The organism is Streptomyces sp. cg35, from assembly GCF_050410835.1.
Lineage (GTDB): Bacteria > Actinomycetota > Actinomycetes > Streptomycetales > Streptomycetaceae > Streptomyces.
Genome location: NZ_CP191268.1, coordinates 1,917,122 through 1,974,792, shown reverse-complemented (window position 1 = coordinate 1,974,792; position 57,671 = coordinate 1,917,122). Strand labels below are relative to the sequence as shown.

General features: G+C 70.2%; 37 protein-coding genes, 2 pseudogenes and 1 riboswitch (2 of these 40 running past the window's edge). Of the genes and pseudogenes, 19 read left to right on the top strand and 20 right to left on the bottom strand.

Features of this window, described 5'->3' with window-relative positions; translation table 11 throughout:
• A protein-coding gene (locus ACQUQD_RS09190) for an alpha-mannosidase (protein WP_428951539.1) crosses the window boundary here: on the bottom strand, positions 1–2,441 show its 5' portion. 625 nt of this gene lie to the left of the window's left edge; the window shows 2,441 of its 3,066 coding nt (coding positions 1–2,441); it begins with the start codon at positions 2,439–2,441; the stop codon falls past the left edge of the window.
• Positions 2,442–2,694: 253 nt separating this feature from the next.
• Between ACQUQD_RS09190 and ACQUQD_RS09185 the strand changes: the two genes are divergently transcribed.
• Positions 2,695–3,141, top strand: a complete 447-nt coding sequence (locus ACQUQD_RS09185; RefSeq protein ID WP_428957498.1) for an ATP-binding protein — start codon at positions 2,695–2,697, stop codon at positions 3,139–3,141.
• Positions 3,142–3,195: 54 nt separating this feature from the next.
• Here the strand turns inward: ACQUQD_RS09185 and ACQUQD_RS09180 are convergent, their stop codons facing one another.
• Both ACQUQD_RS09180 and ACQUQD_RS09175 read right to left on the bottom strand, forming a co-directional pair.
• Complete coding sequence (locus tag ACQUQD_RS09180; RefSeq protein ID WP_428951538.1) at positions 3,196–4,293, bottom strand: DUF2637 domain-containing protein; 1,098 nt, start codon at positions 4,291–4,293, stop codon at positions 3,196–3,198.
• Between the two features lie 247 nt (positions 4,294–4,540).
• Positions 4,541–5,395 carry a (2Fe-2S)-binding protein gene (locus ACQUQD_RS09175; RefSeq protein ID WP_428951537.1) on the bottom strand — a complete coding sequence of 285 codons (855 nt, stop codon included), beginning with the start codon at positions 5,393–5,395 and terminating at the stop codon, positions 4,541–4,543.
• Positions 5,396–5,541: 146 nt separating this feature from the next.
• Here ACQUQD_RS09175 and ACQUQD_RS09170 point away from each other — a divergent pair, with 146 nt between their 5' ends.
• Positions 5,542–6,315: a GntR family transcriptional regulator gene (locus tag ACQUQD_RS09170; protein WP_428951536.1), complete on the top strand. Its 774-nt coding sequence runs from the start codon at positions 5,542–5,544 to the stop codon at positions 6,313–6,315.
• A gap of 13 nt (positions 6,316–6,328) precedes the next feature.
• Here the strand turns inward: ACQUQD_RS09170 and ACQUQD_RS09165 are convergent, their stop codons facing one another.
• Together ACQUQD_RS09165 and ACQUQD_RS09160 are read right to left on the bottom strand one after the other, a co-directional pair.
• Entirely contained in the window at positions 6,329–7,105 is a 777-nt protein-coding gene (locus ACQUQD_RS09165; RefSeq protein WP_428951535.1) for a hypothetical protein, read from the bottom strand.
• Between the two features lie 138 nt (positions 7,106–7,243).
• Positions 7,244–8,920 carry a PucR family transcriptional regulator gene (locus tag ACQUQD_RS09160; RefSeq protein WP_428951534.1) on the bottom strand — a complete coding sequence of 559 codons (1,677 nt, stop codon included), beginning with the start codon at positions 8,918–8,920 and terminating at the stop codon, positions 7,244–7,246.
• A 272-nt stretch (positions 8,921–9,192) separates the two neighbouring features.
• On the opposite strand from ACQUQD_RS09160, the gene ACQUQD_RS09155 reads away from it, so the two are divergent.
• The 6 genes from ACQUQD_RS09155 to ACQUQD_RS09130 all read left to right on the top strand — a co-directional run bounded on the left by ACQUQD_RS09155 (position 9,193) and on the right by ACQUQD_RS09130 (position 17,226).
• Complete coding sequence (locus ACQUQD_RS09155; RefSeq protein WP_428951533.1) at positions 9,193–10,101, top strand: FAD binding domain-containing protein; 909 nt, start codon at positions 9,193–9,195, stop codon at positions 10,099–10,101.
• Positions 10,101–10,682 carry a (2Fe-2S)-binding protein gene (locus tag ACQUQD_RS09150; protein WP_428951532.1) on the top strand — a complete coding sequence of 194 codons (582 nt, stop codon included), beginning with the start codon at positions 10,101–10,103 and terminating at the stop codon, positions 10,680–10,682. The genes ACQUQD_RS09155 and ACQUQD_RS09150 overlap by 1 nt, the downstream gene beginning before the upstream one ends.
• 4 nt (positions 10,683–10,686) lie before the next feature.
• The gene (locus ACQUQD_RS09145; RefSeq protein ID WP_428951531.1) at positions 10,687–13,089 is read left to right on the top strand and encodes a xanthine dehydrogenase family protein molybdopterin-binding subunit; all 2,403 of its coding nucleotides are present in this window, start codon (positions 10,687–10,689) and stop codon (positions 13,087–13,089) included.
• 177 nt (positions 13,090–13,266) lie between these two features.
• Positions 13,267–14,727, top strand: a complete 1,461-nt coding sequence (locus ACQUQD_RS09140) for an NCS2 family permease (RefSeq protein ID WP_428951530.1) — start codon at positions 13,267–13,269, stop codon at positions 14,725–14,727.
• Between the two features lie 33 nt (positions 14,728–14,760).
• A complete protein-coding gene (locus tag ACQUQD_RS09135; protein ID WP_428951529.1) occupies positions 14,761–15,909 on the top strand; it encodes an XdhC family protein in 1,149 nt (382 codons plus the stop codon).
• Between the two features lie 138 nt (positions 15,910–16,047).
• Positions 16,048–17,226 (top strand): glycoside hydrolase family 6 protein, encoded by a 1,179-nt coding sequence (locus ACQUQD_RS09130; protein ID WP_428951528.1) that lies wholly within the window; start codon positions 16,048–16,050, stop codon positions 17,224–17,226.
• Between the two features lie 6 nt (positions 17,227–17,232).
• Here the strand turns inward: ACQUQD_RS09130 and ACQUQD_RS09125 are convergent, their stop codons facing one another.
• From ACQUQD_RS09125 to ACQUQD_RS09115, 3 genes are all read right to left on the bottom strand, one after another.
• Positions 17,233–18,297 carry a saccharopine dehydrogenase NADP-binding domain-containing protein gene (locus tag ACQUQD_RS09125; protein WP_428951527.1) on the bottom strand — a complete coding sequence of 355 codons (1,065 nt, stop codon included), beginning with the start codon at positions 18,295–18,297 and terminating at the stop codon, positions 17,233–17,235.
• Positions 18,298–18,346: 49 nt separating this feature from the next.
• Positions 18,347–18,778 carry an SRPBCC family protein gene (locus tag ACQUQD_RS09120; RefSeq protein ID WP_428951526.1) on the bottom strand — a complete coding sequence of 144 codons (432 nt, stop codon included), beginning with the start codon at positions 18,776–18,778 and terminating at the stop codon, positions 18,347–18,349.
• Between the two features lie 185 nt (positions 18,779–18,963).
• Entirely contained in the window at positions 18,964–19,755 is a 792-nt protein-coding gene (locus tag ACQUQD_RS09115; RefSeq protein WP_428957497.1) for a polysaccharide deacetylase family protein, read from the bottom strand.
• A 447-nt stretch (positions 19,756–20,202) separates the two neighbouring features.
• Between ACQUQD_RS09115 and ACQUQD_RS09110 the strand changes: the two genes are divergently transcribed.
• Complete coding sequence (locus ACQUQD_RS09110) at positions 20,203–21,792, top strand: hypothetical protein (RefSeq protein WP_428951525.1); 1,590 nt, start codon at positions 20,203–20,205, stop codon at positions 21,790–21,792.
• A 169-nt stretch (positions 21,793–21,961) separates the two neighbouring features.
• Positions 21,962–22,855, top strand: a complete 894-nt coding sequence (locus ACQUQD_RS09105; RefSeq protein ID WP_428951524.1) for a glycoside hydrolase family 16 protein — start codon at positions 21,962–21,964, stop codon at positions 22,853–22,855.
• A gap of 15 nt (positions 22,856–22,870) precedes the next feature.
• Here ACQUQD_RS09105 and ACQUQD_RS09100 read toward each other — a convergent pair whose 3' ends face one another.
• Positions 22,871–24,517 carry a penicillin-binding transpeptidase domain-containing protein gene (locus tag ACQUQD_RS09100; RefSeq protein ID WP_428951523.1) on the bottom strand — a complete coding sequence of 549 codons (1,647 nt, stop codon included), beginning with the start codon at positions 24,515–24,517 and terminating at the stop codon, positions 22,871–22,873.
• Between the two features lie 86 nt (positions 24,518–24,603).
• On the opposite strand from ACQUQD_RS09100, the gene ACQUQD_RS09095 reads away from it, so the two are divergent.
• Together ACQUQD_RS09095 and ACQUQD_RS09090 are read left to right on the top strand one after the other, a co-directional pair.
• A complete protein-coding gene (locus ACQUQD_RS09095) occupies positions 24,604–25,560 on the top strand; it encodes a LysR family transcriptional regulator (protein WP_428951522.1) in 957 nt (318 codons plus the stop codon).
• Between the two features lie 2 nt (positions 25,561–25,562).
• Positions 25,563–26,438: a serine hydrolase gene (locus tag ACQUQD_RS09090; protein ID WP_428957496.1), complete on the top strand. Its 876-nt coding sequence runs from the start codon at positions 25,563–25,565 to the stop codon at positions 26,436–26,438.
• A gap of 12 nt (positions 26,439–26,450) precedes the next feature.
• Here the strand turns inward: ACQUQD_RS09090 and ACQUQD_RS09085 are convergent, their stop codons facing one another.
• On the bottom strand, positions 26,451–27,506 hold the full coding sequence (locus ACQUQD_RS09085) for a hypothetical protein (protein WP_428951521.1): 1,056 nt from the start codon (positions 27,504–27,506) through the stop codon (positions 26,451–26,453).
• Positions 27,507–27,750: 244 nt separating this feature from the next.
• On the opposite strand from ACQUQD_RS09085, the gene ACQUQD_RS09080 reads away from it, so the two are divergent.
• Together ACQUQD_RS09080 and ACQUQD_RS09075 are read left to right on the top strand one after the other, a co-directional pair.
• Positions 27,751–29,262, top strand: coding sequence for a cryptochrome/photolyase family protein (locus ACQUQD_RS09080; RefSeq protein ID WP_428951520.1), 1,512 nt, complete (start codon positions 27,751–27,753; stop codon positions 29,260–29,262).
• Positions 29,263–29,333: 71 nt separating this feature from the next.
• Complete coding sequence (locus ACQUQD_RS09075) at positions 29,334–30,509, top strand: spore photoproduct lyase family protein (protein WP_428951519.1); 1,176 nt, start codon at positions 29,334–29,336, stop codon at positions 30,507–30,509.
• 76 nt (positions 30,510–30,585) lie between these two features.
• Here ACQUQD_RS09075 and metE read toward each other — a convergent pair whose 3' ends face one another.
• The 7 genes and pseudogenes from metE to ACQUQD_RS09040 form a co-directional block, all read right to left on the bottom strand.
• Complete coding sequence (gene metE, locus ACQUQD_RS09070; RefSeq protein WP_428951518.1) at positions 30,586–32,910, bottom strand: 5-methyltetrahydropteroyltriglutamate--homocysteine S-methyltransferase; 2,325 nt, start codon at positions 32,908–32,910, stop codon at positions 30,586–30,588.
• Positions 32,911–33,073: 163 nt separating this feature from the next.
• A riboswitch (cobalamin riboswitch) is annotated at positions 33,074–33,297 on the bottom strand.
• A gap of 55 nt (positions 33,298–33,352) precedes the next feature.
• A pseudogene (locus ACQUQD_RS09065) lies at positions 33,353–33,490 on the bottom strand (TerD family protein); the annotation flags it as partial.
• A gap of 72 nt (positions 33,491–33,562) precedes the next feature.
• Positions 33,563–34,720: an ROK family protein gene (locus ACQUQD_RS09060; protein WP_428951517.1), complete on the bottom strand. Its 1,158-nt coding sequence runs from the start codon at positions 34,718–34,720 to the stop codon at positions 33,563–33,565.
• 115 nt (positions 34,721–34,835) lie between these two features.
• Positions 34,836–36,335, bottom strand: coding sequence for a glycoside hydrolase family 36 protein (locus ACQUQD_RS09055; RefSeq protein WP_428951516.1), 1,500 nt, complete (start codon positions 36,333–36,335; stop codon positions 34,836–34,838).
• Between the two features lie 45 nt (positions 36,336–36,380).
• On the bottom strand, positions 36,381–37,730 hold the full coding sequence (locus tag ACQUQD_RS09050; protein WP_428951515.1) for an ABC transporter substrate-binding protein: 1,350 nt from the start codon (positions 37,728–37,730) through the stop codon (positions 36,381–36,383).
• A 110-nt stretch (positions 37,731–37,840) separates the two neighbouring features.
• Complete coding sequence (locus tag ACQUQD_RS09045; RefSeq protein WP_428957495.1) at positions 37,841–38,722, bottom strand: carbohydrate ABC transporter permease; 882 nt, start codon at positions 38,720–38,722, stop codon at positions 37,841–37,843.
• Positions 38,723–38,742: 20 nt separating this feature from the next.
• The gene (locus tag ACQUQD_RS09040; protein WP_428951514.1) at positions 38,743–39,696 is read right to left on the bottom strand and encodes a carbohydrate ABC transporter permease; all 954 of its coding nucleotides are present in this window, start codon (positions 39,694–39,696) and stop codon (positions 38,743–38,745) included.
• A 271-nt stretch (positions 39,697–39,967) separates the two neighbouring features.
• On the opposite strand from ACQUQD_RS09040, the gene ACQUQD_RS09035 reads away from it, so the two are divergent.
• Positions 39,968–41,974, top strand: a complete 2,007-nt coding sequence (locus ACQUQD_RS09035; protein ID WP_428951513.1) for a DUF4832 domain-containing protein — start codon at positions 39,968–39,970, stop codon at positions 41,972–41,974.
• A 226-nt stretch (positions 41,975–42,200) separates the two neighbouring features.
• Here the strand turns inward: ACQUQD_RS09035 and ACQUQD_RS09030 are convergent.
• A pseudogene (locus ACQUQD_RS09030) lies at positions 42,201–42,392 on the bottom strand (CorA family divalent cation transporter); the annotation flags it as partial.
• Between the two features lie 1,032 nt (positions 42,393–43,424).
• Here ACQUQD_RS09030 and ACQUQD_RS09025 point away from each other — a divergent pair.
• The 3 genes from ACQUQD_RS09025 (at position 43,425) to ACQUQD_RS09015 (ending at position 54,411) form a co-directional block, all read left to right on the top strand.
• Positions 43,425–47,051: a LamG domain-containing protein gene (locus tag ACQUQD_RS09025; protein ID WP_428951512.1), complete on the top strand. Its 3,627-nt coding sequence runs from the start codon at positions 43,425–43,427 to the stop codon at positions 47,049–47,051.
• A 119-nt stretch (positions 47,052–47,170) separates the two neighbouring features.
• Positions 47,171–54,058, top strand: a complete 6,888-nt coding sequence (locus tag ACQUQD_RS09020) for a polymorphic toxin-type HINT domain-containing protein (RefSeq protein WP_428951511.1) — start codon at positions 47,171–47,173, stop codon at positions 54,056–54,058.
• Positions 54,055–54,411 (top strand): hypothetical protein, encoded by a 357-nt coding sequence (locus tag ACQUQD_RS09015; RefSeq protein WP_428951510.1) that lies wholly within the window; start codon positions 54,055–54,057, stop codon positions 54,409–54,411. The genes ACQUQD_RS09020 and ACQUQD_RS09015 overlap by 4 nt, the downstream gene beginning before the upstream one ends.
• A gap of 664 nt (positions 54,412–55,075) precedes the next feature.
• Here the strand turns inward: ACQUQD_RS09015 and ACQUQD_RS09010 are convergent.
• The gene (locus ACQUQD_RS09010; RefSeq protein WP_428951509.1) at positions 55,076–56,239 is read right to left on the bottom strand and encodes a magnesium and cobalt transport protein CorA; all 1,164 of its coding nucleotides are present in this window, start codon (positions 56,237–56,239) and stop codon (positions 55,076–55,078) included.
• Positions 56,240–56,359: 120 nt separating this feature from the next.
• Here ACQUQD_RS09010 and ACQUQD_RS09005 point away from each other — a divergent pair, with 120 nt between their 5' ends.
• A complete protein-coding gene (locus tag ACQUQD_RS09005) occupies positions 56,360–57,472 on the top strand; it encodes a winged helix DNA-binding domain-containing protein (protein ID WP_428951508.1) in 1,113 nt (370 codons plus the stop codon).
• 50 nt (positions 57,473–57,522) lie between these two features.
• On the opposite strand, the gene ACQUQD_RS09000 is transcribed toward ACQUQD_RS09005, so the two are convergent.
• A protein-coding gene (locus ACQUQD_RS09000; RefSeq protein WP_428951507.1) for a LysE family translocator crosses the window boundary here: on the bottom strand, positions 57,523–57,671 show its final stretch. The gene runs 496 nt beyond the window's last position; only the last 149 of its 645 coding nucleotides appear in the window; its start codon lies off the right edge, out of view; it ends in the stop codon at positions 57,523–57,525.

Below are 57,671 nucleotides of genomic sequence, written 5' to 3'. Positions count from 1 at the left end.
GCGGAGCGTTCCGCGTGCACGTCCACCGGGAACGCCGCCTTGAGCACCTTCTCCGACTCCTGCCAGTCGACGTCGGTGACGACCTCGAGCCGGCGGCTGCCCGCGGCGAGCCGGTACTCCTGCGTGATGCGGGACCGGCCGAAGGAGCGGGTCACGCGGACCGCCACCCGCAGCGGCCCGTCCTCGACGAGCTCCACCGACTCGGCGTCCGTGAGATCGGTGCGGGTGTGCCGGTAGTGCGCGTCCAGGTCCCAGGCGTCGTACTGGGTGGGGTGGTCGGGGTGCAGCTGGAGGAGGTTGCCGCGGGTGCCGGGGGCCAGCACCTCGCGGCCGCCGTGCCCCAGGTCGCGGACCGAGGCGAGGAGCCCGTCGCTGTCGACGGTGACGGCCAGATGCTCGTTCGCCAGCACGATCTTCTCGTCGGCCTCGCGGGTCGCCGCCGCGTGGGCGCCCGGCCCGCGGGTGCGGGCCGCGGCCTCGGCGAGGCTCCGGGTGCCGAGCCCGTCGACGTTCACGTGCACCAACGCGCCGTCGTGCGCGACCACTTCACTGCGCGGGTAGGGCGAGGCGTTCAGCGCCGCCGGCTCACCGGCGCCGAGCCGGGACACCGCCTCGCCGGTCAGCGCGTCCAGCTCTTCGAGAACACGGGCGTAGGTGTCACGCGCCTCCCGGTGCACCCAGGCGATCGAGGAACCGGGCAGGATGTCGTGGAACTGGTGCAGCAGGACCGTCTTCCACAGGCGGTCCAGATCGTCGTAGGGGTACGCGTACGACGCGTCGCGCAGAGCGGCGGCCGTGCACCACAACTCGGCCTCGCGCAAGGCGTGTTCGGATCGGCGGTTGCCCTGCTTCGTCTTCGCCTGCGTCGTGTACGTCGCCCGGTGCATCTCCAGGTACAGCTCACCGGACCACACCGGGGCCTTGGACCCGTACTCCTCGTGCGCCGCCTCGAAGAACGCCGACGGCTTCTCGATCTCGACGCGCGGCGAGCCCTCCAGGGAGCGCAGCCGGCGCGCCTTCTCCAGCATCTCGCGGGTCGGGCCGCCACCGCCGTCGCCCCAGCCGAACGGGACCAGTGAGCCGGACGCACCGCCCTTCTCCGCGAAGTTCCGCTCCGCGTGGGCGAGTTCGCGGGCGTGGAACTGTGCGTTGTAGGTGTCCACGGGCGGGAAGTGGGTGAACACCCGGGTGCCGTCGATGCCCTCCCACCAGAACGTGTGGTGCGGCATCTTGTTCGTCTGGTTCCAGCTCAGCTTCTGCGTCAGGAACCACTTGGCGCCCGCCAGCTTCGCCAGCTGCGGGAAGGCGGCGGTGTATCCGAAGGAGTCCGGCAGCCAGATCTCCTCCGTCTCCACCCCCAGCTCGTCCCGGAAGAACCGCTTGCCGTGCACCAGTTGCCGCGCCAGCGCCTCGCCGCCCGGCATGTTCGCGTCCGACTCCACCCACATCGAGCCGACCGGTGCCCAGTTCCCGTCCGCCACCGCCTTCTTGATGCGGTCCCAGATGTGCGGTTGGTGCTCCTTCACCCACGCGTACTGCTGCGCCTGCGAGCACGCGAAGACCAGCTCCGGGTAGTCCCGGGCCAGCGCGGTGACGTTCGCGAACGTGCGGGACGCCTTGCGGACCGTCTCGCGCAGCGGCCACAGCCACGCCGAGTCGATGTGCGCGTGCCCGGCCGCCGAGACCCGGTGCGCGCTCGCGTGCGCCGGCCGCGACAGCACCTCGGCGAGCTCCGCGCGGGCCGCGACGGCGGTCCCGGACACGTCGTGCAGATCCAGTACGTCCAGCATCCGCTCCAGGGCCCGCAGGATGTCGTGCCGCCGGGCCCGGTCGGCGTCCAGCTCGTGCATGAGCTCGGAGAGCACCTCGACATCGAGCACCAGGTGCCAGACGTCCTCGTCGAGTACGGCCAGGTCGGCAGAGCGGAATCGATAGACGGGGCGATCCCCGGCGGTCAGCACATCACCGAGGAACGTGGGCTCGAAGTCCCGCAGCACCGCCGGGTTGGCGGCCGCCTCCAGCAGCAGGTTCACCGGTTCGCCGCCGGCCGCCCGCGCGGCGATCGTCAGATGCCGGTTGCGCGGATGGATGCCCTTCAGGGGGACGCCCGAGGCGTCGTACAACAGCCCCTCCGCCTGGAACCCGGGCCCCTGACCGGTGAACCCCGGGTCCACCACGGCCTCGACGTGCCGCCCCGCCCACTCCTCGGGCACCTGCCCCTGAAGCCGGAACCAGCTGGTCGACCACGGCTTCCCCCAGGCGGTGCCGGACTCGAACGGCGCGTACGTCCCCGCCAGCGCGTCGGCCACGGGCACGGGCTCGCCCGGCGCGTGCCAGACGCTCAGCGTCAGCGGTGTCCGCGCGGCGTACTGCGCCGGGCGTACGAACTGGCGCATCGCCCGCTCAAGTCGGCCCTCCACGAGGTGTCGGTCGTCGTGCACGGCGGCTCCTTCCGGTCCAGGTCCTGCTCGGATCCCACGCTTCCTTCCCCGTGCGGCTCGTCGACACCCGCGTGTGATGGACGAATCAACAGGAGTGCCGACATGCCCACGGGGCATGCATCCCCGTGTACGCGTTCGACAGACAGGCCGAGCAGAACGAGTCCAGAGCGAGAAAGGCATCGTGATCGGCGTGTGGGCGGGGGTCATGAAACGGCAGGTACAAAGGGGAAGCCCGATGAGGGTCGAAGTCCCCATGGCACATCCGGAGGAATCCGGGGTGGACGGGGCGGAACAGGGGGACGTACCGCGTGGACAGCTCAACCGAAAGCTGGGCAAGGCGGATCTGAGGGCCGTACCGGAGGCCCGGCGCGCGGTGCGCGAACTGCTCCGTCACTGGGGCAGGCCGGGCAGATCGGAGATAGCGGAGCTGCTCACCAGCGAGCTCGTCACCAATGCGCTGGTGCACACGGACCGCGAGGCGGAGCTCACGGCAACGGTGGGGCCGCGCGGTCTGAGAGTCGAGGTCCGGGACACGGCGTCGCGCAGGCCGAAGCTACGGGTACCGATCGCCGACGACGGTACGCACGGCAGGGGCCTCTTCCTGGTGCAGTCCCTCGCGGACGCCTGGGGCGTCGTGACGTTCGGCGCCGGCCGGACGGGAAAGGTGGTGTGGTTCGAACTGGACGGCGGCACCCCGTGACGTCCATGTCACGACGGCGCCGCCGCAGTCGTCCTCTCTTGTGGTGACGGGGTGTCAGCCGAACTGCTGCTCAAGGTCCTTGAGCTTCCGCTCCAGCGTGTCGAGCCGGGGCAGCGCCTGAGTGTCGTCCTCCGCCGTCAGATCGACGGTGACGGACGACTTCGGGTCAGTGCCGCTCCTGACGGCCTGGAGAGAGGGCCGGGCGCGCAGCGGAAGCTGGTCCTGCGAGAGTTCCGAAGGCTGGCTCCCCGGCGATATGGCGGGCTCCGCGCCGACTTGTGCGGAGCCCGTCGAACCCGATGCGGTCACGGCGGGCACGTCGACCTGCCGCCCGCCCCGCCCGCCGAACGAGCGGTGGCCCCGGCTGAGGGCCCGTAGCTGCGCCCGCTCCAGCTTCTCGTGCTCGCGCCGCCGCATGCGGTTGGCCGTCTTCTGGCGCTTGTCCTCGCGCACCTCGTCGACGGCCTCGTCCAGCGTCCGCACGTTCTCCAGGAGCATCAGCGACCAGGCGCTGTACGTCTCCCGGGGAGCGCGCAGCCAGCGCACGATCCGGATCTGCGGCAACGGCCGCGGTACCAGGCCCTGTTCGCGCAGCGCCGCGCGGCGCGTCTGCTTCAGCGCGCGGTCGAAGAGCACCGCCGCCGACAGGGACATCCCCGCGAAGAAGTGCGGGGCGCCCGCGTGGCCCAGCCCTCGGGGCGCGTGCACCCAGTTGAACCAGGCGGCGGCACCCGCGAACGTCCACACGAGTATGCGTGAGCCGAGCGCGGCGTCGCCGTGGCTGGCCTCGCGCACCGCGAGCACCGAGCAGAACATCGCGGCACCGTCGAGCCCGAACGGGACGAGGTACTCCCAGCCTCCGGACAGGTTCAGGTTCTGGCGGCCGAAGCCGACCAGGCCGTGGAAGGAGAGCGCGGCGGCGACGGCGGCGCAGCAGAACAGCAGCACGTACGAGGCGGAGCCGTAGACGGTCTCCTTGCGTCTGCGGCGTTCCTCGCTGCGTTCCCACGAATCGTCGGACGACGACGCGCCTTTCTTGCCGGTGTCCCCGGCGCGCTTGCCGCGCGCGAGCACCGCCACCGCCGCCAGCAGGCCCAGGAGCAGCACGGCGCCCGGAAGCAGCCAGTCCAGCGATATGTCGGTCAGTCTCATCTGGGGGTCCCTTGCATTGCGAAAAACAGATGGTGCAGCGCGGAGCGCTTCGTTGGACGGGTGGGCGTTTCGGGCGCCATATTGGCCCAGCAGTCCGAGCCCGCAGGGGGTTTCGGGACAAGAGAACGCCATTGGAGTGCAAGGGGGCGCGTAAAACGGTCGTACGCTCGAACTCCCGCCGCAGAAAAGGGAGTTGAGTTCGATTTGCGTCACCCGAAAGGGTGGTTCGGTCGAGTGCGGGTGGCGCTCAGGCCGCGGCGGACCCGGTGAGCCGCGCGATGCGGTCCGCGTCGCACGTGCGCGGGCAGGTCACGCAGGTGTCCTCCGGGCGCAGGGTGTAGAAGAGGCAGCAGCTCGCCCGGTCACGGGTCGGCAGCAGCTCCCCTTCGGGGCCGGTCAGTTCGCGGAACGCGGCCTTTCCGACGTACGGCTTCGTCGTGCCCGGCAGCAGCTCCTCCAGCTCGGTCATCGCGCGGCGCTCCTCGCCGAGCAGATGGCCGATGTACCAGAGGCCCTCGACGATCTCGTCCGTGGCCATGCCCCACAGGGCGCGCGGCCCGCGCCGCATCCGCGGTCCGAATCCGGCGAGGACGGGCTCCAGGTGGTCGGCGACGGCCGCCCGCAGCTCGGCCCGCAGGGCCTCCTCGTCCGGGACGACGTGCGCGCCGGGCATCTTCGCCGCCGGGTCGCCGGGCAGGCACGCGAAATCGGTGACGCGTACGGCCATCCGGCCCAGCGCGCGCTGGAAGGAGACGTTCGCGGCAGGGAAGCGCGGCACGCGGCGGTGCAGGAACCAGGGGACCGTGAGGAGCAGGCAGGCGGGCCACGCGTAGCGGTGCAGCCCGAAGCTGGCGACGACGTCGGGGCGGGCCTGCAGGCCGTAGTCCTTGAGCACCTGGGCGTTGTCCCACGCGAGGAACGCGTCGAGCGCGGATCCGCCCTCGGCGAGCCGGCCCGTGCCGACCCAGCCGGCGCCCTCGGGCAGCGGCTCGTCGGGGCCGAGCTCGATGATGCGCAGGCTCGGGAACACCTCGGTGAGGCGGGCGTACGCGGCCGAGACCGCGCTGTGCGTCGCGGCGGGCGCCGGGGTGATGAGGGGCATGCAGGGACCACCGAATCGCGATCGTTTGCAGGTAAGCCTTACCTTACCCGAAGGATTCGGGGTTTGAACTGCGGCCCGGGCGGCCTATCGTTCGTCGTTGAGCTAGGACAAACGGCCGGTATCGGCCGGGAACGGCGGCGAAGGGGATGACCGGGGTGGAGCAGGCCAGGCCGCGTCCGGCACGTGGCTCCGCGGCGGCCTTCGGGGTGCCCGAACAGCGCTCCGCCGACGCGTGGGCGGCGGCCCCGCCCCAGCCGTCGGCGGCCGGGCACAGCCGGGGTGAGCACACTCACAGCGAGCCGCCCGCGCCGCGTGTCGCGGTGCGCGGGACGGTCGAGCGGACGTCGGTGCGCGGGCAGGTGCTCGACGCGCTGCGGGCCGCCCTGCTCTCCGGCGAGCTGACGCCCGGCGAGGTGTACTCGGCGCCCGTCCTGGGGGAGCGCTTCGGGGTCTCGGCGACGCCCGTGCGCGAGGCGATGCAGCAGCTGGCCCGGGAGGGCGCCGTCGAGGTCGTGCCGAACCGGGGGTTCCGGGTCGCCGAGCGGACCGCCCAGGAGCGGGCCGAGCTGGCGGAGGTACGCGGGCTCATCGAGGTGCCCGTCGTGCTGCGCCTGGCCCGGACGCTGCCGGTGGCGCGCTGGGCCGCCGTCCGGCCCAGCGCCGAAGAGACCGTCGCCGCGGCCGCCTCCGGCGACCTCGCGCGGTACGCGGAGGCCGACCGGGCGTTCCACCGGGCCCTGCTGTCCCTCGCCGGGAACGAGCAGCTGGTGCGGATCGCGGACGATCTGCGGCGGCGCGTGGTGTGGGCCGGGTGCGACCTCGCGGCGGACGCGGCCCAGCACGTGTCCCTGCTGGAGGCACTTGAGGCCCAGGACCTCGGCGCGGTCGGTTCGTTGGTGCGGGAGCACTTCGCCGGCTGAGCGTCGGCCGGCCTCAGGCCGCCGCGGGCAGCGCCCCCGCGAGCCAGGTGGGCACACCCCCGAGCAGCCGGAACAGCCGGGCCGCCTCCGCGCGCAGGCGTGCCGAGGTCTCCGGTTCGGGCTCCGCCTCCGCCAGGGAGACCAGCGCCGGGGCCGTGCCCACCAGGAAACCGAGCTCCTCCCGCAGCCGCAGCGACTCCGCGAAGCCGTGCCGCGCCTCCGCCAACTCGCCCTCGCGCAAAGCCAGTCCGGCCAGATGGCGCCAGGTGAACGAGAGCAGCAGCGCGTTGTCGTGGGCCGTGGCGCCCGCATGCGCCCTGCGGTACGCCGCCCGCGCCGCCTGCGGTGAGTCGGCCAGGTTCTCCGCCATCAGGCCGCGGCGGAAGTCGAGCAGGGCCCGGCCCGGCGCGCCGGGGGCGATCAGCGCCGCCGCCCGGCCGAACGCGGAACGGGCCTCGTCGACCCGGTCCCGGACCTTCAACAGCGTGGAGGCGTAGGCGAGTTGACCGCGCTCGCAGGCCGCCGCGCCGCGTTCCTCATCGCTGTGGGCCACGGCCTCCGCGGCGCGCAGCGCGTCCTCCGCCTCCGCCCAGCCCTGCTCCGTGTACAGGCACCGCTCGCCGAGCAGCGCCGCGCGCTGCAGCGCGGCGGCGGGATCCGTCGTCGCATGAGGGTCGAGAAGTGCGGCCGCGTCGGCCCAGCAGCCGCGCGAGCGCAGCCGCCATACCGCGGTCTGGAGTGGATCGTTCCCTGCGTTCGTTCCGGTACCAGACATGGCGGTATGCGCCACGTTGCCCTCCCCGAGCACGCCATCGAGCCGAGTTGTCGTGGGGCATCTCAGCACGGATCGCGGCGCCCGGCCAAGGGGATGGGTGAAAGATTTCACAAAGGGGCCGGGTTCCGGGCCGGGCCCGGAACCCCCGTGGCGTCAGCTCATGCGCAGGGCCAGGAAGAAGTCCAACTTGTCCTCCAGCCGCGACAGATCACGGTTCGTCAGCTGTTCGATCCGGCCGACGCGGTAGCGCAGCGTGTTGACGTGCAGGTGGAGACGGCTCGCGCAGCGGGTCCACGATCCGTCGCAGTCGAGGAACGCCTCCAGCGTCGGGATCAGCTCCGCGCGGTGCTTTCGGTCGTACTCCCGCAGCGGGTCGAGGAGCCGGGCGGTGAACGCGCGGCGGACGTCGTCCGGGACGAAGGGCAGCAGCAGGACGTGCGAGGCGAGCTCCTGGTGCCCCGCGGCGCAGACCAGGCCCGTACGGGCGGCCGCCACCCGGCGGGCGTGCCGGGCCTCCTCCAGGGCGCCGCGCAGCCCCTCCGCCGAATGGACGGCCGCGCTCACGCCGATCGTCAGGCGCCCGTCGTCCGCGAGGCCCGCCGACAGCGGGTCGCGGACGGCCTCGAGCAGCGTGTCCGCGATCAGACCCTGCTCCGAACCGTCGTGCTCGGCCGAGACCGCGGGCAGCGGGACGAGCGCGATGGCCTCGTCGCCGGTGTGCGCCACCGCGATCCGGTCGGACGGCTCGGGCCCCGCCGACAGCGGGTCGACGAGGATCTCCTCGAGCAGCGACTGGGCCACCGGACCGCCCTCGATCTCGCCGCCCTCCCACTCGACGCGGGCCACGACGACCTGCCAGTGCGGGGCCGCGCCCAGGCCGGGCAGCAGGACCGGCGCCGCCACGCGCAGCCGCGCGGCGATCTCGGCCGGGGCCGCACCCGTCTGGACCAGCTCCAGGACCTCCTGGGCGAGGCGCCGGCGTACCGTCCGGGCGGCGTCCCGGCGGTCGCGCTCCACCGAGATCAGCTGGGTGACGCCCTGCAGCAGGTCCAGCCGCTCCTCGGGCCAGTCGCCCGCGTCCGCCTCGACGGCGAGCAGCCAGTCCGACAGGACCGTCTCGCGGACGTCGCGGGAGGCGGGTGCCGCGCTCCGGCCACCGGTGCGGATCCCGAACACCGAGTACGTCGTCTGGCCGATCGTGACCCGGTGCGGGGCCCGGCGGCCCGCCCGGGTCGCCGCCAGGTGCTCGGCGGCCAGCCGCGCGCAGACGTCGGGGGGCAGGTCGGGGCCCGCCTCGTTCGACCCGGCGATGGCGCGGCCCGCGGGGGAGAGCACCCAGGCGCGCAGGTCCAGGTCGCTGCCGAGCAGGTCGAGGACCACGTCCGGGCCGCCGCCCGCCGGGCCCGACGTCATCAGGCGCCGGTGCCGGTCCACGACCGCCGCCAGGTCGCCGGCCCGCTCGCCCGAGACCTGGCGCACGACGTGCTCGGTGATGGTCGCGAACGCCACCGACTCGTTCACCGCGAACAGCGGCAGCCGGTGCCGGACGCAGGCCTGCACCAGGTCCTCGGGGATGTCGCCCAGCTCGGCCTCGCCGGCCGCGAGCGCCGCGACGCCCGCCGCGGACAGGATCCGGACGAAGGGCTCGGAGTCGTCGGCGTCCCGGCGCCAGGCGAGGCCCGTGAGGACCAGTTCGCCGCCCGACAGGTACCGGCTGGGGTCCCGCAGATCCGTCGTCATCACGCCGCGGACCGTGCGGTCCAGCTCGTCCTCGCCGCCGAGGAGCCTGAGGCCCAGCGCGTCCGTGTCCAGCAATGCGCGCAGCCGCATGTCTTCGTCGCCGCCGATCTGTCTCGAACTGTTTCTTCGGTTTCTGCAGGAAAACGAAGAGGTTACTGATGCTCTCCGTTCATACGAATCTACAAGACACCCGCGTTGGTCAGCCAACTCCTTCATGGTTTCCGTGACTGACCCTGGCGGAGCACACGGCGGTGTACTGGGCCCACTCCGCGTTAACAGCACATGAACGAGCCCCCGTGATCCGCACATCCGTGGCTCGATCCGATCGAACGAACCACGAACGACGAAGAAGAGAGCCGCTCATGGACTTCCTTCGCCCCGCCAGCTGGGAGGAGGCGCTCGCCGCCAAGGCCGAGCACCCGACAGCTGTGCCGATTGCGGGTGGCACCGATGTCATGGTCGAGATCAACTTCGACCACCGCCGCCCCGAGTACCTCCTGGACCTCAACCGCATCGGCGAGCTGAGCGAGTGGGAGGTGGGCGAGGGGCCTCAGGGCACGGTCCGGCTCGGCGCCTCCGTCCCGTACAGCAAGATCATGGAGCACCTGCGGACCGAGCTGCCGGGCCTGGCGCTCGCCTCGCACACGGTCGCCTCGCCGCAGATCCGCAACCGCGGCGGCGTCGGCGGCAACCTCGGCACCGCCTCCCCGGCCGGTGACGCCCACCCGGCCCTGCTCGCCGGCGGCTGCGAGGTCGAGGTCGAGTCCGTACGCGGCTCGCGGCGCATCCCGATCGACGAGTTCTACACCGGCGTGAAGCGCAACGCGCTCGCCCCCGACGAGCTGATCCGCGCCGTCCACCTGCCCAAGGCCGACGGCCCGCAGCAGTACTCGAAGGTCGGCACGCGCAACGCCATGGTGATCGCCGTGTGCGCCTTCGGTCTCGCGGTGCACCCCGAGACCCGGACGGTGCGCACCGGCATCGGCTCGGCAGCGCCGACCCCGATCCGCGCCAAGGAGGCCGAGCAGTTCCTCAACGCCGCGCTCGACGAGGGCGGCTTCTGGGACAACGGCAAGATCATCACCCCGTCGGTCGCCAAGCAGTTCGCGGACCTGTGCTCCGCCGCCTGCAACCCGATCGACGACGTGCGCGGTACCGCCTCGTACCGCCGCCACGCGGTCGGCATCATGGCCCGCCGCACGCTCACCTGGGCGTGGGAGTCCTACCGCGGCACCGACGGCCGCTCCGACAAGCTGGGGGGAGTCGCGTAATGCGCGTCAATTTCACGGTCAACGGCCGTCCGCAGGAAGCCGACGACGTGTGGGAGGGCGAGTCCCTGCTGTACGTGCTGCGTGAGCGGATGGGCCTGCCCGGTTCGAAGAACGCCTGCGAGCAGGGCGAGTGCGGTTCCTGCACCGTCCGGCTCGACGGCGTGCCGGTGTGTTCGTGTCTGGTGGCCGCCGGACAGGTCGAGGGCCGCGAGGTCGTCACCGTCGAGGGCCTCGCCGACTTCGCCAAGAAGCGCTCCTGCGGTGACCACGAGGGCGGCTCCTGCGGCACGTCCCTCCAGGACGCCCAGGGCTGGGCCGCGCGGGGCACCGACTCGCAGACCGGCGAGGGCGCCGAACTCGCCCCGATCCAGCAGGCGTTCATCGACGCCGGCGCGGTCCAGTGCGGCTTCTGCACCCCGGGCCTGCTGGTCGCCGCAGACGAGATGCTGGAGCGCACCCCGAACCCGTCGGACGCCGACATCCGCGAGGCCCTGTCCGGCAACCTGTGCCGCTGCACCGGCTACGAGAAGATCATGGACGCGGTCCGGCTCGCCGCCGCGCGCCAGTCCGAGGAGGTCTGAGGACATGGCTGACACCCGCACCACAGGTATCCCGTTCAATGTGACGCAGGGGTCGCAGACCAAGGGCGGCATCGGCGAGTCCACGCTCCGCCCGGACGGCACCCTCAAGGTCACCGGTGAGTTCGCGTACTCGTCCGACATGTGGCACGAGGACATGCTGTGGGGCCAGATCCTGCGCTCCCCGGTCGCGCACGCCGAGATCGTCTCCATCGACACCGGCGAGGCGCTCGCGACGCCCGGCGTCTACGCGGTCCTCACCTACGACGACCTGCCGACCGACGTGAAGAACTACGGCCTGGAGATCCAGGACACCCCGGTCCTCGCGCACGGCAAGGTCCGCCACCACGGCGAGCCCGTCGCGATCGTCGCCGCCGACCACCCGGAGACCGCGCGCCGCGCCGCCGCCAAGATCAAGGTCGAGTACCGCGAACTGCCCGTCATCACCGACGAGGCGAGCGCCACCGCGCCGGACGCGATCCTCGTGCACGAGGGCCGCGACGACCACCACATCGGCCACGTACCGCACCCGAACATCGTGCACCGCCAGCCGATCGTCCGCGGCGACGCGGCCGAGGCCGCCAAGAAGGCCGACGTCATCGTCAAGGGCGAGTACTACTTCGGCATGCAGGACCAGGCCTTCCTCGGTCCCGAGTCCGGCCTCGCCGTGCCGTCCGAGGACGGCGGCGTCGACCTGTACGTCGCCACCCAGTGGCTGCACTCGGACCTCAAGCAGATCGCCCCGGTCCTCGGCCTGCCCGAGGACAAGGTGCGCATGACGCTCTCCGGCGTCGGCGGCGCGTTCGGCGGCCGCGAGGACCTGTCGATGCAGATCCACGCCTGCCTGCTCGCGCTGCGCACGAACAAGCCGGTCAAGATCGTCTACAACCGGTTCGAGTCGTTCTTCGGCCACGTCCACCGCCACCCCGCCAAGCTGTACTACGAGCACGGGGCGACCAACGACGGCAAGATCACGCACATGAAGTGCAAGATCGTCCTCGACGGCGGCGCCTACGCGTCCGCGTCGCCGGCCGTCGTCGGCAACGCCTCGTCGCTGTCGGTCGGCCCGTACGTGATCGACGACGTCGACATCGAGGCCATCGCGCTCTACTCCAACAACCCGCCCTGCGGCGCCATGCGCGGCTTCGGCGCGGTCCAGGCGTGCTTCGCGTACGAGGCACAGATGGACAAGCTGGCCGACAGACTCGGCATGGACCGAGTGGAGTTCCGGCAGCTCAACGCCATGGAGCAGGGGACCATCATGCCGACCGGGCAGCCGGTCGACTCCCCGGCCCCGGTCGCCGAACTGCTGCGCCGCGTCAAGGCGATGCCGCTGCCGATGGAGCGCCAGTGGGAGTCCAGCGAGGGCGCCGACGTGCGCCAGCTGCCCGGCGGTCTGTCCAACACCACGCACGGCGAAGGCGTCGTCCGCGGTGTCGGCTACGCGGTCGGCATCAAGAACGTCGGCTTCTCCGAGGGCTTCGACGACTACTCCACCGCCAAGGTGCGCATGGAGGTCATCAACGGCGAGGCCGTCGCCACCGTGCACACCGCCATGGCGGAGGTCGGCCAGGGCGGCATCACCGTCCACGCGCAGATCGCCCGCACCGAGCTGGGTGTCGCGCAGGTGACCATCCACCCCGCCGACACCCAGGTGGGCTCGGCCGGCTCCACGTCCGCGTCGCGTCAGACGTACGTCACCGGCGGCGCCGTCAAGAACGCCTGTGAGCTGGTGCGCGAGAAGGTCCTGGAGATCGGCCGGCGCAAGATGGGCACCTACCACCCGGCGTGGGCGACCGCCGAACTCCTCCTGGAGGGCGGCAAGGTCGTCACCGACGGCGGCGAGGTCCTCGCGGACCTGGTCGACGTCCTGGAGGGCGAGGTCGTCGAGCTGGAGGAGGAGTGGCGCCACCGGCCCACCGTCGCCTTCGACCTGGTCACCGGCCAGGGCAACGGCCACGTGCAGTACTCCTTCGCCGCGCACCGCGCCGTCGTCGAGGTCGACACCGAGCTCGGCCTGGTCAAGGTCATCGAACTGGCCTGCGCCCAGGACGTCGGCAAGGCGCTCAACCCGCTGTCCGTCGTCGGGCAGATCCAGGGCGGCACCCTCCAGGGCATGGGCATCGCGGTCATGGAGGAGATCGTCGTCGACCCCAAGACCGCGAAGGTCAGGAACCCGTCCTTCACGGACTACCTGCTCCCCACGATCCTCGACACGCCGACCATCCCGGTCGACGTGCTCGAACTCGCCGACGAGCACGCCCCGTACGGGCTGCGCGGCATCGGCGAGGCCCCGACCCTGTCGTCCACCCCGGCCGTCCTCGCGGCGATCCGGAACGCGACGGGTCTCCAGCTCGACCGGACGCCCGTCCGGCCCGAGCACCTGACGGGCACGGCCCCTTCGGCCTAGCCGTGTGCGACCCGGCCCCGCCGGGGCCGGGTCGCGTGAGAAACGCGGGGGACGCCGTCCCCCGACCCCAGTTGCAGTCCGTCTCGGGCCGTCCCCCGGGTCGTGCAGCCATCCCAAATCCCGCACGCGCCAGAGCACTGAGCGGGTGCCCCTTTGAACCTTGGGAAACGAGGCACCATGACCCAGCAGTCAGTGGAGCCGAAGACCGCCGCCGACGACGCGGGCGCGGGTTCGCGCCAGCCCGCCGGCAGGTCTTGGCTCGACCGGTACTTCCACATATCGGAGCGAGGATCGACGGTCGCGCGTGAAGTGCGCGGCGGCGTCACGACCTTCATGGCCATGGCGTACATCCTTCTGCTCAACCCCCTGATCCTGTCCGGCAAGGACGCCGCCGGTGACACGATGGGCCAGAAGGCCCTGATCACCGCGACCGCCTTCGCCGCCGCGTTCACCACGCTCCTGATGGGCTTCGTCGGCAAGGTCCCGCTCGCCCTTGCTGCCGGCCTCTCCGTCTCCGGTGTGATCTCCTCGCAGGTCGCCCCCGAGATGACCTGGCCGCAGGCCATGGGCATGTGCGTGATGTACGGCGTCGTGATCATGCTTCTGGTCGTCACCGGCCTGCGCGAGATGATCATGAACGCGATCCCGCTCGCGCTGAAGCACGGCATCACCATGGGCATCGGCCTGTTCATCGCCCTGATCGGCCTCTACAAGTCCGGTTTCGTGCACGTCGGCAAGGCCACCCCGCTCACGCTCGGCCCGGCGGGCGAACTCGCCGGCTGGCCGGTGCTGCTGTTCGCGGGCACGCTCCTCCTGATCTTCATGCTGCAGGCGCGCAACACCCCCGGCGCGATCCTGATCGGCATCATCACCGGCACGGTCGTCGCGATGATCCTCAACGCGCTCGACGTGATCAGCCCCAAGCAGTGGGCCAACGGCGCCACCCCCGAGCTGCACGGCAGCGCGGTGTCCATGCCGGACTTCTCGCTGTTCGGCAAGGTCGAGTTCGGCGGCTGGGGCGAGGTCGGCGCCATGACGGTCGGCATGATCGTCTTCACGCTCGTGCTCGCCGGGTTCTTCGACGCGATGGCCACCATCATCGGCGTCGGCACCGAGGCCAAGCTGGCCGACGACAAGGGCCGGATGCCGGGCCTGTCCAAGGCGCTGTTCATCGACGGCGCCGGCGGCGCGATCGGCGGCGTGACGGGCGGCTCCGGCCAGACCGTCTTCGTCGAGTCCGCCACGGGCGTCGGCGAGGGGGCCCGCACGGGTCTCGCCTCCGCCGTCACCGGCCTGTTCTTCGCGGCCTGCCTGTTCTTCACGCCGGTCACCGCGATCGTCCCGCAGGAGGTCGCGTCCGCCGCGCTCGTCGTCATCGGCGCCATGATGATGATGAACGCCCGGCACGTCGACTGGGCCGACCGGGCCACCGCGATCCCGGTGTTCCTCACCGTGGTCCTGATGCCCTTCACGTACACCATCACCACCGGTGTCGCCGCGGGCGTCATCTCCTGGGTCGCCATCAAGATCGCCCAGGGCAAGGCCCGGGAGATCGGGGCCTTCATGTGGGGCCTGACGGTGATCTTCCTCGTGTACTTCGCGCTCAACCCGATCGAGAGCTGGATGGGCGTCCACTGACGCCCGCTCCGTAACCGCTAAGGAGACCGAGACATGCTGGACATCGCCGAAGAGCTCAACCGGTGGGTCGAGCAGGGACGCGACTTCGCCGTGGCCACCGTGGTGGCCGTCGGCGGGAGCGCGCCCCGGCAGCCCGGCGCGGCCCTCGCCGTGGACAGCGAGGGCACCGCGATCGGCTCGGTCTCCGGCGGTTGCGTGGAGGGCGCGGTCTACGAGCTGTGCCAGGAGGCGCTGCGGGACGGCGTCACGCACCTGCAGCGCTTCGGGTACAGCGACGACGACGCCTTCGCCGTGGGGCTCACCTGCGGCGGCGTCATCGACATCCTCGTCACACCGGTACGCGCCTCGGACGAGGCCGTACGCGGTGTGCTCGCGACCGCGCTGGCCACCGCCGCCACGGGGGAGGCGGCGGCGGTCGCGCGGATCGTGTCCGGGCCGGCCGAACTCCTCGGCCGCGCCCTGCTGGTGCGCCCCGACGGCTCGTCCGAGGGCGGCTTCGGCGCCCACCCCGAACTCGACCGCACGGTCGCCGGCGAGGCGCTCGCGTATCTCGACGCGGGCCGCACCGCCACCCTGGAGATCGGCGAGCAGGGCTCCCGCTGCGGAGCGCCGCTCACGCTGCTCGTCGAGTCCTCCGTCCCCGCCCCCCGGATGATCGTCTTCGGCGCGATCGACTTCGCGTCGGCGCTCGTCCGGATGGGCAAGTTCCTCGGCTACCGCGTCACCGTGTGCGACGCGCGGCCCGTCTTCGCGACGGCCGCCCGTTTCCCGGAGGCCGACGAGATCGTCGTCGAGTGGCCGCACCGCTACCTGGAGCGCACCGACGTCGACGGCCGCACGGTCCTGTGCGTCCTCACCCACGACGCCAAGTTCGACGTCCCGCTCCTCCACCTCGCGCTGCGCCTCCCGGTGGCGTACGTGGGCGCCATGGGCTCCCGCCGCACGCACCTGGACCGCAACGAGCGGCTGCGGGACGTCGGCGTCACCGAGCTGGAGCTGGCCCGTCTGCGGTCACCGATCGGGCTCGACCTCGGCGCCCGCACACCGGAGGAGGTGGCGGTGTCCATCGCCTCGGAGATCGTCGCCCACCGGCGGGGCGGCAGCGGTGTCTCGCTGACCGGCGCGCACACCCCGATCCACCACGAGCCCAGGTCCACCCGGCGCATCGGGTCGGTGGCCTGACCGCTTCGCCGCCGCACCGGGCGCCTGGTTCAACAGGCGCCCCGTGCACCGTACTTGACGCCGTACGCAACACCCTGGACTCTCTTATGGGAGCGCTCCCAGCAAGTCCCCGTGCCCTTGCGACCCAGGAGTGAACCCGTGCGAGGTCCCCTCAGACGTGCCTCAACCGTCATAGCGGCCCTGTCCGTCGCCCTGGCCGTGCTGCTCCTCGGCGGGCCGGTGGCCGGCGCCGCCGACAGCGGTGCCCAGGCCTCCCGGCTCTACGTCCCCGATCCCAACCCGGACGCCCTCAGGCAGGTCCTCGGCCTGGTCCGGGCGGGCCAGTACCGCGACGCGGCCCGCATCACGGCCATGGTCGCCACCCCGCAGGCGGTCTGGTTCGGCGACCAGAGCCCGGCCGAGGTCGAGCGGCTGGCCCGCGACGTGGTCAGGGACGCCGGCCGCGACGACGCCGTCCCCGTGTTCGCGCTCTACAACATCCCCGGCCGCGACTGCTCCAACTACTCCGCGGGCGGCGCCGCGAACACCGCCGAGTACCAGGCGTGGATCGACGCCGTGGCCCGCGGCATCGGCGCCCGCGACGCCCTGGTGATCCTCGAACCCGACGCGCTCGCCCTGCTCCCCGCCGACTGCGGACAGGACGACGCCCAGGGCACCAAGACCGCCGCCCGCTACGCCGAGGTGAACTACGCCGTCGACACGCTGGAGCCCCTGCGCGGCACCCGGGTCTACCTCGACACCGGGCACCCCGGCTGGCACGCCGTCGGCTCGATCGTGCCGCGCCTGATCAAGGGCGGCGTGCTGCGCGCCTCCGGCTTCTACACCAACGCCTCGAACTACAACACGGACGACGCCAACTCCTGGTACGGCAAGCTGATCTCGTCGTGCGTCGCGTACGTGGACGGGGGCGGCGACGCCGCGGACTGCCCGGACCAGCACGCGCCGCGGGCCGCGACGCAGGCCTGGATCGACGCGCACGTCCATGTCCCCGCGTCGCGGATGGCGCACTTCGTGACCGACTCCAGCCGCAACGGCCGGGGCCCGTGGACCCCGCCGGCCGGCAAGTACACCGACCCGCAGGACTGGTGCAATCCGCCGGACCGGGGCCTGGGCGCCCGCCCGACCCTGCGCACCGGCGACCCCTTGCAGGACGCGCGCCTGTGGATCAAGACGCCGGGGGAGTCGGACGGGCTGTGCCTGCGGGGGACGGAAGGCCCCGAGGACCCCGAGCGCGGCGGCCTCGACCCCAAGGCGGGGGACTGGTTCCCGCAGCAGGCACTTGAACTGGTGCGGTACGCCAACCCGCCGCTCCTGTAGCGGGGTTCAGGAGTCCGGGAGCGTCAACTCGAACGACTCCTGATCGGCCAGCGACCGCAGAAAGGGCGCCGCCTCGAACGCCTCGGCCGGGCTGAACACCCCGGCCTTGCGCGGCCCCTCGCCGCCGGTGAGCCGGAGCACCGCCTCCACCGAGGCGAGTGCCCCGGCCCGCCAGATGTCCCGCCCGCGCACGAACGCCGTCCGGCCGCCGCCTCCGTCCCGGACGACCTGTGCCGCGACGGTGAACTCGGTGCGGGCCCGCTCCTCGGGGCTCGCGTCGACGCTGCTGAAGGTCTGTTCCTCCTCGAACGTCGAGGCGGTGAGCTGCACTTCGACCGAACGGGCCGGGACGTGCCGGGGCACGGTGACGACCTCGCCGGACGGGAACGGCACGATGGTGGCGCGCGGCCCGACCGGCGGCGGGAACGGGAAGACGGCGTCGCGGGTCTCCACCGGGCCGATGTGCTGGGCGCCGTCCGAGTAGGAGATGCGGTCGGTCTCGCCGATGAGGAGGTGCGCGGTGTCCACCGCGCCGCGCGTCATCCGCCAGCCCGTGACGGCGTATCCGACGGTGACCTTCTCCACGTCCGGCAGCCCCTCGGCGGCGGCCGCGGCGAGCAGGTCGCCGAGCCCGCCGTAGAAGCTCATCTGCGGGATCAGCACGGCTCCGGTGCGCTCGGCGATGCTCTGGCAGTCGTCGAAGAGGTGCTTGACCGCGTGCGGTTCGAGGGCGTGGTCGACGTACGGGATGCCGGCCTCGGCCGCGGCGCGGGCGACCGGGGCGCCCGTCGTGGTGAAGGGGCCCGCGCAGTGGTTCATGGCGTCGGCCCGTTCGGCCAGCCGGCGCAGGGCCACCTCGTCGTCGAGGGGTGCCGCGTGGACGCTGAGGCGGGCGGGGGCGGCGAGCTCGGCGGCCAGGGCGCGCAGGCCCGGCTCACCGCGGCCGGCGAGGATCACGTCCTGGCCGCGGGCGAGGAGTTCGGCGGTGACGAGGCGCCCGGTGTGCCCGGTGGCGCCGTAGACGGCTATGGCCATGAGACGGCTCGCTTCCGTACGGAGGAGTGCGACCAAGTGGGACAAGATACAACTGATCCGGGTGGCCGACGAGCTGTCCGACCCGTCAACTCCCGTACCGCAAAAGGCCGTTCACCGCTCTGCCGAACATCCATCGCCCTGCCGCCGCGAGCAGCGGATCCGCCACGGCGGGCACCCCGCGCACCCGTAGCTCCTCGCGCCACTCCACCCGCGACCGGTCGGCCCCGAGCGCCCGTACCTCGAACTCGGCCCAGCCGGTGACGAACCGGCCGTGCTTGACGAGGCGGCAGCGGCGCGGCGGCTGCCAGGCGACCACCTCCATCGGATCGTCGAAGCCGAACCGGCCGCCGATCCCGGTACGGGCCACGAACACGGTGCCCGCGGCCGTCGGTGACGGCGTGGTCACGGTGACGCGGGTGAGCGGTACGACGTCGCCGTGCCGCTCCCAGTCGGTCAGGCGCCGCCACGCCTCGGCGGCGGGCAGCGGGGTCTCACGGACGATACGGACATGGGCCACGCCGCGAGCGTAGGCCCCTTGCGGCGGGCCCGGCCGCACCGCGCCTGGCGTGTCGTCGCGTTCCGCGCCCCAACTGGGCGGCTGCGCAAGCCCGCACGCCCTGCTGCTCGTGTGCGGCGCCGGGCCCCTCCCTCGCCGAGCTGCCGCTGCCGTTGCGGCGGGTCCGATCCGGCCCGTGGACCGGCTCACGGGCGGTAGATCCTGCCCGGCTCCGCCGTGCCGGGGGCGAACAGCTGCGGGACCGTCACGAAGACGTAGCCCTTCTGCTTGAGCGCGTCGATGATGCCGGGGACGGCCGGGACCGTGCCCCGGTAGATGTCGTGCAGCAGGATGATGCTGTCGCGCCTGGTCTGATCGACGGCGCGTTTCTGGATCAGGGCGGAGTCCGTGGTCGTGTAGTCCTTGGTGGTCACGTCCCACAGTATCTGCGCCAGGCCCTCCTCCTTCGCGAGTTCGCCGACGTGGTCGTCCGTCCGGCCCTGCGGCGGCCGCATCAGGGTGGGGCGTTTGCCGGTCAGCCGTTCCACGGCGTCGTCGGTGCGCTTGAACTCGTCCCTGATCTGCGCGTCGTCGATGTCCGTGAGGATCTTGTGGTCCCAGGTGTGGCTGGCCAGCTCGTGGCCCTCCCGGGCCATCCGCCGGACCAGCTCCGGGTGCTTGGCGATGTGGTTCTTGCCGAGCAGGAAGAACGTCGCGGGGACCTTCTTGTCCTTGAGGATGTCGAGCAGCCGGGGGCTGTTCTCGCTGGGGCCCGCGTCGAAGGTGAGGGCGACGCACTTGGCCCGGCGGCAGTCGACCGTGCCGAACCGGTCGGCCGTGGAGCGCGCGCCGCCCGCCTTCGCGTCGACGGCGCCGGCCTTGCGGGCGCCGCTCGGGCTGGTCGTGTCGTACTGGGTGCAGCCGCTCAGGCCGAGGGCGAGGGTCCCGGCGACCGCCAGGACGGCGACCGCACGGAACCCTCTTCGTATTTTCATCATCTTCACAGGTGCGACGGACATGCCAGCACTATACATAGCGTGTATACGTCGAGTGTATAGGTATCTGACCTGCGGCTTCTGAACGGCGGCTGCCCCTGTGCCTTCTCTTGAGTCTTCTGTCGCGTCTTCTCTGTGCCCGTCCGCGGGCGGTGATCGGATGCGGCCGCGGCGCCCGCGTGGTCGCCCCTGAACGTGGCTCGCCGCCCGGTGGTCAGGATGTGACGAGCCCGTCGATGTCCCCGCATACGGTGAGTTCGTGCCCCGTGACCGATTGACAGGTCCGCCGCCGCCCCGGATCGTGTCAACCGGTGTGTGACGCCTGACGGTTGGGGGACCGCGATGAGGTGGCCGGGGGACGCGTCCGACAGTGGTGCGGGGCAGGCGGGACAGGCGGGGGGAGCCGGGGCCGGTTCCCCGGAAGGCGGCGCGTTCGGGCCGCCTCCCGCGATGCCGCCGCCCCCGGGCTCCGTGCCGGGGCCCCCGCCCCCGCCCGGGATGCCGGCCGCGCCCCCGCCGATGCCCGCGCGGCCGCCGAGACCTGCGCCGGGCCCCGCCGAGCCGGCCCGCGCGCTCGCCGCCGGCCTGCTCAATCTCTGCGGCCTGGGCCTGGGGTACCTCTACCTGCGCCGGTGGCTGCTCGCCGCGCTGTGCCTCGCCGCGACGGCCGCGCTGCTCGTCGTCGCCCTGCCCGCCGACCCGGACGGGGTGCCGCGATGGGCCCTCGTCGGATACCTCGCCCTCCTGCTCCTCGCGGCGGCGGACGGTGCGCGCCGCGGGCTGCGCGCACCCGCGACCGCCGTACGCGCCAGGCCCGTTGCCGTCGTCGCGGTCGCGGTCGCCCTGCTCGCCGTGCCCGCCGGGGGAGCGGTCGCGTACGGCGGACTGCGGGACGACGCCGTCGAGGAGATGCTGCTCGACCGGCTCGCCGCGACGGACGCCCTCGTCGAGGCGGCCTCCGCCGAGGACTTCGCCGAGGCGCGCCCCGACTACCGCACCGCCCTGACCCGCTACCGCGCCCTCGCCGAGGACCACCCGGACTCCCGCGCCGCGCACCGCGTCCACGACAGCCTCGACACCTACTACAAGACGGTCGCCGCGCCGTACGCCGATGCCGACCACTGCGCGGCCGTCGCGCCCCTCACCTATCTGCGGGACGTGCCGAAGGCGATCGACCGCGACGTCCTCGGCTCCCTCGCGACCTGGCCCGACAAGCCGCTCGCGGTCTCCCTCCTGAAGTGCGGCACCGGCAAGCTCGGCAGCGCAGAGAGCGACGGGAGCGGCGGCGAACTCGGCCAACTCCTGCGCACGTTCCCCGAGTCGGCGCAGGCGGCCGAGGTGGAGCCCGCGGTCCGCGCCGCCGTCGACCGACGCGCCGGTGACCTCTCCGGCGCCGAACCGTGCCGCGCCACCGACGAGCTGCGCCGGATCGGCGACACCGCTAAGGAACTGCCCGAGCCCGCCCCCGGGCACGTGCGCGGGGACATCGACGCGGCCGTCGGCAAGGGTGTCTACGCCTGCGGGATGGACCAGTTCGAGGACGGGAAGTTCGCCGAGGCCCGCAAGACCCTGGCCGACTTCGCGGGCACGTACAAGAGCGACAAGCGGCGCGGTCGCGCCCAGCAGGTCGCCATCGCCGCCGAGATCGCCGAGCAGCGCCCGTCCGCGGGCGCCCGGTTGCCGCGCGCCCACGCGCCCGGCGGCGCACGCATGGAGATGGTGATCAGCAACGACGGGCCCGGCCCCGTCGAGATCCTCTACACCGGGCCGGTCACCGGGCGCGTCACCATCGGCGCCTGCGGTTCCTGCTCGACGTACGGCAGTGAGGCTGCGGGAAGCAGCAAGGCATGCAAGGCGAGCGGCAGGAACTATCCGAAGAAGACGCTGCGGCTGCCCGCGGGGACGTACCACTTCCTGCACAAGCCGGGCGGCTCGCAGGCCACCGCCCGCAGCCGCGCCGCGGGCGGCACCATCCAGCCCGGATACACCTACACGCAGTGCAGTTACGTGGTGAGCAGCGGGCTCGGCGGCGATCTCTGAGGGCGTCCGCGGCGAGGACGGGGCCGGGGCTGGAACCGGTTACCACAAAGCGGTCTTCTCACCTTCCGCACCTACAAGGGGTCTTGACGTGTCCGCTTCATGCCCTGCACCCTGACCCAGCGGGAAAGCGTTTTCTATCCGAGGAGACGCGAGACCGAAGGGTGAGGCCATGCGAGACCGAACCACGATGACGACGATCGCCCTGCTGGCCGCGGGCGCCCTGCTCGGCGCGCTGCCCGCACAGGCGGCGGAGCCCGACGCGCGGGACGCCGCGACCGGGACCGCACTCGTCGACCCCGCCACCCCCGCCGACGCCAGTCCGCTGAGCACCGGCGCCGCGCCCGCCGCCGCGGCCCAGACCCTGGTGTTCAGCGACGAGTTCGACGGCTCGACCGTCAGCACGGCCCGGTGGACCGCCCGCGACGAGGAGCGCTCCGGCGCCGCGGGCACCGACCGCTGGTGGTACAAGCCGGCCAATGTCCGCACCGACGGCAACGGCGCCCTCGCCATCGACGTCAAACAGCTCGCCGCGGGCCAGTACTCCGGCGGCCGCATCGACAGCCAGGGCACGTTCGACTACACGTACGGCACGATCGAGGCCAGGATCCACACCCCGGCCGCGACCAACGGACACCTCGCCGCGCTGTGGCTGCAGGCAGACGGAGGGCTCACCCCCGGCGGCGCCGTCGACGGCACCGCGCGCGACGGCGCCGAGATGGACATCACCGAGACCAACTACCAGGCCGACAAGTACTCCGTGACCCTGCACTACGACGGTTACGGCGCCGACCACAAGTCGTCCGGCACCGTCGCGAACGCGCCCGGCCTGCACAGCACCTGGTACCACACGTTCGGCCTCAGCTGGACCCCCACCCAGCTGCAGTTCCTCTACGACGGTGCCGTGGTCCGCACCGTCACCGACCCTCAACTCATCAGCCAGGTGAAGGAGTTCCCGATCCTGTCGCACGAGGTCCTGGACGGCTGGGCGGACGGCTCGGTCCACGACGAGACGTTCGACTGGAACTCCACGATGTACGTCGACTACATCAGGGTCTGGCAGTAGGCGCGGACCCGCGCCTCACGACGGGTCGTCCGGTACGGCGGACAGCAGGCTGTGCAGGATCGGACCGGCCGACCCGCCACCGGTGACGCCCTGCTCCACGACGCAGGCGACGGCCACGTTGCCGCGCCGCGCGACGAGCCAGCCGTTGTTGGGCTCGTCCTCGGAGACCTCCGCGGTGCCGGTCTTCGCGCCGATGCCGCCGGGCAGATCGGCCAGCACCCGGGCGGTCCCCTCGGTGACGGTGGCCCGCATCATCGTGCGCAGCTGTCCGACCACGGACGCGGGAAGCGGGGTCGTGGACGTCGTGTCCTTGGCACCGCGCACGATGGTCGGCTGGTGGAAGGTACCGGACGCCGCCGTCGCCGTGACCGACGCCATGATCAGGGGATTCGCCTGGATGCGGCCCTGCCCGATCATGGACGCGGCCTTCTCCGTCTCGTCCTTCGGCACCGGCACCGACCCGTCGTACGACGGGATCCCGACGTGCCACTCCTGCCCGACGCCGAAGTACTTGCGGGCCACGTCCCCGAGTTCGGACCCGCCGAGCCGGTCGCGCAGGCTGATGAAGGCCGTGTTGCAGGACTCGGTGAAGTCCTTGCGGAAGGTCGCGCCGCGGAACTCGGACGTCTCCACGTTGTGGAACTCCTTGCCCACGGTCAGATACTTGGGACAGTCCACGACGTCGTCCGGCTCGACCGCGCCCTTGAGCAGCAGCGCGCTGCTCGTGACGATCTTCCAGGTGGAGCCGGGCGCGTACGTGCCCGAGACCGCGCGGTTGAAGCCGGTGGCGGGGGAGTTGGCCATGGCGAGCACCTCGCCGTTGTCGACGCGGAGCGCGACGAGCGAGGCGTTCTTACCGTCGGCCTCGGCCATCGCCTTCTCGGCGGCGGACTGCCAGGAGGCGTCGAGGGTGGTCGCGACGGGCTCGTCGGCAGGGGTCTTCTTCGCGCCGAACGTGGTCTCCGTCCCCTTCACCTCGCCGGTGGCCCGGTCGACGAGCCGGATCGCCCCGCGCGGCCCGGCCCCGCCCCCGGCGAACTGGGAGAGCACCGCCTGCAAGGAGGGATAGGAGTCGCCGGTCAGTGAGGCCCCGGTGCGGTCGGTGACCTTCGGGGCGGCCGTGTCCTCGCGCTCCAGGCGGAACTTGGCGCTCTCGCTCAGGTGGGGATGGACGAGGGACAGCTTCCAGTCGACCTTCCAGCCGCCGCCCCGCTGCTCGCGCAGGGGCAGCCCGGAGGTGTACGTCCACGCCCCCAGGCCCGTGACGGGCATCTTCGCGGTGAACGGCACCCGGACCGAGCCGTCGTCGGCCCGCGTCGCCCGCGCCGCGGTGAGCCGGGGCCCCTTGATGTCGAGCCCGGCGGTGAAGTTGCGCAGCACCTGGCGCGCCGCGGCGGGGTCCGTGGTGCGGGCGGCCGCGCCGTCGAGCCGGCCGCCCGCCCAGTCCGCGAGGAACGCCCGGGCCTGGGTGAGCGCCGCCGGGTCGGGGGCCCCGTCGCCCCGCTCGAAGGGGCCGAGCCCCGCGGCGTACGCGCCGCCCGCGGTGACGGCGAGGACCGCGGTGACCGCGACGGCGGCCCTGCGCCCGGTGCGGCGGGGGCGGCGGCGGTACGTCGTGACGTGGCCGAGATCCGGATCGTGGGTGGAGGAAGGGTGCGTCATGCCGGGAAGGAGAGCAATCCGCCCACCCTTCTGTCCAAGTCTCATATCAATCAAGGATCGATCAGAATCGCATATGATTGCTGATCGTGGACCTGATCCGGCACCTGGAGTGCTTCGTGGCTGTTGCAGAAGAGTCACACTTCGGCCGGGCCGCCGCCCGCCTCGGCATGGCCCAGCCGCCCCTGTCGCAGCGCGTCCAGCGCCTGGAGCGGGAACTCCAGGTGCGGCTCTTCGACCGCACCAGCCGACAGGTGACGATCACCAAGGCGGGCACGCTGCTGCTGCCGGAGGCGCGCGAGCTGCTCGCCCGCTCCGAGGCGCTGCTGGCCACCGCACGCCGGATCCGGGACGGCGAGAGCGGGCTGCTGCGCGCCGCGCTGCCGCCGGACATCGCGGGCGGCACGGTCGCCGCGGTACTGACGTCCTTCCAGGAACGCAACAAGGGAGTCGAGCTGGAGCTCCACGAGCTGTCCACCGCCGAACAGCTCGCCCGCTTCGCCGCCCGCGAACTCGACGTCGGACTCATCCACCACCCCTGCGACGTGACCGGCCTGGAACTCGGCCCCGTGCTGCGCCGCGAGCTCGGCGTGCTGCTGCCGCGCGACGCCCCGGCGGCCTCGTCCACCGAGGTACCCCTCGCCGCGCTCACCGGCTGCGACCTGATCCTCTTCCCGCGCGCCACCGCCCCCGCGCTCTACGACGACCTGCTGACCACCTGCGCCCGCGGCGGCTACACCCCGGCCGCCGTCCGGCACGGGCAGGGCGCCAGCTTCGTCCGCGGACTCGTGCTCTCCGCGGGCGCCGTCGCCCTCGCCCCGCGCGACGCGGCGCCCGCCGAGAGCGACGCCCTCGTGTGGCGGCCCCTTGCCGGAGCGCCGCTGGCCCGGCGGCACTCCGTCGCCTGGCCGCGCGGACACGGCGACGCCGCCGTCCACGCCTTCGCCGACGCGGCCACGCACGCGCTGCGCACCACCGCCGACGCCCTGCCCGACATCCCCACGCGCCCGATGCACCTGCGCCCGGCAGCGGAGTACTGGCTGTGACGATCCGTACCGACTTCCGCGAACGCGTCCGCGCGGCCTTCACCGACGCCGGCGTCACCGGCCGGCTGCACGCCCTCGACATCGACTCGGGCGCTCAACTCGACGTCGAGGCAGACGAGTTGGTGTGCACGGCGAGCGTGCACAAGCTGCCGCTGCTGGTCGCCCTGCACGAGCGGGCGGCGGCCGGCGCCCTCGACCTCACCGAACAGGTCGACTGCCCGCAGGGCGACCGCACCGCGGGGCCCACCGGGCTCGCCGCGATGCTCGATGCGGCCCGCCTCTCGCTGCGCGACCTCGCCTACCTGATGATGGCGGTCAGCGACAACGCCGCCGCGGACCTGCTCCTGGACCGGGTCGGCCTCGACGCCGTCAACCGCACGACGGCCCGCCTCGGCCTCGACGCGACGTACGCCGTCCACACCTTCGGCGCCACGATGGCCTCCATCAAGGAGGATGTCGGCCCGGCCGGCGCCCGCGCGCTGGCCGACCCGCACGTCATCGGGCGGTTGCGCGCCCTCGACCCGGCCCGCTCCAACCGCAGCACGCCGCGCGAGCTGACCCGGCTGCTCGGCGCGATCTGGCGCGACGAGGCATGCACGGCCGAACACGGCGCCGCCATGAGGCGCCTGATGGGCCTTCAGGTGTGGCCGCACCGGCTGGCGTCCGGCTTCCCGTTCGACGACGTGCACGTCGCGGGCAAGACCGGGTCGCTGCCGACGCTGCGCGCGGAGGCCGGAGTCGTCGAGTACCCGGACGGCGGCCGCTACGCCGTCGCCGTGTTCACCCGCACCGCGCAGACCGCGGCCACCCTGCCCGCCGCCGACGCGGTCATCGGCACCGCCGCCCGGATCGCGGTCGACGCGCTGCGCGCCGGATAGGGCCGTGCGGCCTCACGACCGGGTGGCGGTCCCGCACGTCTGGTCCCCGGACGCGCCCGCCCGGGCCTCCATCGGCGCGCTGCGGTCGTACGGGTCGACGGTCGGGCCGTCGGCCGCCTGCCCGGTGCCGAACTCCGGGGTGAGGTAGCCCGTATAGGTGTCGCATCCCGCGTTCGTGGTGTCCACGCTGTTGCGCACGACGGAGAAGGTGCCCGCCTTCGTGCGCACCTTCGCCGGATCGTCCCAGTTCACCACCACTTCGCGGCGCACGATCGTGCGCACCACCTGGGAGCTGCCCCGCTCCGCCCGCACCACCGGATACACGTACGTCACGTCGGTGGTCACCTCCAGCGCACCGTTCTCGCCCTCCCGGTACGTCATCCGCCCCCGCGTCCTGACGACGTCCCCGACGAGCCGCACCTCGGTCCGGTCGAAGCGGCTGAACAGCACGAGCGGGTTGTCCTCCGCGCTCGGCGCGGTCAGCGAGGTGTCCAGGAACTCCTGTTCCCCGGGCTGGCGCGGGTTGATGAACGCGACGGCCTCGTCGGGCCGTTCGCCGCGCAGCACCTTCGGATCCAGGCTGGACGCCACGAGGAAGTCCCGGGTCCGCCGCAGCGCCCGCGCGACCTGCGCCTCGCCCATCCAGCCGGTGGCCCGGGCCGCGGGCACGCCGATCCCGGCCGCCCCGTCGGCCCAGTCCGCGGCGGGCGATCCCAGGAACGGATCCTCCAGCGTGCCCTGTCCGGCCGACGGCACCCTGGCCGGGGGCGCGTCGTCGCCACCCCCGAACCAGCCGGTCACCCGGCCCGGGTCGAGCGCGACGAACACCAGCGCCAGCGCGGCCAGCAGCCCGACCACGTACCAGCCCCGCTTCCGCGCGCGGGGCGGTCGGTGCGTCCGCCACCCCTCCGGCTGCCCGGACTGCTCCTGGAGCCGCCGTGTCACCATGCGGGCGCGCGCCGACGGCTCCTTGGGGGCGTCGGGCACCCCCTCCTCGGACTCTCTGAGGAACCGCTCCCACTCCTCGTCCGACACGGACGAACCGCCCTGATCCCCACCCGAGTTCACGCTGCGCTCCCCGCCGTTGCCCAAGCCGTCCCGCGATGCCGCCCCTCCCCAGGGCAGTCGTCGCCGCAGCATGATCGCACAGGCGTTCCCGGGAGGAAGCCGCCTCGGCGCCCCTCACGCGAGAAGCGGCCCGCCCGGCGTGTGCCGGGTCCGGCCCGCGCCGCCGTGCGCTTTGATCGACGACCAAGGACCCGGTCGGCGCGGCGCGCCGACCGGGCAACGACACATCGATGGAGCGCCCGGCATGACCGACGAAGAGTCCGGCACCCCTCACTGGCTGTTCGGCGATCAGCTCGGCCCGCACTTCGCCGACCCCGCGCGCGGCGGCCCGCACCGGAACGCGCCACTGCTGATGATCGAGGCCCGCAGCGTCTTCCGGCGCAGGCGGTTCCACCGCGCCAAGGCCCACCTGATCCTGTCGGCGATGCGCCACCGGGCCGCCGAACTCGGCGACCGGGTGCGGTACGTCAGGGCGGACACCTATCGCGAGGGCCTGCGCGAGGCGGTGGGGGACGACCCCGTGACGGTCCATCACCCCACCACGCACGCGGCCCGGGACTTCGTGGACTCCCTGGCCTCCGTCCGCGTCCTGCCGGCCCGCGGTTTCCTCATGACACACGACGAGTTCAGGATCTGGGCGGACGGCCGCGGCACGAAACACCTCCGCCAGGAGGACTTCTACCGCTGGGTCCGCCAGTCGCACGACCTGCTGATGGAGGGCGACCGGCCGGCCGGCGGCCGCTGGAACCTGGACCACGACAACCGCCAGCCCCCGCCCCGCGGCGCCACCGACCTGGGCGTCCCCGCGCCCTACCACCCGCGGGAGAGCGACATCGACGCCGAGGTGCGCTCCGACCTCGACCGCTGGGCGCGCGACGGGGACGTCGAGTTCGTCGGCGAGGACGCGCCCCGCTGGTTCCCCGCCACGCGCCGGGAGGCACTCGCCGCGCTGCGCCGCTTCGTCGAGCACCGGCTCGCCACGTTCGGCGCGCACGAGGACGCGATGCTGTCCGGGGACGCGACGATGAGCCACAGCCTGCTCTCCTCGTCGCTGAACCTCGGGCTGCTGGACCCCGCCGAGTGCGTCGAACGGGCCGAGGCCCGGTGGCGTTCCGGCGACGCGCCCCTCAACAGCGTCGAGGGATTCGTCCGCCAGGTCGCCGGCTGGCGCGAGTACGTCTGGCACGTCTACTGGTACTTCGGTACGCGGTACCGCGACAGCAACACCCTGCGCCACCACGCGGAACTGCCCGACTGGTTCACGGAGCTCTCCCCGGAGGGCACCGAGGCGAACTGCCTCTCCCACGTCCTGGAACAGGTCAGGGACACCGGATGGACCCACCACATCCCCCGCCTGATGATCCTCGGCAGTTTCGCCCTGCAGCGCGGCTGGGAGCCGGGGGCCGTCACCGACTGGTTCCACCGCAGCTTCGTCGACGGCTACGACTGGGTCATGGTCCCCAACGTGGTGGGCATGTCGCAGTACGCGGACGGGGGCCGCATGACCACCAAGCCCTACACGTCCGGCGGCGCCTACATCGACCGCATGAGCGACCTGTGCGGCCCCTGCCGGTTCAAGCCGTCCGTCCGGGTCGGCGAGGACGCCTGCCCGTTCACCGCCGGGTACTGGAACCTGCTGCACCGCCACCGCGACCGGTTCGAGCACAACGCCCGCATGGCACAGGCGGTGCGCGGCCTCGACCGCCTCCGCGACCTCGACGCACTGCTGGAGCAGGAGCGCGACCGCCAGGACTGAGAGACCTGTGATGTCCGAGAGCTGAGAGGTGGCAGAGGCCTGAGAGGATGGGCCGCGGAGAGGAACAGCACGTGGATCGGCAGGCGGCAGGACCGGCCTCGGGGGAGCCCGAGCAGGAAGCGCTGTTCGGATGGCAGGACGCCGCCCCGGCACCGGCCCCGCACGGAGCGTTCCGCGACAGTCCGCAGGCGCGCCGGCTGCTCGACATCCGCGAGGTCTACGCGGAGCCCGCGGCCCTCGACTCGCCGCGCGGCCGCCAGATCATGGCCCGGCTGCCCGGCGTGCGCGTCACCGAGGTCGACAGCCACTGGCGCATCCCCTCCCTCCACGGCAACGAAGGCAACGTCGACCGGTGGGTCCGCGTCAAGACCGAGACGCTCGTGCTCGGGGTCAAGCACACGCTCGCCACGCGCCCCAACGGCAGATCGGCCGACTGGATCGCCCCGGGCACCTCCAACGGCTGCGCGATGGCCTGCGCCTACTGCTACGTCCCCCGTCGCAAGGGCTACGCCAACCCCATCACGCTGTTCACCAACATCGAGGCCATCGTGGCCCACGTCCGGCGCCACGTACGGTCCCAGGGCCCCAAGACGGAACCCAACCAGTGCGATCCGCAGGCCTGGGTCTACGACATCGGCGAGAACGGCGACTGCTCCGTCGACGCCCTCGTCTGCGACAACACGGCCGATCTCGTCGCCGCGTTCCGCGGCCTGCCGACGGCCAAGGCGTCGTTCGCCACCAAGTTCGTCAACCCCGACCTGCTCGCCCTCGACCCCCAGGGACGGACCCGGGTGCGGTTCTCCCTCATGCCCGCCGACGACTCCCGGCTGCTGGACATCCGCACCAGCCCGATCGCCGACCGGATCGCCGCGGCCGCGGACTTCCTCGACGCCGGATACGAGATCCACTTCAACCTCTCGCCGGTCGTCCTGCGCCAGGGATGGCAGCGCGACTGGGCCGAACTGCTCACCCACCTCGACGACGTCCTGCCCGCCCGGGTGAAGGAACAGGCGGCGGCCGAGGTCATCATGCTGACGCACAACCAGGCGCTGCACGAGGTCAACCTGGGCTGGCATCCCCGCGCCGAGGACGTGCTGTGGCAGCCCGCCGCCCAGGAGACGAAGCGTTCCCAGAACGGCGCCCTCAACGTCCGCTACGCCCACGAGATCAAGCAGCGCTCGCTCGCGCGGCTCGGTGAACTGCTGGCGGCGCACGCGCCCTGGCTGCGCGTCAGATACGCGTTCTGACCCTCCCCCTGGGGACGCGGACCCGTGCCGGGCCGGGGCGCAGGGATGCCCACGGCCCGGCACGGGCGTGCCGGCGTCAGGACGTGGTCGACCCCAGCTCCGCGCGGACGGTGCGCGCCGCGGCGACGAGGTTCTCCAGGGAGGCCCGGGTCTCGGGCCAGCCGCGGGTCTTCAGGCCACAGTCCGGATTGACCCACAGCCGTTCGGCCGGGATGGCCTCGAGTCCCGCACGCAGCAGGGCCGCCGCCTCCGCCACGCCCGGTACGCGGGGCGAGTGGATGTCGTACACGCCGGGTCCCGCCTCCCGCGGGTAACCGTGCCCCGCCAGCTCGTGGGCGACCTGCATGTGGGAGCGGGCCGCTTCCAGGCTGATGACGTCGGCGTCGAGGTCGTCGATGGCCTGGACGATGTCACCGAACTCGGCGTAGCACATGTGCGTGTGGATCTGGGTGTCCGGACGCACACCGCTGGTGGTGAGGCGGAACGCCTCGGTGGCCCAGGCCAGGTAGCCGGCACGGTCGGCGGCGCGCAGCGGCAGCGTCTCGCGCAGCGCGGGCTCGTCGACCTGGATCACCGAAGTCCCGGACGCCTCCAGGTCGTTCACCTCGTCCCGCAGCGCGAGAGCGACCTGCCGAGCGGTGTCCCCGAGCGGCTGGTCGTCGCGGACGAAGGACCAGGCGAGCATGGTGACCGGCCCGGTGAGCATGCCCTTGACGGGGCGGTCCGAGAGGGACTGGGCGTACGCGGTCCAGCGCACCGTCATCGGCCCGGGACGCGAGATGTCGCCGGCCAGGACCGGCGGGCGCACGTAACGGGTGCCGTACGACTGCACCCAGCCGGCCTGCAGGGCGAGGTAGCCGGTGAGCCGCTCGGCGAAGTACTGGACCATGTCGTTGCGCTCGGGCTCGCCGTGCACGAGGACGTCCAGGCCGGTCTTCTCCTGGAAGGAGACGACGTCGCGGATCTCGTTCCTGATGCGCTCCTCGTACGCGACCGTGTCGATACGGCCCGCCCTCAAGTCGGCCCGCGCCGCGCGCAGTTCACCGGTCTGCGGGAACGAGCCGATCGTCGTGGTCGGCAGCAGCGGCAGGCCGAGGTGGGCGCGCTGCGCGGCGGACCGCTCGGCGTACGACGGAGAGCGGCGCCCGTCCGCGTCCGTGACGGCGGCGGCGCGGGCCCGCACGTCCGGGTCGTGCGTGATCGGGGATCCGGCCCGCGACGCCAGGTCCGCCCGGTTCGCGGCGAGCTCCGCCGTGACGCTGCCGGTGCCCTGGGCCAGACCCGCGGCGAGGGTCGCCACCTCGGCGGTCTTCTGCCGCGCGAAGGCCAGCCAGCGCAGGATCTGCGGCTCGATGTCCCGCTCCAGCGACGCGTCCAGCGGGACGTGCAGCAGCGAGCAGGACGGGGCGACGTCGACCCGGTCGGCGAGGCCGAGCAGGGTGCCGAGCGTGGTGAGGGACCTCGCCAGATCGTTGATCCAGACGTTGCGGCCGTCGACGACACCGGCGACCAGCCGCTTGCCGGGCAGCCCGCCGACGGCCGCGAGGGCGTCGAGGTTGGCGGCCGCCGAGCCGGTGAAGTCGAGCGCCAGACCGTCGACCGGGGCCTTGGCCAGGACCGGCAGGGCGTCGCCCAGCCGGTCGAAGTACGAGGCCACGAGCAGCTTGGGCCGGTCGGCGAGAGCACCGAGGTCGCGGTAGGCGCGGGCCGCCGCGTTCAGCTCGGCCGGGGTGCGGTCCTGGACGAGGGCGGGCTCGTCGAGCTGCACCCACGGGGCCCCGGCCGCACGCAGCTCGGTGAGCACCTGCGCGTACACGGGCAGCAGCCGGTCGAGGAGGGTCAGCGGGTCGAAGTCGGCGGCGACACCGGGCGCGGGCTTGGCCAGCAGCAGATACGTGACCGGACCGACGAGGACCGGCCGGGCGGCCAGCCCCAGGGCGAGCGCTTCCTCGAACTCCGTGACCTGCTTCGTGGAGTCAGCGGTGAACACCGTGTCCGGCCCCAACTCGGGCACCAGGTAGTGGTAGTTGGTGTCGAACCACTTCGTCATCTCCAGCGGCGCGACGTCCTGCGTGCCACGGGCCATGGCGAAGAACCCGTCCAGGGCATCGGCGTCGAAAGCGGCGCGGTGGCGCTCGGGGATCGCGCCGACCATGACGCTGGTGTCGAGGACGTGGTCGTAGTACGAGAAGTCGCCGGTCGGCACTTCGCCGATGCCCGCGCCGGCCAGCTCCCGCCAGTTCGTGCGGCGCAGTCCGGCGGCGGTGGCACGGAGGGCGTCGGCGGTGACGCGGCCCTTCCAGTAGCCCTCGATCGCCTTCTTCAGCTCGCGATTCTGTCCCTGGCGGGGGTAGCCGTACACGGTGGCCCGTGCTGCCGCGGCCGCGGTCCTGGTGGTCACGGAGATCTCCTTCGAGAGACGTATCCCTGGGATCCCGGAGACCGACGCGGCCGGAAAGGAGTGACAGACCGGCGGCACGGTCCCGCGCGCCGGGGCGCGGTCGTCCGTCCGGTGTGTACGCCGACCCGCCCTCGAGGTCACCGAGATGTCCGCGCACGCGTCGTACGCGCACGGGCAGATGGCAGGTCTTCGGACTCGCGGGCACGTCCTCCGATCCGGAGGACACCTACTGGCCGTCGCTTCCCAGGTCCCGTTCGTCGGGACCCAGTGCGTATGACGGCGGTCGTTCCCACTCACCGCTGCGGGGCAGTCCCGGATTCCCACCGGGTTCCCTCTTGCGACGCTCCCGCCTGGCGGACGGGGCGAACCAGCTGCACGGGCCAGCCTACGGGGCGGGGGCCGCTCGGCGCCAAGCGGCCGGGGCCACGACCGCGGCGCCGCCTCAGCCGGCGATGTCGACGCCGTACCCGAGGGCGAGCGCGTCGAGACCGTGGCCGTAGCCCTGCCCGACGGCACGGAAGCGCCACACGGGGCCGCGGCGGTGGAACTCGGCGAGCAGCAGGCCGCGTTCGGTGGTGGCGCACACCCGACCCCGCTCACCGGCACAGAACGGCACGGGCCCCCGAGCGCGACCTGATCCGCCGGACCGGCCCTAGCCCCGTGGAGCCGTCGGTGCCGCAAGCCCGTCGCTCAGCAGGCGGCTGTCGATCTCGTCGAGGGCCAGACGCAGCGCGCCCAGGGCCACGCTCTCGTCGCCGAGCGTCGAGGTGCGCAGCTCCGGCAGGCGCAGGCAGTGCTTGGTCAGTTCTCGGCGCAGCGGCTCCAGGATGACGTCGGCGGAGCGGGAGAACCCTCCGCCGTAGACGACGACCTCGGGGTCCAGGGCGAGAACGAGGGCGGCGACCCCGACCGCGAGGTCCCGGGTGTAGCGGCGTACGGCGGCCCTCGCGTCCCGGTCACCGTCCCGGGCCGCCTGGAACACCCAGGCCGCGATGTCGCCGGCCGCCGCCGTCTCCGGTACCCCGGGGCAGGAGGCGAGGTGGTCCGGAGCGGCGAGCCAGCGCACGGCCTTGAGCGCGCCGATCTCGCCCGCGGCGCCGCCGTGTCCGCGGCGCAGGGTGCCGTCGAGGATGAGGCCGGCGCCGGTACGCAGCCCCGCGAGAAGGAAGACGATGTCGTCGGCGTCCTGGGCGACGCCCTTCCAACGCTCGGCGACGGCGGCGAGCTTGCAGTCGTTCTCGACCTGAATGGGGCAGGTGAAGCGGGTTGCCAGATGAGCGGCCGGGTCGGCGGTGCTCCAGCCGGGGAGAGGAGTGAACAGGGTGGTGCGGCCGCTGGAGTCGACGGGGCCGGTCACACCGATCGTCACGGCCCAGATGTCGGCCGGCGTCATGGCGACGCCGCGCAGCACCTCGTCGATGACCTCGTCGACCGACGCCAGCCGAGCTTCGGGCGCGGCCTCAGGGTCGACCGGTCGGCGCGTGCTGCGGACGATGTTCCCCTCCAGGTCGCTCAGCATGACGAGGATCTTGTGGACGCCTATGTCGATGCCGAGTGCGTGACCGGCGGTGGCCCGGAACCGGAAGCGCCGGGCGGGCCGGCCGACGACGCTGCTGGCTTTCGGCTGCTCGACCTCGGCCCACCCGTCGGTCACCAGGGACTGCACCAGCACGTCGACGGCGGGCCGGGACAGCCCGGCCCGGCCCGCGAGTTCAGTGACGGTGGCGGGTGGGTTGCCGCGCAGCGCCCACACGATCGACAGTTGGTTCATCTCGCGCATCCGGGACAGGTCTGTTCCGGTCGTCGCCATGCTGGTGCTCCCTGGTGGGGTCTGCGGGCCGCTGCTGAATAATGCTGAGCAGTTTACTAATTCAGGGCGGCCGCCGTACGAGGATCGTGGATCGCTCCCTCGCGACGGTCACGGATCAGGCGATCGGATAGCGCTGTTCCGTGTCCGGAGCGACGGCCGGGCCGAAGTCGATCTCGCGCCCGTCGATCGCGAAGCGGTACCGGCCGAGCCTGCGCACCTCGGGGCGGTGCGCCAAGTACGCCGTCATCGCCTCCAGTTCGTCCGGGTGCAGCCAGCCCGGCGGATCGGACACCGCACGGAAACCGCAGACGTCGGCGAGGTCGCGCAGCCAGCTCTGCTGCTGCTCGGTCAGCAGATTGAGGCGGCTGCGGAAGTACACGACGTCCGGGTCGACCTCCAGCAGGGGCGCCTGCCACAGCCGGTGCACGGTGTTGACGACGGCGTTGCGCGCCAGGGCGTCGGAGGGGTCCTGGGTGGCGTAGTGCTCCCACAGGGGTGCGACGTCGGGGCCGCTGCGGATGCCGTCGAGCAGTCCGAGGGAGGGCAGCAGGGGTGCGCCGCTGCCGAGGAGATAGGCGTCCGGGCCGGCCTCCTCCCGGATGATGCGCAGGCCGATCCGGTACGCCTCCTCGCGGCCGACGTCCTCGAACCGGGCCCCCGGCACCGCGCCGGCACCGATGAAGTCGATCTTCAGGTACGTGAATCCCCAGTCCCGGCTGACCCGGCGCATCATCTCGCGCAGATGCTCCTGTGCGGCGGGCAGTGTGAGGTCGAGCGCCCAGTAGCCGGTGCCCCAGTTGTGGCCGGCCGTCACCGGGGCGCCGTCGCCGTCCCGCAGCAGCAACTCCGGCCGCTCGTGGGCGACCTGCGCGTCGGGGTGGACGATGAACGGCGCGATCCACAGCCCGGGCCGCAGCCCGGCCTCCGTGATGCGGTCGGCCAACGCACGCATTCCGGAGGGGAACTTGGCGTTGGCGTGCCAGTCGCCCACCCTCTGCTCCCAGCCGTCGTCGATCTGGACGACGTCGAAGGGCAGGCCGCGCAGGGCGGTGATGTCCTTGGTGAGCTGCTCCTCGGTGATGTTCTCGTAGTAGGCGTACCAGCTGCACCACACGTTGCCCGCGCGCTTGTCGCTGTGGCCGAGTCGGTCGGCGAGGTGCCGGGCGTAGGCGGCGAAGACCTCGTCCTCGGTGCCGTACGCCAGGAACCAGGGGGCTCCGCCGCGCTCGTACCAGCCGACCAGCGCGTCCCGGTCGGCGGTCAGGCGCGGGATGTCGAGGCCGAGCGCGCCGAGCAGCAGCACCTGTCCGTCGGCTCCCTGGAGGGCCGCGACGGCGGAGGAGTGGTGGCGCGCCGGGTCGTCCCACACGGTGTCGTCGGCGGTCAGGCGGCGTTCGGCGCTCTCGATGCGCAGCGGCGGCTCGGACAGACGGCGCCAGCCGCACGGGCTCCAGGAGTTGTGTCCGTGCCGGTAGAACAGCGCGTCGCCGAGGCCGTGCAGCAGGGCCACGCGGCCGGGCGGCAGCAGCAGGCCGCCGTCGACGGGCCGCGGCGGGGCGTCGCCTTCGAGCTCGACGGCCAACGTGAGGCCGCCGAGATCTGCGAGCTGGGCCATGGATCTCCTTGCTTCATGGTGAGAGGTGCGGACGGAAGCCGGTCACTACTTGAAGAGGCCGTTGACCTTGTCGTTGGCCGACTTGAGGGCGCTCTCCGGCTTGGCCCTGCCGAGGATCACCGACTGGATGGCGTCCTGGACGATCGGGCCTATTTCGGTGCCGTGCTCGGTGACGGGCAGCTGGAACGTGACGTTCTTGTCGGCCACCGCGTCGGTGAAGACGTGGACGTCGTCACCCTTCGCCTTGTGCGCGGCGAGCGCCTTCTGGGTGGCGGACTTCAGGGCCGGGAACACGACGGCCCGCTTGGCGACGAGATTCTGGCAGTCGGGTGAGGCGAGGAACTTGACCCACTTCCAGGCCTCTTCCTTGTGCGGAGTCCCGGCCCAGATGGCGTCGGACAGTCCGTTCACGGCGCTCTTGCGCCCTTCCGGACCGGTCGGCAGCGGGGCGAAGGCGAACTGCTGCTTCAGCTTGGCGTCGGTGAACGTGGAGATGGTCCAGGAGCCGGCGACCATGATGGCGCCCTTGCCCGCGGTGAGCAGTTCGGAGTTGGCGACGGTGGACTGCTTGTCGAACCGCGGCGCGTAGCCCTTGTCGATGAGGTGCTTGAACCAGGCGATGGTCTCGGCGAGCTTCGGGTCGTCGTACTTGTACTTCGTGCCCCACGGGTTCTTGTCGAGGTACGTGAAGCCGTTCGCGGCGGCCAGATCGCCCCAGCCGTTCTGCCCCTGCGACCCGTCGGCCCACTCGGGAAGGAACCCGTACGTCTTCACATGGCTCTTGTCGAACTTCGGGTCGAGTCCGTTGCGGCCCGCGGCGTCGACGGTGGCCTTGGCGATCGCCTTCTCCAGCGTGCCGCCGTCGTCGGCGTTCCACGTCAGGGCGTCGAGCTCGGCGGCGTCCACGCCCTGCTTCTTGAGCATGCCGGTGTTGTAGACGAGCGCCATGGTGTCCCAGTCCTTCGGCAGTCCGTAGCGCTTGCCGTCCTTGACCCAGGTCTCGGCGAGACCGGACTGGTAGGCGGACAGGTCGACCTTGTCCCGCTCCACGAGCGGCTGGAGGTCCATGAGCTGGTTGCTGGTGGCGAACTGCGGATAGTAGGAGGCCTGGTCGGTCCAGACGTCCGGCGCCTCGCCGGACGTCAGCTGCGTGGTGAGGTTCTGCCAGTACTGAGCCCACGCCGTCTGCGTGATCTTGACGGTGATGTCGGGGTTGGCCTTCTGGAAGGCGTCGGCGCAGTCCTGGTAGGCGGGCAGCTGCTTGTCGTCCCACAGCCAGTAGTTGATGGTGGTCCTGCCTCCGGCCGTGTCGTCGGAACTCCCGCAGGAGACGAGGGTGGACGTGGCGGCCAGGCACAGCAGGGCCGCGCCGGCGCGCAGGTGCTTGGGACTCATGACGAGGAGCCTCTCTGACTCGTACGAGGAGGGAAGTCGTGCGGCGTGGGGGAGCTCGTGCTGTGTGGGGGAGTGACACTCTTGAGGGGGCAACGGCCCCGGCATCGGGGCTACTTGATGCCGGTGAAGTTGAGCGACTCGACCAGGCGGCGGCCGAGCACGATGAGCAGCACCAGGACGGGCAGGACCGACAGCGCGGAGCCGGCCATGAGTCCCGTCCAGTCGGGCTGGGTGTTGGGGGACTGCTGCTGGAAGATGCCGAGGGCGACGGTGAGGACGCGGGTCTGCTCGTCACGCCCGGTCAGCAGCGGCCACAGGTAGTCCTTCCAGGCCCACACGGTGGTGGTGAGTCCGATGGTGATCAGCGGTCCGCGGCTCATGGGCATGACGATCTTCCAGAAGACGCCCCAGGCGCCCACGCCGTCGAGCACGGCCGCCTCCTCCACGTCGCGCGGGATCGACAGGAAGAACTGCCGCAGGAAGAAGACCGCGAAGGGCGTCATGAGGACGCTCGGCGCGACCATGCCGGCGAAGGTGTTGAGCCAGTCGAGGTTCTTCACCAGGACGAAGTTGGGCAGCACGGTGAAGATCGGCGGCACCATGAGCGCGGCGATCAGCACACCGAACACCGCGTCCCTCCCGGGGAAGCGCAGCCGGGCGAAGGCGTAGCCGGCCATGGCACAGAACAGCGTCTGCAGGACGGCGATCAGCCCGCTGTAGACCACGGAGTTGAGCAGGTAGCGCAGGAAGTCCACGTGCGCCCCGGACCCGCCGGCGGCCCGTGCCTCCTCCTCACTCGTCAGCCCGAGGACCCGCAGGAAATTGATCATCGTCGGGTGGTCCGGTACGAGTCCGGTGGCGTCGGTGTAGATGTCGGCCGCCGGGGTCAGGGCTGTGCGGATCATCCAGTAGAACGGGAAGACGGTGACGACCAGCGCCACGGTCAGGGCGGCCCACGCGGCGATCCGGCCGGGCGAGACCTTGATGGACATGCGGTTCACGGTCTGTCTCCTCAGGCCAGGTCCGAGCGGGAGGCGCGCAGCAGGCGCATCTGCACGGCGGTCAGGACGCCGAGGACGACCGCCAGGACGACCGCCACGGCGGACGCGTAGCCCATGTGGAAGTTCGTGAAGGCCTGTTCGTAGATGTAGAAGTAGATGACGCGCGTGGCGCTGACGGGCCCGCCCTTGGTGGTCACCGCGATCGTGTCGAAGATCTGGAACGAGCCGATCAGGGACACCACGAGGACCAGGGCGAGGACCGGGCGCAGCAGCGGCAGCGTGATCTTCGTGAACATCCGCCACTCGCCGGCCCCGTCCAACGAGGCGCTCTCGTAGAGGTGTTGGGGCACCTGGAGCATTCCGGCGTACAGGAGCAGCGCCGTGTACCCCGTGTATGCCCAGGTGTTGACGGCGGCGACGGTCGGCATGGCCCAGGTCGGTGAGGTGAAGAAGCCCGTCGTGCCGAAGCCGAGGGCGTCGAGGATGTGGTTGACGAAGCCGAGGTTGGCGTCGAGCATCCACATCCACAGCAGGCCGACGGTGACATTGGGCACCAGCCACGGCACCAGCAGCAGCGCGCGCAGCGCCACCGACCGGGTCAGGCGGTGCATGAGGGTGGCCAGGAGCAGGCCCAGCAGTGTCTGCGATCCGATGTTCAGGACGACGTAAGTGCCGGTGACCTTCAGCGCGTTCCAGAACTGGTCGTCACCGATGAGGTGTTGATAGTTGTCCGCGCCCGTGAAGGCGGGCGGCGAGAGCAGGTTGTAGTCGGTGAGCGAGTAGTAGATGCCCCGGATGGTCGGATACGCGTAGAAGAGCGCGAAGCCCACCAGTGCGGGTGCCAGGAACAGCCAGGCGGCCTTGCGGTCGTCACGATGGCGGCGCCGCCGGGCCGGGGCCGGGGTGCCTCCTCGCGCGGTGTCCGTGCTCCTGTCCGGTGGCGCAACTGCCGTGTCCGCGCCCATGGTTCCCCTCCGAACGGATCTGCGCCGCACCTCTTGTCAGTGGGGCACCGTGGACACATATTGATGAGCAGCAGCGAAACTTTGTCAATGCTGTCCCATAAAAAACCGCGGTCTCGGCCTCGCGGGACCCCAGGGAGAGACGGCGAAGACGAGTCGCCGAGCGGCCCGCCCGAAGAGAAAACCCCACGTCAAGCGGGAGTTGGGTGGGGCCGTTCGATCGCCTCGAGGCTGCTGGACGACAACTCCTCATCACCTCACGGAGGTTGGATCCATGCGCACCTTCGCTCGACGACGCGGAAGAAGACTGCTGGCCGCGCTCTGCTCCGGGGCCGCGGCCTTCGCTCTCGCCGCGCTGCCGGTCACCGCCCAGGCCGACCCGGCGTCCCACGCCTCGACATCCTCGACGGCGTCGGCCGCGGGCGCCCCCGCCCGGCCCGCGCCCGGTCCCGACCCGGACCCCTCGCTCCCGGCGCACACCCTCACCGGCGCCGACGCGCCGCTGGACAATCCGCTCAAGGGATTCGCCCGCTTCTACCAGCCCGGAGGCGATCAGAACACGGGCTACCCGCACTCCCTGACCTGGAGCTACTTCGGTCTGTCCGAGGTCATGAACGACGCGGCGGACTGCGGCCACTTCGACTGGAGCGTCCTGGACAAGGCTCTCGACGAGACGGCCTCGTACGGCAACCAGGCCGCCATCCGCTTCTACATCGAGTATCCCGGCGGCACCGGCAGCCACCCGGCCAATGCGATCCCTCCGTGCTTCGCCGGGCACGTCGACAACCGCACCAACGCGTACTGGAACACCACCAGCCCCGACTACGACAGCCCCTACCTGCTGACCGCGCTCAAGAACTTCATCGCCGCATACGGCGAGCGCTACGACGGCGACGCGCGGATCGGGTTCATCCATATGGGACTTGTCGGTCTCTGGGGCGAGTGGCACACCTGGCCGTACGACACGGACACCTCGAGCGACTCGTACCCGGACTACATGCCCACCGACGCCCACGGCGCCGAGATCATCCAGGCCTACAACAGTGCCTTCACGCACACGAAGATCGAGGTCAGATACCCGGAGTCGGCCGGAGGCACCGCCGATACGCTGCCGGCGGTCGGATACCACGACGACTCGTTCTGCTACCGCGAAGGCAGCCCGCTCGCCGGAGTCACGCTGCCGGCATCGATGGGCGGAGCCTCGTACGCGCAACTGCAGAAGGCCGTCGAACGGGGCGTGGAGAACCGCTGGACCACGGCCTCCATGGGCGGTGAAGTGCGGCCCGAGATCCAGCCCACCGCCTTCGCTTCCTGGCCCGGCGGCTCGGGAGCGGTCGACAACATGAAGGCCTGCCTCGAACTCGAGCACACCACCTGGAAGATCAACGAAGGCAGCGCCGCCTACGCACCGACCGACCCCAACGTCGCCGCCGCGGTCCGGCTCATGGGCTACAACCTGGGTGTCGACCGCGCGTACTTCCACGACACCGCGCAGGGCAGCACCAAGGTCGGCGTACGGATCAGCAACACCGGCGTCGCCCCGTTCTATTACCCGTGGAAGGTCAGCCTCGGGCTCAAGGACTCCTCCGGCAACGTCGTCAGGAGCTGGGAGACGCCGTGGGACCTGCGCAAGGTCATGCCGCAGAAGATCCGGGCCTTCCCCGACTGGGGTGTGGGCTCCGACCCGACCTACCTCGACTACGGCTACGCCCAGTACTTCGACGCGAACGTCGACCTCTCCGGCGTCGCCTCCGGTGACTACCAGCTCGTCATGAAAGCCAAGAACCCCCTGGAGGACGTCAGTTCCAAGGCGAAGAAGCTGCGCTTCGCGAACACCGGACAGAACGCGGACGGCTGGCTCGGCCTCGGAGCCATGACCGTCGGCTCCGGCGGCACCTCCGATCCCGTCGGCTACGAGGCCGAAGCCACCGGCAACGCCCTCACCGGGACCGCCGTGGTCGCCGACTGCGCCGGCTGCTCGGGCGGCGCCAAGGTCGGCTACCTCGGCAACGGCGCCACCCTCACGTTCAAGGGCGTCGACGGAGGCAGCGGCGGCACCACGTCACTGACCCTCCACTACGCGACGGCCGTGTCCCGCTCGGCGACCGTCCAGGTCAACGGCGGCACACCGCGCACGGTCGCCTTCGCTCCCACCGCCGACTGGACGAAACCCGGTTCGACAACGGTGAGTGTCGATCTCAAGGCAGGTACGGGGAACACCGTCACGCTCGCCAATCCTTCGGGATGGGCTCCCGACATCGATCGGATCACCGTGACCTGAGCGGGTTGTCGAGGCCGGGAGACGCCACCCCGGCCTCGACACGTGGCGCCCGGCCTGCGGATTGTGAGCAGCGGCGGAGTCGACGGCTGCCCGCGCCAGGTCGTGGTCCCTTCGATGGTGAAGAGTGTCCGCTCCGCCTCCGTGCGGGCCGAGGGACACAGAGAGGCCGATCCGTGGGAGAGGCGAGGGCACAGCGCGAAGGAGGGCTGAGTGCGGTGTCAGGTCTCTAGAGCCAGTCCCGCCGCTTGAAGATCAGGTACAGGCTGACGCAGACGATCCCCATCAGGCCGATCGCGAAGGGGTATCCGAACCCCCAGCCGAGCTCCGGCATGTTCTCGAAGTTCATCCCGTAGATGGTCCCCACCAGCGTCGGCGCGAAGAGGATCGCCGCCCAGGACGAGATCTTCTTGAAGTTGTCTACCAGGCCGCCCTGACCTGCGGTTATGCGCTCTGGTCGGCTTCTGACCTGCGCGAACGCATCTTTCAGGGACTTTCGGCTTCACCTGGCGTTACGCGGTTCGATCTCCCCACGCGCTCCCCAGCGGCCGTCGTACTCCCCAGATTCTCCCCACAGGAGGTCACTTGGGAGGTGCCGGGCTACAGAGTGTCCGCGTCGCCTGATGCGGCGAGGTGATCACCATAAGTGGTTGTCGGGAGCGAGGCAGTAGGGCGGTATGCCAGTGGCGGCAGTCTGTCATGATCACCGGCCGCCTCATCGGTACCGGCCTGGCGGTCCCCGAGCCCACGGAACAGAAGGATGACACCGGTCCCCGGGCACTGGACTCTGATGGCGACTGACTGCTCTCCACGCAGAATGGCCCCGTGCAGCAGCCAACGACGACCAGCCGTGAACTGTCACGACGTCAGGACGAGCGAGTGATGGTCGCACTGCCCCCGCCCGCGCCACTTCCTAGCGCGTCTGTGAGATCTCCCGCGCGTCTCGGATCTTGAGAAATTCCTGCCGAGGGCAACACATCCCGTCGCGCGCCAGCCCAGGCGTGGACTCTCCGTGGTCCTTCCGTGTCTCGGCGAGGAAGGGTTGAGCAGGTGGCCCCTCACCGAACCCCCCGGTCGGCCGAAATGAATCCAGCAGTCAAGCCGCTTTCCGGCCGAACGGGCATGTCAATGGGTTGCTCGGGGGGCAGAAGCGCGGCCTTGAGTCGCGGCGGCAGGTCGTGGAGTTACGGGTCGACCTCGTCACGGTGAGTCTCGGTAGCGTAATAAGTTGTGGGGGTGACTAACCGGTCGTCTCCCGTCATTTAGGTTTTTCGTGTGCCGTCTTTCCCGTGTCAAGGCAACTTCTTTGCTTGACCTTTGAGGGTGATGGAGCATTAACTCTCGCCACCTGTAGCGGTTTTGTGACTCTGGGGTGGGGACTGTGGAGTTCGTGCGGGGGCGGAGCTATGGCCTCGGCCGTCGAAGATATTTGCCTGGTCGAGGCGCTCGCGGCGTGATCGGTGTGGCAGTGGCGGCGTTGTTGTCGACCGTGGTCGCGCAGGCCCCGGGTGCAGTTGCGGCGGAGGCCGATGCGGCGCCGTTGTCCGAGGGGCAGAAGGCGCTGGCCACAGCGAAGGAATCGGGCGAGCGGGTTGAGGTCCTGGGGCAGCGGTCCGAGCAGACAACGGTTTACGCGAATCCGGACGGCTACACCTTCACGTCGCAAGAGTCGTCGGTTCCGGTCCGGGTTTCCAAGGCCGGGGGTGGCTGGCAGAAGCCGGATCCCACGCTTGAGGTGCGTACGGACGGTTCTGTGGCCCCGAAGGCTTCGGCGCCGCAGATGGTGTTCTCCGGCGGTGGCGAGAAGGAGCCCTTGGCTCAGATCTCACGCCAGGGGCGTTCGATTGAGTTGAGCTGGCCGGGCTCGTTGCCGCAGCCGAAGCTGGATGGCGCGAGCGCTGTGTACGCGAACGTGCTGCCGGATGTGGACCTGAGGGTCACGGCGACTGCGGAGAGTTTCCAGCATGTTCTGGTGGTCAAGACGCCCGAGGCGGCTGCGAACGAGAAGCTGAAGAAACTCACCTTCGGACTGAAGACCACCGGGCTGCATCTGAAGGAGGGCGCGGCGGGGAACCTTGCCGCGATCGACTCGGACGGCAAGACGGTGTTCAAGGCGCCGCCTGCTCAGATGTGGAACTCGGCCGGTTCGGACCTGCCGATGCCCGCAGCCGTATCGGGCCGTGCCGCCCCGGATGAGACGGCACCTTCCGACCCGTCCGAGACCGCCCCGTCGGGTTCCGGTGCAGAGCCCGGACAAGGCGATCAAGTGGTGAAGATGGACGTGGAGGTCAGCAAGGACACGCTGTCCATCGTGCCGGACGCGAAGCTGCTCACCGAGTCTGATGAGGCAGCCTTCCCCCTGTTCATCGACCCCCCGGTGACCTGGGGTGAGTCCGAGCGGACGCTCCTGCGATCGGACGGCTACGAGGACTACGCCTGGGGCAACGGCGACGACGACCAAGGCAAGGGTGCCGGCAAATGCGGCAGCTGGAGCGGCTACTACTGCGGGCCTGGGTATGTCCAGAAGCTCTACTACGAGTTCTCGCCGGCCAGCCTCAAGGGCAAGCACGTCCTGGATGCAACGTTCCGTGTAACCGAACCCTGGGCCTTCCAGTGTGATCCGCGCTGGGTGGATCTGGTGCGCACCAACAACATCTCCTCGTCCACCACCTGGTCGTCACGACCCAAGGAACTCGACTGGATGGGCGACCGGTATGTCTCGGCGGGCCGGGGGGACCTGTGCAGCCCAGGCCTGCCCAATGCGGCGATTGAGTTCAACGACAATCCGGACGAGTCCAATGAGAACCTCACCTCCACTGTAAAGAACTTCGCGGCTGGCAAGTTCTCCCGGCTCACCCTGGAGATACGCGCGCACGACGAGTCGGACACCTCTGCCTGGAAGCGGTTCCGCAACGATGCGGTCCTCGAAGTCTCCTTCGTCGGAATCCCGGACAAGCCCACCGGGATCGGTCTGGTGGCCGGATCGACAACGGTGTGCTCGACCGCCGAGACGAACCCGACGATCACCTCCGCCCCGAACCCCACACTGACCGCCACCACACAGACCAAAGCGGGCGGCGAAGATGACGCGCAGCTGAGGATCTACTTCGACCTCGACCACAAGAACACCGACGGCTCCTGGTCGGACACCACTGCGGGCAATGGCGATCTACGGCCGTCGACCGGGTACGCAGGCGACGGGAAGAAACAGACAATCACCTGGTCGACGCTGACCGAAGGCAAGCTGTATCGCTACCGAGCGTGGACGCAGTCGTACTACAAGAGTGGCGCCAGCTATCTCGCCGGCCCCTCGAACGGTTCGACCACGGGGTTTTGCTACTTCAAGGTGGACCCGACCGCTCCGAAGGCGCCGAAGATCACTCTTGGCAGCCCGTACAAGGAGTGCCTGCCCAACGACTGCGCAGGCATGGGTGGTCCGGGACAGAAGGCCACCTTTGGCTTCGCGCCGGCAGCCGGGGACTCGGGCGTCGTCTCGTACGAGTACCGCTTGTCAGGGATGACGGCCTATGCGACGGTCAGTGGTGCAACGGCGAGTGTTTCGCTCACCCCGGATCGGGCTGGCAGCTTCACGCTGTGGGTTCGCGCCAAGGATGGTGTTGATTCGGGTCGCCCTGGGGCGTGGAACGCGGTGGACTTCCTGGTTGCCGATGGCGACGGGCCCGTCGCGCGCTACCACTTCAACGAAGGCAGCGGAAGCGCGATCGACTCAGCCGACGCCGGCGGACAGGACGACGCCGTGCTGGGTGGTGGTGCTACCCGCGACGATCGTGGCCGACGAGGCGTGATGACCCATGATGCTCAGGGACAGCCGCTGGCCGAACCCGTCACGGACAAGGGGCTGTCGCTGAACGGCACCAGCTCGTACGCCCAGTCCAGCAGGCCCGTCATCGAGACACGGTCCGCGTACACCGTGTCCGCGTGGGTCCGTCTGGATAAGACTGATCAGATCGGTACGGTCCTCGCGCAGCAGACGCAGGACGGACGACTCCCTTTCTCCTTCATCTACTCCGCGTCCGCAAAGACTTGGTTCTTCGGTGTGAACCGGACCGACGGCAGTGGCTTCTGGGGTATGAAAGCCGTGTATCCGGCGCAGGCCGGTGTGTGGACGCATCTGGCCGCCACCTACGACCCGGCGAAGAAGGAGCTGAACTTCTACGTCGACGGGCGCCGACAGGTCGGACCACTCGCCGTCGACGGATCGTGGCAATCCACAGGGTCGCTGCAGATCGGCCGAGCCCAGTCCGGCTCCACCAGCGTGCAGTACTTCCCGGGGGCGATCGACGAAGTCGCAATTTGGCAGAGGGTGCTGACAGCCCGAGAGATCGCCGACGAGGTGCGGACGCTGACTTCGGAGCAGTTCGCGGGTGTGGAGCTGATGGCGGACTGGAATGCCGATCGCGGCAGTGGGACGACCGTTGCGGACACCACATCCGGCTATGGGCACAACCTCACGCTGACAAATGGCGCCTCCTTGAACGATGGGGCCATCGTGCTCGACGGCGTCAACGACGAAGCCACTGCGGCCGGCCCGCTGGTGTCTGACCATGCGCCCTTCACGGTGACCACGAGAGTGGCGCTTGACGGCGCGCAGCTGTACGGGAAAGACGTCGGATACACGGGGCAAGTGCTGGGCCAACGAACCGCCGACGGATCGGCCTGGGGCCTCTGGTACGAGCTCACTGGCAAGGGCACCGAACTTGATGAGGAAACCCTCGAGGAGAAACCGGTCGCGCTCGGCGTGTGGCACTTCGGGCGCCTGAACGCGGATGGAACGTGGAGTTCCGTGGCGTCGGAAGAGGTGGCGGCTCTGGATACTCCGGTCCGGCTGACCGGCATCTACGACTCCACCACCGGCACCATCAGCCTGCACCTCGGCTACAACCAGAACGGCGACTCCGCCGCCTTCACGGTTCAACTCGGTACCGGGGACTTCGCCATCGGCAAGGGCTTCACCAACGGCACCTGGAAGCACTTCCTCCCCGCCCGCATCGAAGAAGTGCGCCTGTGGGCCGGCGCGATGGCCAGTCCGGCGCAGATCGACGCCCAGGTGGGCGACTGAACCGTTCGTCTCGGGCGGCGGCACGAAAGCCGCCGCCCGGCTGCGGCCGGACGGTTCGGCCGACAGGGCGACTTACTGACTCTTTGACTTCTTGTGAACTGGGTGGGGACGAAACTCCAATGGCATTTGGCATAGGCACCTCAAGACGGACTTCGGGTGGGGCGCGGCGATGGGGACGCCGTCTGGTCACCCCGGCAGTGGTGCTCGCGTTGCTCGCCCCGCTCGGCGAGGTCCAGGCCGCAGTCGCCAAGGAGACGCGGGCAGAACAGGCCGCCTCGGGCCGGCCGGACGTACCCAAGCCCCGTGTCAGCAAAGTCAAAGAGGTCAAGGGCCTGGGAGCGAAGAAGGCCCGCGACAAGGTAGCCGCAGGCAAGAAGGCGGGTGCCGCACAGGCCGCGCGAGCCCGCAAGGAACAGACGGCCACCTGGCCCGGACGAGACAGCGCAACCATCGCGCTCACCGCAGGCAAGCGGGCCACAGCAGATCTTGGCGGCGCACCTGTCTCCGTCGCGCCCCCAAAGGACCGTCGCACAGCCGCCACGGGCAGCGCCCACGTCACGGTCCTGGATCACAAGGCTGCAGCCAGGGCAGGCATCAGCGGCGTCGTACTGAGCGCGACTGCGGACACGGCCGGCACGGCGCAGATCAGCGTCGACTACAGCGGCTTCGCCTCCTCCTTGGGCGGCGACTGGGCCCAGCGGCTGCATCTGGTGCGGCTGCCCGCCTGTGCACTGACGACGCCGGAGAAGGCCGCCTGCCGCCAGCAGACCCCGCTGAAGACCGACAACGATCTCTCGGCGCAGTCGGTCTCTGCTCAGGTCTCGCTGGCCGAGAGGGAGAATGGCGGAACTGCGGCGCAACGGACGGCGAGCGCGGCGGCGCCGAGTGCCACCGTTTTGGCGGTGACCGCGGCGGCAGCCGGATCCGGCCCGTCGCCCAAGGGAACCGGAAACTACTCCGCAACCGACCTGGCTGCCTCGTCCTCCTGGGAGGCCGGCGGCAGTTCGGGATCGTTCACCTGGAACTACGGTTTCACCGTGCCCCCGGCAGCAGCCGGTCCCACGCCGCCGCTGTCCCTCTCCTACGACTCGGGCAGCGTCGACGGCCGCACCGCCACCACCAACAACCAGGGATCCGCGGTCGGCGAAGGCTTTAGCCTGACCGAGTCCTACATCGAGCGCACCTACGGCAGCTGCGACGATGACGACCACAAGGACATCTCTGACCACTGCTGGAAATACGACAACGCTCGTATCGTCCTCAACGGCAAGTCCAGCCGCCTGATCCTCAAGGACGCCAAAACAGACGAGTGGCGTCTGGAGGACGACGACGCCTCCACCGTCACTCGCTCCACCGGCGCAAGCAACGGCGACGACAACGGCGAATACTGGACCGTCATCACGGGGGATGGCACCAGATACATCTTCGGCCAGGACAAGCTCGATGGCGCCACCGACCAGCGCACCAACTCCACATGGACCGTCCCGGTATTCGGCGACGACTCCGGCGAGCCCGGATACGACAAGGGCAGCGACTTCGCCGGCCGAGCTCTGACCCAGGCATGGCGGTGGAACCTCGACTACGTCGAGGACACCAGCGGCAACGCCTCCACCTACTGGTACGCCAAGGAGTCGAACTACTACCCCAAGAACGAGGCGAGTACTGCCAACGCTTCGTACATCCGCGGTGGCTACCTCAAGGAGATCAAATACGGTCTGCGCAAGGGTGCTCTGTTCACCGACGACGCGGACGCCAAGGTGACCTTCGGGCACGCCGAGCGCTGCACGGTCGGCGAGTGCACGAGCCTCACCGAGTCAACGGCCAAGAACTGGCCTGACGTCCCCTTCGACGCGATCTGCAGCGATGGTGACGACGAATGCAACGCGGCCGGCCCGTCTTTCTTCTCCCGAAAGCGCCTCACCAGCGTCAACACGTTCTCCTGGAACGCGACGACCAAGGCGTACGATCCGGTGGACTCCTGGGCACTCACTCAGGACTACTACGACGCGGGCGACATCGGTGACACCACCGATCATGTCCTGGTCCTGGAATCGATCAAGCGGACGGCCAAAGCCGGTACCAAGGCGATCGACGTCAACCCGGTCAGCTTCACATACCAGCGCCGCCCGAACCGAGTCGACGGCACGGACGACATCCTCCCGCTGAAGCGCCACCGCATCGAGACCATCACCTCGGAGACCGGCTCGATCACGACGGTCACACTGTCGCAGCCGGAGTGCAAGCGCAGCGAGGTCCTTAGCGCAAGCCAGGACTCCAACACCCGCTCCTGCTATCCCCAGTTCTGGAACATCAACGGTGCCTCGGACGCGTCGGTGGACTGGTTCCAGAAGTATCGCGTGCTGGCCGTGGTCGTCGACGATCCCACCGGCCACGGAGAGTCGACCGAGCACGCCTACGACTACAGCGGCGCCGCCTGGCACTACAGCGATGACCCCTTCACGCCGAAGGACGAGCGGACCTGGTCCGAATGGCGCGGCTACCGCGATGTCACCTCCTACACCGGAGCATTGAGCACCACCCGCTCCAAGAGCGTCTCCCGCTACCTGCTGGGCATGCACGGGGACAAGAAAAAGGACGGCACCACCAAGACGGTCAGCGTCGATCCACTCCTGGACACCGACGTCGACTTCGCCGCCCTGACCGACAGCGACCAGTACGCGGGCCAGCTCCTCCAGAAGGTCACCTACAACGGCAGCCAGCCGGTCTCCACCTCCTACACCACTTACACGTACAAGAACACCGCCAGCCAGTCCGTACCGGACGCAGCCGACCACAACGCCCGCTGGGTACGCCCCAGCTCGACCTACGCCAGCACCTATCTCACGGCCTCCAAGACCTGGCGCACCCAGGTCGCCACCACCCGCTACGACGACCTGGGCATGGTCCGGGAGATCGACGACTACGGTCAGAAGGGCCTGGGCGGCGACGAAACCTGCACCCGCACCTGGTATGCCCGCAACACCGCTGCCGGCATCAACAGCCTCGCCTCGCGCACCCGTACCGTCGGCCAGGAGTGCTCGGTCGTCGACACGTCGCTCGACTTGCCCAGTGACAACAAGCGCCGTGGTGACGTCCTGTCCGACACCGCGACCGGCTACGACGGAGCCACCACCTGGTCGGAATCCATGAAGCCGACCAAGGGGCTGGTCACCTGGACCGGCCGCGCCAAGGGCTACGCCTCCGGTACGCCCGGCTGGCAGACCATCACCGCAAGTCTGACAACGGACTTCGACGCCCTTGGCCGGCCACTCAAGGTCACCAACGCGGACGGGCAGTCGACCACCACCGCGTACACCCCCACCGCGGCCGGACCGGTGACCAAGACGATCACCACCGACCCCAAGGGATTCAAGGAAACCAGTTTCCTCGACCCGCGCAGCGGCCAACCCCTGCGCACCTACGACGCGAACCTCAAGAAGACCGAACTCGTCTACGACGCCCTGGGCCGCCTCACCCAGGTGTGGCTGCCCAACCGGGACCGCGGAGGCGAAAGCGCCACCTTCGGCCCCAACACGAAGTTCGCCTACCACCTCAGCAACACCGATGCCCCCTGGGTGTCCACTGCCGTGCTGAAGAGGGACGGCACGAGCTACGCCACCAGCTACGCGGTCTACGACTCACTGCTGCGCCCGCTGCAGAGCCAGTCCGAGACGGCGACGGGCGGGCAATTGCTGACTGACACCCGCTACGACACTCGCGGCCTGGCGTACGAGACGTACGCGAACATCTTCGACACCACCAGCACACCCAACGGCAAATACACCCGCGCCAATTATGGAGAGGCCCCCAACCAGAGCGCTGTCGTCTTCGACGGGGCGGGCCGGGCCACCAAGAACACTCTGCTCGTCTTCGGAGTGGAGAAGTGGTCGACCACCACGAGCTACACCGGCGACTCCACCGCCAGCACCGCCCTCGACGGCGGCACCGCCACCCGCGCCATCACCGACATTCGCGGCCGCACATTGGAGAGCCGCGAATACGCCGGCAAGTCCCCGGACGACACTCAGTACGGGGATGGGCTCGGTGCCAGCTACGCGTCGACAAAGACCGCGTACAACCGGGACGGCCTGCCGAAGGAAATCACCGGCCCCGATAATGCCAAGTGGGGCTACACCTACGACCTCTTCGGCCGTCTGGTGGAAACAAAGGACCCGGATAAGGGCACCAGCACCACCGAGTACGACGTCATGGACCGGGCGATCAAGTCCAGCGACTCACAGGGCTTGCCAGCCACCTCCACCCGCTACGTCGGCGGCAAGACCGGCAAGACGTACACCGACACCGTCACCGCCTACGACACCCTGTCCCGCCCGGTTGCCACCACCCTCGACCTACCCGCCGACGACCCGTTCGTGAAGGCCGGAACCCCCCGCACCCTCGCGTTCAAGAGCGCATACAACCTCGACGGCACAGCCAAGACCGCCGAAGAACCCGCCCTGGGCGGCCTGCCCTCGGAGATCATCGATTACGGCTACAACAGCGTCGGTCAGGTCACCTCGGTAGGCGGATCCACCGGCTACCTCCTGGACACCACCTACTCGCCCCTCGGCCAGCCCGTAGAGCAGCTTCTGGGAACGGCCAACACCGCCGACCACAAGAAGGTCTCCATCAGGAACACCTTCGAAGACGGGACCGGGCGCCTCACCCGCAGCAACGTCAAGGCCGACAGCCAGCCCTACATCCTGCAGGACCTCAACTACGGCTTCGACGAAGCCGGAAACGTCACCTCCATCACCGACCCCACCACCCTCGGCGGCACCAGCAGCGCCGAAACCCAGTGCTTCGCCTACGACGGCCACCGCCGCCTCACCGAAGCCTGGACCCCCAGCACACAAAAGTGCTCCGACGCACTCAGCGCCGGTGGCCTGTCCGGGCCCGCCCCGTACTGGACCAGCTACACCTACAACCAAGCCGGCCAGCGGACCACCGAAACCACCCACAAGAGCGCGGGCGACGCCAAGACCACATACTGCTACACCAAGATCGACCAGCCGCACTTCCTGACCGGCACCACCACCAAGGGCGACTGCGCTGCCCAAGAACGCACCTACACTCCCGACAAGGCCGGCAACACGACAAAGCGGCCCGGTACTTCAGCCGCTCAAGACCTGGTCTGGTCCGAAGACGGCAAGCTCGCCAAGCTCACCGAAAACAGCAAGGCCACGGAATACCTCTACGACGCCTCAGGCGAGTTGCTGATCCGCAGCACCCAGGGCGGCGACCGGATCCTGTACACCGGAACCACCGAACTCCACCTACGCTCCGACGGCACCACCTGGGCCCAGCGCTACTACGTCGCCGGAGCCCAGGCCATCGCACTGCGCTCCAACGAATCCGGCACCAACAAACTCACCTACCTCGCTGGCGACCACCACGGCACCTCGAGCCTCGCCATCAGCGCCGACAGTGCCCAAACAGTCAGCAAGCGCTACATGACCGCCTTCGGCGCCGAACGCGGCAAACCCACCGGCACCGCATGGCCCGATGACAAGGGCTTCCTCGGCAAGACCACCGACGAAACCACCGGCCTCACTCACATCGACGCTCGCGAATACGACCCCGCCATCGGCCAGTTCATCAGCGTCGACCCCCTCCTCGACACCGCGCAGTCGCAATCCCTCAACGGATATAGCTACGCCAACAACACGCCCGTCACCGCCTCCGACCCCAGCGGCGAATGGTGCGACAGCTGCAACAACGGCAAGGGCTGGACCCGCCCCGACGGCGGAACAGAAGGTGACCCCGATGGCGGTTTGAATCCCGACGGCAGTGTCCGCGGTACACCCGGCTTCCCCAGCAGCCACCCCGCCCCCGCCGGCTACGGCAGCTCCCCTGGAGCCGGCAAGGTCATCAGCAATCTGGGACACGGCGCACCGGCACTACCCCCACCGGACGTCTACAAGGACTACCAGTCCAAGCTGCCCGGCGTCGGCCAGATGAAGAACAACGGCACCTACATGCCGGAGCTCAGCTACGAACTCAACGTAGAGCTGTACTTCAGGGAACGCTGCAGCCTCTCGTTCGTCGACGAATGCCAGGCCATCCGGGACTTCTACTCCACAGGGCAGGATTCCAACGGGCTGGACGTGCACTGGACGCATGTCAAGGACATCCCGCTCCAGAACACCTGCCCCATCTGCGACAACATCGGCTTCCAAGCACTACTGACCGCGCTCCCGGTCAGCAAATTCAAATACGCACCCAAGTGCTTCCTGGCTGGCACTGACATCCTCATGGCGGACGGAACCGCCAAAGACATCGAGGACATCGAAGTCGGCGACATGGTTCAGTCCGCCGACCCTGAAACCGGAGAGAAGGGTCCAAGAAAGGTAACCCAACTCATCCGGAGTGAAGGGGAGAAGCGGCTCAACACGCTCTCCATATCCACACCGGACGGGATCAAGAAACTCACAGCGACACGCGAACACCCCTTCTGGTCCCCATCCCAGGACGCATGGGTAGAGGCGGGCATCCTCACTCCAGGCATGACCCTGCTCACCGACGACGGCAGCACCGTCACCGTCCAGAGCAACAAGGCCTTCACCAAGCGAACGCACACCTACAACTTCACCGTAGCCGAGCTCCACACGTACTATGTACTCGCCGGTAAGACGCCTATCCTGGTTCACAATTCGTGCACGCCCATCGGAGTTCCGGCTGACGCATATTCACGGGTTTTGGCTCGACTCGATGGACTTAGGGTCGGGGATCGGCACGTGGTGGACGGGGTCGAGATATTCGGATCCCGGGCGGGGAGTAGATATCGAGGTCGAGGCCCTAATTCGGATTCTGATCTTGATATGCTTGTGTCGATCAACCCTGCAGTACTGCAGGGGCGCAATGGTCGGTGGGTTCGCGACACGCTAGGAAAAATACGAAAAGATTTCCAGGATGAAACGGAAATAGAACTTTCCCTGTATGCGCCTGACAGTATTCCGACTTTCAAGTCGTCGATTCCCGGAACGGATTTCACGAGGGTGCGATGAGCGATAATGTTCTCAGGCTCATGGTGGATGAGGCTGAAGTGTCTGTTTTCGCGACCCAGCGATTGCTGCAGCGGTCTCCACATCCCGGCGGGCATCGATACAAACTGATTCTGCAAGATCGAGCCCTGATCGAGCGCTGGTTTCGCGATGTGGAATCGCAGGAGTCGCCAGGATCGGACGTTCAGTGGCTGATTTTCTACGGTCTTGACAGGGTTGCTGGTGAGATTGATAGCGGGTCTGCGGGTAAGGTTGATTACTTGCTGAACTCCGTCGAATCATTCCATGTGGGAAATGGGGAAATTATCGTCAGTGGTGTGTGCTCAAGGGTTGCGGATCCCGCTTCTGACGGTTAGTGAAATTTTCCCAACCTCGTTATCCTGGTTGGGATTTGGGTACGCTGTCGGCGCGATGACCATGCTGGTAGATGGGTCACCGTGATCACCAGTGGCTGGCAGGGGCTTTGAGTCCGAAAAACGACTTTGAAGGAGCCTGGCTGGGCGCGAATCGTTGCTACAAGGCGTTTTGACTCTCGTTCCGATGGTGCGTCAGTTGTTTCACCCCTTTTTAGGGGGCTTTCGGGCTTCCTGGGTGCGCCCGCACGCGAGGAAAAGGGAGCCCTCTGGGGTGCGGCGGCTTTTGCCCTGCAATCGGGGATGCTCCGGGGAGTCTGATGGCCCGGCCGCGGTGTCCCATAGGTGATCTCCGGGTCGCTTCTGCTGCCGGGTGTGAATCACACCGAGTTCGGTGTGGGCAGTCGCTCGGCCGACCTCGGCGAACAGGGAGGCCGGGCGGGTGTGCTGCGCCGGTCGGACGACTCGGAGTGACATTCGATTCCCCCCGGATTCTCCCCAGTATCGAGAAGCAGTCAAAAGGCCAGGTCAGAGGCATAGTTCTGGCAGGGCGAGGAGATCACCCGCATCACTTCTCCCCAGGGGCTCCCCAGCGCCCCAAATCGGTGGTTTGTGAAGGAGCCGCAGAAGTAAACCATGTGCGCGGCGCGAGTGGGTCGGTCCCTCTCTAGAGCCAGTCCCGCCGCTTGAAAATAACGTACAAACCGGTACAGACAACCCCCATCAAGCCGATCGCGAAGGGGTATCCGAGGCTCCAGCTCAACTCGGGCATCCGCTCGAAGTTCATGCCGTAGATGGTTCCCACGAGTGTGGGTGCAAAGAGAATTGCGGCCCAAGCCGAAATCTTCTTGATCTCCTCGTTCTGCTCGAAGCCCGCCTCCGCCAGCGCCCGCATCTCCGCGTTCTGCTGCTGGGTCACCAGCGTCGCGTTCACCGTGAGGATGTCGGCGAGTGCCTGGCGGAAGCCGTCGACGCGTTCGCTGGTGTGGGTGACGTGGTCGGCGACGTCGCGCAGGTAGCGCTGGAGTTCCTCGTCCGTGCCGTACTTCGCGAAGCCCGCCATCAGAGCGTGCAGCATGCCGATCAGAGGGCGGGTCGCGCGCTGGAACTCGACTACTTCGCGGGAGAGTTCATAGATGCGGCGGGAGACCTCGGGGGCGCCGGAGAAGACCTCCGTCTCGATCTCGTCGATGTCGTTCTGGACGCCGTCGACGACCGGGACGTAGCCGTCGACGACCGCGTCCAGGATCGCGTAGAGGATCGCCTCCGGGCCCAGCTTGAGGAGTTCGGGGCTCGCTTCCATGCGGCGGCGCACGGCCGACAGGTCGGGGGCCGCGCCGTGCCGGACCGTGATGACGAAGTCCGCGCCGACGAAGACGTGCAGCTCCCCGAAGTCGACCTCCTCGGACGCGTCGAGGTAGCGGGCGGCGCGCAGCACGACGAAGAGGGTCTCGCCGTAGCGCTCCAGCTTCGGGCGCTGATGCGCCTCCAGGGCGTCCTCGACCGCGAGCTGGTGCAGGTCGAACTCGGTCGCCAGCGACTTCAGTTCGGCCTCGGTCGGACGGGCCAGACCGATCCAGGCCATGGTCCGAGGATGCGCGTGCAGCTGCCGGTACGTGTCCGTGAGGGTCTCGGGGTTCGCCACGCGCAGCCCGTCCCGGTACAGCGCCGTGTGCACGACGCTGTCCATCGACTCCTGCGGCCGTGACGTGTCGGCCGGCGGCGCCGCGGGCGGCTCGGCCGCCGGGCCCGGGGGCGTGCCCCGGCGCCAGGTGTAGCGGCGCGCACCGCCGCGCTGGTTCCTGCCCGGTCGCTCCTGCCGTCGCGGCATCGCCGCCTCCTTCCACCATCGGCTTCCAGGCAGCGTAACCAGACGTAACCAGCGAAGGTGGCGTGCCCCGGGAGCCAATCGAGGACAGCATCTGTCCTGGATGCCCGCTACCGTCCTCGTATGACGACGCAGCCGATGACCGTACGCGCCCTGGGCCGGGCCACCCTGCAGCGCCAACTTCTTTTGAGCCGGGCCTCGTTGGGTGTCGAGGAGGCCGTCGCGCACCTCGTCGGGCTCCAGGCGCAGGAGGTCCGGCCGCCGTACGTGACGCTCGCCGCCCGGCTCGACGGATTCACGCCCGGGGCGCTGTCCGAGGCCCTGGCCGAGCGGCGCGCGGCCCGCCTCGTCACGATGCGGTCCACGATCCATCTGCACACCGCCGAGGACTGCATGACGCTGCGTCCCCTCGTGCAGCCCGCGCGGGACCGGGAGCTGCACATGTTCCGCAAGGGGCTCGCCGGGGTGGACCTGACGCGGCTGTGCGCGCTGACCCGGGAGTACGTCGAGCAGGAGCCCCGCACCCCGAAGGAGCTGCGGGAACTGCTCCTGAAGGAGTGGCCCGACGCCGACCCGCAGTCCCTCTCGGTCGCCGCCCGCTGCTCGCTGCCGCTCGTCCAGGTCACCCCGCGCGGGCTGTGGCGGCGCAGCGGCGGGGTCCGGCTGACCACCGCCGAGCACTGGCTGGACCGGAAGCCCGAGGAGACACCCACACCCGACGCGACCGTGCTGCGCTACCTCGGCGCTTTCGGACCCGCCTCCGTGCGGGACTTCCAGCAGTGGGCGGGGCTGACCCGCACCAAGGAGGCCTTCGAGCGGCTGCGGCCCCGGCTCGTGACGTTCCGCGACGAGCACGGCGTCGAGCTGTTCGACCTGCCCGACGCGCCCCGCCCCGACGAGGACACCCCGGCACCGCCGCGGCTCCTCGCCGAGTACGACAACCTGCTGCTCTCGCACGCCGACCGCACCCGGGTCGTCCGGGACGCCGACCGGGCCCGCACCTGGCAGGGGAACCGGGCCTACTCCACGTTCCTCGTCGACGGCACGCTCGCCGGGCTGTGGGCCCTCAAGGAGGGCGGGCAGGGGAGTGCCGAAGGCAGCCCCCTCACCCTGGAGCCCTTCCGCGACCTCACCCGCGCCCAGCGCGACGAACTCGTCGCCGAGGCGGAGCGCACCGCCGCCGTCCTGGAGGCGCCCGGCGCGGTCACCGTGGACTTCGGCACCGTACGGCGGTAGGGCCGGCCCGGCGGATCAGGTCGCCGCGGCCCCGCCGCGGCCCACGGCCGTCAGTCCGCGCGGCCCGTCGCCGCGACCGTCACGCCCAGACCGATCAGCGCGAAGCCGCCCGTCCCGCCGATCAGCGACAGGCGCCGGTCCGAGCGCGCGAACCAGGAGCGCGCCGCGGACGCCGTCAGCCCCCACAGCGTGTCCGTGA

Coding starts and splice junctions, on each gene's coding strand:
- ACQUQD_RS09135 (WP_428951529.1), top strand. CDS start 14,761: ATGCTGGACATCGCCGAAGAGCTCAACCGGTGGGTCGAGCAGGGACGC.
- ACQUQD_RS09010 (WP_428951509.1), bottom strand. CDS start 56,239: ATGCCGCGACGGCAGGAGCGACCGGGCAGGAACCAGCGCGGCGGTGCG.
- ACQUQD_RS09045 (WP_428957495.1), bottom strand. CDS start 38,722: ATGTCCATCAAGGTCTCGCCCGGCCGGATCGCCGCGTGGGCCGCCCTG.
- ACQUQD_RS09055 (WP_428951516.1), bottom strand. CDS start 36,335: ATGGCCCAGCTCGCAGATCTCGGCGGCCTCACGTTGGCCGTCGAGCTC.
- ACQUQD_RS09050 (WP_428951515.1), bottom strand. CDS start 37,730: ATGAGTCCCAAGCACCTGCGCGCCGGCGCGGCCCTGCTGTGCCTGGCC.
- ACQUQD_RS09040 (WP_428951514.1), bottom strand. CDS start 39,696: ATGGGCGCGGACACGGCAGTTGCGCCACCGGACAGGAGCACGGACACC.
- ACQUQD_RS09105 (WP_428951524.1), top strand. CDS start 21,962: ATGCGAGACCGAACCACGATGACGACGATCGCCCTGCTGGCCGCGGGC.
- ACQUQD_RS09140 (WP_428951530.1), top strand. CDS start 13,267: ATGACCCAGCAGTCAGTGGAGCCGAAGACCGCCGCCGACGACGCGGGC.
- ACQUQD_RS09185 (WP_428957498.1), top strand. CDS start 2,695: ATGGCACATCCGGAGGAATCCGGGGTGGACGGGGCGGAACAGGGGGAC.
- ACQUQD_RS09020 (WP_428951511.1), top strand. CDS start 47,171: ATGGCATTTGGCATAGGCACCTCAAGACGGACTTCGGGTGGGGCGCGG.
- ACQUQD_RS09155 (WP_428951533.1), top strand. CDS start 9,193: ATGGACTTCCTTCGCCCCGCCAGCTGGGAGGAGGCGCTCGCCGCCAAG.
- ACQUQD_RS09035 (WP_428951513.1), top strand. CDS start 39,968: ATGCGCACCTTCGCTCGACGACGCGGAAGAAGACTGCTGGCCGCGCTC.
- ACQUQD_RS09005 (WP_428951508.1), top strand. CDS start 56,360: ATGACGACGCAGCCGATGACCGTACGCGCCCTGGGCCGGGCCACCCTG.
- ACQUQD_RS09170 (WP_428951536.1), top strand. CDS start 5,542: ATGACCGGGGTGGAGCAGGCCAGGCCGCGTCCGGCACGTGGCTCCGCG.
- ACQUQD_RS09100 (WP_428951523.1), bottom strand. CDS start 24,517: ATGACGCACCCTTCCTCCACCCACGATCCGGATCTCGGCCACGTCACG.
- ACQUQD_RS09080 (WP_428951520.1), top strand. CDS start 27,751: ATGACCGACGAAGAGTCCGGCACCCCTCACTGGCTGTTCGGCGATCAG.
- ACQUQD_RS09150 (WP_428951532.1), top strand. CDS start 10,101: ATGCGCGTCAATTTCACGGTCAACGGCCGTCCGCAGGAAGCCGACGAC.
- ACQUQD_RS09015 (WP_428951510.1), top strand. CDS start 54,055: ATGAGCGATAATGTTCTCAGGCTCATGGTGGATGAGGCTGAAGTGTCT.
- ACQUQD_RS09060 (WP_428951517.1), bottom strand. CDS start 34,720: ATGGCGACGACCGGAACAGACCTGTCCCGGATGCGCGAGATGAACCAA.
- ACQUQD_RS09115 (WP_428957497.1), bottom strand. CDS start 19,755: ATGATGAAAATACGAAGAGGGTTCCGTGCGGTCGCCGTCCTGGCGGTC.
- ACQUQD_RS09160 (WP_428951534.1), bottom strand. CDS start 8,920: ATGCGGCTGCGCGCATTGCTGGACACGGACGCGCTGGGCCTCAGGCTC.
- ACQUQD_RS09175 (WP_428951537.1), bottom strand. CDS start 5,395: ATGCCCCTCATCACCCCGGCGCCCGCCGCGACGCACAGCGCGGTCTCG.
- ACQUQD_RS09145 (WP_428951531.1), top strand. CDS start 10,687: ATGGCTGACACCCGCACCACAGGTATCCCGTTCAATGTGACGCAGGGG.
- ACQUQD_RS09110 (WP_428951525.1), top strand. CDS start 20,203: ATGCCGCCGCCCCCGGGCTCCGTGCCGGGGCCCCCGCCCCCGCCCGGG.
- ACQUQD_RS09180 (WP_428951538.1), bottom strand. CDS start 4,293: ATGAGACTGACCGACATATCGCTGGACTGGCTGCTTCCGGGCGCCGTG.